Below are 57,671 nucleotides of genomic sequence, written 5' to 3'. Positions count from 1 at the left end.
CCGAAGAGCGCGAGCCACAGGTGGGTGAAGACGCGCGCGCTCTCGAGCCCGCCGCTGTCGCGGATGTAGGCGGCCGCCTTCTGCAGGTGGACGGACTCAGCGGGGTCACCGGCGATGCGGAGCGCCACCCACGCCTCGACGGTCGTGGAGAGGTCACCCGGTCCGCCGGGGTAGAGCGCCCATGTCCCGTCGGACCGTTGTTGCGAGCGGATCCAGCGGGCCGTCTGCTCGGTGGTCTCCGGCGTGGCGACGCGGAGGAACGTCCGCAGCATCAGGTCCTCGGCGTCCATCGTCACGTTGGTGGCCAGGTCGCCCTTCCACCAGCCGTCAGGGTGCTGGAGCGAGCGGAGGTGGACGACCGCCGCGTCGAGCGTGGCGCGGGCGGCGGCGGTGTCCGGTGCGCCGGAGGGGGGAGGAACCGGGAGCGTGCTCGCGATGAGCACCGGCTCGGGGGCGTGCGGGTTCGCGGTCATGTCGTCCTCTCCGTCACGAAGCGCGCCAGGTCGGCGAGGGTCTGGTGGTTCTCGGCGGGCAGGTCGAGCGGCTCGAGAGCGGCCAGGGCGCGGCGCACGCGCTCCTGGGCGCAGCGCTGCGCCCAGGCCCGCCCGCCCGCCGCCTCGACGAGGTCGGCCGCCTCGCGCAGCGACGCCTCGCCCGGCTCGACCGCGGTCGCGAACCAGTCCCGGAGGTCCTCCCCCGCCCGGCCGCCGCGCGTCAAGGACCAGGCGACGGGGAGCGTCTTCTTGCGGGCCGCGAGGTCGGAGTGCACGGGTTTTCCGGTCCGCTCGGGCGCGCCCCAGATGCCGAGCAGGTCGTCGACGAGCTGGAAGGCCAGGCCGACGTCCCGGCCGAAGGTGTCGAACGCCTCGACGGTGCTCGGGCCTGCACCGGCGAGGATCGCGCCGATGGCGGCGCTCACGCCGAGCAGCGCGCCGGTCTTGCCGGCGGCCATCGCCTCGCACTCCGCGAGCGTCACGTCGTCGCGGGCCTCGAACGCGAGGTCCTCCACCTGGCCGCGGATGAGCTCGCGGGTCGCCGCGGCCAGGGCGCGCCCGGCGGCACCGGCGTACGGCGACTCCGACTCCGTCAGCACCTCGTGCGCGAGCGACAGCATCGCGTCGCCGGCGAGCACCGCGGTGGAGTCGCCCCACAGCGCCCAGACGGTCGGACGGTGCCGACGCTCGGCGTCGCGGTCCATGAGGTCGTCGTGGACGAGCGAGAAGTTGTGGACCAGCTCGACCGCCACGGCGCCCGGCGCCGCCGCGGCCGGCGCCCCGGTCAGCGCCTCGGCGACGAGCAGCGCCAACGTGGGCCGTACCGCCTTGCCGGGGTTGGCGTCGACCGGCCGACCCTCGGGGTCGCACCACCCGAGGTGGTAGGCGACCACCCGGCGGGTGAGCGGGTCGAGCCGATCGACGGCAGCGCGCAGGCCCGGCTCGAACAGCTCCCGGTAGCGTCCCAGAGATTCCACGGTCACGGTCATGCGGCAGCCCTCCTGGGGGTCTGGCTGAGCACCGCGCCGGCTGCGGCCTCGCCGCTGCGGACCGCACCCTCCATCGTCGCCGGCCAGCCGGTGGCGGTGTAGGCGCCGGCCAGGTGCAGGTCCGGCCGGTGCGTGCGGGTGCCCGGCCGGAACCGGGCGCTGCCCGGGGCGGGACGGAACGTCGCGTGCCGCTCGCGGGTCACGAAGAAGTCGATGACCTCGGCGCGGGTGAGCCCGGGCAGCAGGCCGACGAGGTGTGGCCAGAACCGGCTCTTCAGCTCCGCCACGGGGACGTCGATCAAGGCGTCGGCGGCCGAGAGCGAGACGGCGAGGTACTGGCCCGTCGCGAGCCCCGAGGGCGCGGTCCGGTCGAAGACCCACTGCAGCGGCCCGTCGACCGCCGCGACGAAGTCGTGCTCCAGCACCGGCCGGTCCACGACGAGGTGGAGGTTGACGATGGGACTGCTGCCGAGCTCGGCGGCCCAGTCGTCGGGCGCGATCACGGCGGCCCCGGCCAGCCGCTGCGCCTCGGTCGGCGGGACGGCGAGGACGACGTGGTCCGCGGCCGCGTGGAGCCCGTCGAGGTCGGCGATCCGCGCACCGAGCCGCACCTCCACCCCCACCTCGGCGAGCGCACGCTGGGCGGCGTCGCCGTGCAGCAGCTGGAGCGGTACGTCGGCCCAGCCGATGTCGGCGGCGTCGGCCCGGTCGAGCAGCCCGAGCTGGAAGACGGTCGCGGCCAGCGCGAGGCTGGCCCGCTCGGCGGGTGCGTTGAGCGTGGCGACGCCGATCAGGTCCCAGACCGCCTCCACAGCCTTCGGGGACTGGCCATGGCGGGTGAGCCAGTCCCCGAAGGACACCTCGTCGGTCGCCGGGTCCTCACGGTCGACCCTGCCGAGCGCGAGAGCGGCCGGGACGACCCGGGCGCGGTCTCCGGGCGTGAGCCAGCGGTAGCGGGCCAGCGTCGCGGCGAGGTGCAAGGGTGCCGGGAGGCCCGTCCGCCGCAGCCGGCCGACCGCGGGCCGCGTCTCGCTGCGCACGACGACGTCGAGCCGCGGCTGCAGGATCGTCCCGCCCGTGCTGCCGAGCCGGTCGAGGAGCGCACGGTAGGACGTGCAGCAGCGCAGGAAGACGTGCTGGCCGTTGTCGACCCACATCGTTCCCCCGGGCCCGTCGCGGCGGAACGAGTGGGTGAGGCCGCCGAGCCGCGGGCGTGCCTCGTGCAGCACGACCCGGTGCCCCGCGTCCGCCAGCAGGAGCGCCGCCGTGATCCCCGCCAGCCCACCACCGACGACGGCGACCCGCGGCTGCTCCCGGCTCGCCCCCGCGGCCGTCATCCGCGCACCCCCGCCAGCGACGCCAGCGCGACGCCTGCCTTGTGTGCGGTCGAGAGCCGCAGCCGCTTGTCGTAGACCTGGACCGGGTCGGCTCCGATGACGCGGTTGAGGTGCCGGTAGATGCCCGCCATCGCCCGGCAGCACGCGGCGCTGCGGCGGTCGAGGTGCGGCACCAGGCGCAGCCCGAGCGCGTACCAATCGTCGGCCCGGGCGGCCGCGTGCCGCAGGTAGCCCGCGAGGTGACCCTCGGGGTCGTCGAGGTCCCCGGCGGCGTCGGTCCGCAGCTCGACGCCGAAGCGCTGGAGCTCGTCGGCCGGCAGGTAGACGCGACCGTTGCCGAGGTCCTCGCGGACGTCGCGCAGGATGTTGGTCTGCTGCAGGGCGATGCCGAGCTGGTCGGCGAAGAGCTCCAGCCGGGGGTCGGACCGTTGCGCGCCGAAGATCGACAGGCAGAGCCGGCCGATCGAACCGGCGACATGGCGGCAGTAGCCGATCAGCTCGTCGACGTCCTTGACCCTGACGTCGCCCAGGTCCATGACGACGCCGTCGACGAGCTCGCCGAACGCATCGAGGGGGATCGGGTAGCGCTCGGCCGCATCCGCGAGCGCGACCAGGACCGGGTCGCTCCCGCGGTGGCCGGCCGAGAGCGCGGCGAGGTCGGCACGCACCCGGTCCAGCTCGGTCACCTTCTCCGCGCGCGGCAGGTCGCCGTCCCCGATGTCGTCGATGCGCCGGGCGAGGGCGTAGACGGCGCAGAGGGCGCTGCGCTTCTCCGGCGGCAGCAGCCGGATGCCGTAGTAGAAGTTCCCGGCCTCGGTGCGGGTGATCTGCTCGCAGGCGGCGTAGGCCTCGCCGAGCGCTCCGGTCATCGACTCCCCTCTCATCGCGCTCCCCCGGGCGGCTGCCACACGACACCGCGCAGCAGCCGGGCGAGGGTCTCGGCCTTGCGCGGACGCGGCGTGACGCTCAGGACGTCGCCGCCGCTGCGGCGCAGCGCGGCGGCGGTCGCCTCGCCGCCCGCGACGAAGCCGGCGACGGCCAGTCGGGCCCACCCACGCAGCTGCCGGACCAGCGGGTCGCCCGAGCCGAGCAGCGCGGCCGCGCGCTCGGTCTCGACGAGCAGCAGCTCGCGCAGGGCGGGCGACGCGACGGGCGCGTCGAGGTCGGCCGCCGAGACGCCGTACGCCGCCATGTCGTGCTCGGGGAGGTAGACCCGACCGGCTCGCCGGTCCTCGCCGACGTCCTGCCAGTGCTCGAGGAGCTGCAGGCCCGTGCACACGTCGTCCGAGAGCGCGACCCGGGCGGGCGTCGACTGTCCGAAGACCTCGAGCACGATCCGCCCGACCGGGTTCGCCGAGAGCCGGCAGTAGCCGAGCAGGTCCTCGAAGCTGGCGTAGGCCACGACCCGCTGGTCGAGGAGGTTGGCCTCGATCAGGTCGACGAACGGCTCGCGACCCAGCCCGCACTCGACCACCGTGGCGGCCAGCCGCCGAAGCACGGGGTCGTCCACGGTCCGACCGGCCCAGAGGTCGTCCACCTGGGTGCGGACCCGCTCGAGCGCCGCGACCCGGTCGCCGGCGTAGGAGTCCCCGAGCTCGTCGACCATCCGGGCGTAGCCGTAGACCGCCACGAGGTGCCGCCGGTGCCGGGCCGGCAGCACGCGCAGCGCCACCGGGAAGTTCTCCTCCCCGGCGCGTACGTCGACGTCTCCCACCGCCCCGCCTGCGGCCATGTCCCCAGCGTCGACCGCAGCGCAGGATCATTTCTGTGCCTTGCGCTGATCAATTGGATCGAGATACTTAGCACGAGGTGACAATTTCGGAAGCGGCTTCCGTGGAGCTGCTCGAGCGGCGCCTGACGGAGCGGCTGCCCGAGCTGCTCGGCGAGGTGCGCGACCTGCTGGCCGACGGCTGGCCCGACTACGCCGAGTTCCTCGACGGCGACACCGGCAGCGTGCAGGAGGGCGCCGGCCTCTTCGTGCACCGGTTGCTCCTGCTCGCGACCCGGCCGCCCGGCGCGTCCGACCAGGAGGCGAGCGAGCCGGGCGTGCAGTCCCTGTTCGAGCAGATCGGGCGGCGACAGTGGGAGGTCGGCCACGACCTCACCCGGCTGCTCACCGCCTACCAGCTCGGCGCCCGCGTCGCGTGGCGCTACGTCGCGACCACCGCCGACGAGGTCGACGTCTCCCGCGAGGTCGTCGGCGCGCTGGCCGAGGCCGTCTTCGACTTCGTCAGCCGGCTCTCCCAGGCCTCGGCCCGCGGCTTCGTGCTCGCCCAGCAGGAGGACTCGCGCGACCGTGACCGGCACCGCGACGAGCTGGTCGGGTTGCTCCTGTCCGAGCGCGCCAGCATGGAGGCGATCCGGTCGGCGGCCGCCCGCGCGAAATGGCCGCTGCCGGCGACCGCGGCGATCGTGCTGGTGGACGGGTCGGGGCCGGGCGTGCCGGAGCTGATGTCGCGGCTCGACTCCTACGCGCTGCCCGTGCGCCAGGTCGACCTCACCGGCGCGGTCGTGCCCGACCCGGGCGGTGCCCGCCGAGCGCTCCTCGCGCAGGAGCTCGCCGGGACCGGCGCCGTCGTCGGCGTCAACGTGCCGGTCGGCCTGCTGGGGCGGACGCTGACCGGCGCGCGGATCACCCTGCGCCTGCGCTCGTCGGGCGTGGTCGCCGACGACCCCGTCTTCGTCGATGACCACCTCGACACCGTCATCGTGCACCGCGACGGCGGCATGCTCACGTTCCTCGGGGAGCGGGTGCTCGCGCCGCTGGACGGCCTCTCGGACGGCGCCCGGGCGCGGCTGACCCAGACGCTGACGGCGTGGCTCGTCCATCAGGGCGACCGGGCGGCGATGGCCGAGCAGCTGGGGGTGCACCCGCAGACGGTCAGCTACCGTCTGGGCCGCCTTCGAGAGCTGTTCGGCGATCGGCTCGACTCGCCGCGGGAGCGGCTGCGGCTCCTCCTCGCGCTGGGCTGGTCGCAGGTCGGGTGACCGGGGCGGCGTCCTCACGCAGCTCCGCGAGGCGGCGGCGCATGGCGGCCAGGACCGCCCGGGCGTCGTACGACTCGGGCGCGGTGGCGAGGCCCAGCCCGAGCACGCCGTTCCAGCTCAGCCCGCCGAGCACGACCGGTACGCCGGGCGCCAGCGGCAGCACGGGGTAGACCGCGTCCATCGGCGCCTCCGCCACGGTGAGTGGGACGTCGGGTCCGGGCATGTTCGACACGATCGCGTGGAAGAAGCGCCGCCCGTAGACGGTGCGGGCGAACCAGCCCATCAGCGGCTCGGGCAGGACGCGGATCAGCCGGGCCATGACGAACCGGCTGGCGAGGGCCCGGCTCGGGCTGCGCAGCCGCGACGTGCTCAGCCCGGCGAGGAGCTCGGAGGTCGGCGCCGCCCGGGACCGTACGTCGACCATGACCGCGGCGGTGACGTTGCCCTCGGCCCCGTCGCCCGGTGCGCGCACCATCAGCGGGACGGCGATCCGCAGGCGCTCCGGCGGCGAGCCGATGTCGGCGAGGGCACCGGCCGTCACCGCCAGCAGGACGTCGGTGACCCGGTGGCCGGTCGCCTTGAGCTCGGCGAGCGGGATGCCGTCGGTCGCGAAGTCCCGCGCCTCGCCTGTGGGACCGAGCGACTCGGACACGCCGCCGTCGAGCGCCAGCTGGCCGACGCCGACCACCGTCGCCGCCGCCATCGCGAGGGACGAGGGCGCGGCCGGCGGCTCCGGGAGCGCGATCCGCGGGCGGAGCAGGTTGAGCGCCTGGATCACGGTGCCGATGCCGTCGGCGACGGCGTGGTGCATGAGCAGCAGCACGCCGGAGCGCTCCGGCGACCTGACGACCAGGAAGCGCCACAGGGGCCGGTCCCGCGGCAGGGGCTGCTCCGCGATGTCGGCCACCAGGCGGTCCATGCCGGCCCGGTCGGGAACGGTGACCTCGGGGACGTGCCAGTCCCAGTCGAGGTCGGGCGCGTCGACCCAGCGGGGGCGTCGCCACCGGGACGTGGTCACCCGCTGGGTGAAGCGCGGCAGCCCGGGCAGCTCGCCCCTGACGAGGTCGCGGACGGCCGCGAGCGTCGGGCCGTCGGGCTCGCCGGGAATCCGGCCCAGCAGCACCAGGCCACCGACCGTCTGGGGCGCGCCGGTGCCCTCGACGTGGAGGAAGAACGCGTCGGCCGAGCCGACCACCGCCGGATCGTGGACGCGGCGGGCGACGAGGTCTGCGACCACCACGAGGACGGCGGCCACCACGGCGTCGAGCACGTAGTGGTTGGCGGTCGCGACGATGACGAAGAGCGTCAGGGCGACGTGCAGCGCGCTGACGGCCTGCAGCCGCATCGATGCGGACACCGACGCCAGCGCCAGGCTCACCCAGAGCGCCCACGCGAAGTGCAGGGACGGCATCGCGGCGAGCTGGTTGGCCCCGGAGACGAGGCTCGAGCCCCAGGACCCCCAGGTCTGGCCGGTCGTGACGGTGTCGGTGACCGGCGAGCCCGGCAGCAGCCGCGGCGGGGTGACCGGGTAGAGCCAGAAGCAGACGATGCCGACGAGGTTGACGAGCACGAAGCTGGTGCGCGCCCGGGGCCACGCCTCCGGGTGCCGCCAGAGCAGCCACACGATGGTCCCGAGGGCGGTGACGAGGTACATGAACGCGTACTCGTAGTTCGCCGCCGTCTGCAGCCAGCCGCGACCGGCCAGCCAGTCGTTGAGCGGCCGGACGAGGTCGAGGTGGAGCCACCGCTCCAGCCGCCACACGTCCCGACCGTGCCGGTCAGCGGCGAGGCGGCGGGCGTCGGACGCGAGCGCGTCGACCAGCAGGTAGCAGGCGAAGAGGGCCAGTCCGAGGGCGACCTGGCGCCACACCACCACCCGCGGGCCGCCGGCCACCGGCCGCCGCTCAGCCATGGAGCACCCGCACGTCCTGGTCCAGCTGGTGCCCGGTCCACGTCCCGCGCGACGGCGACCTCACCAGCCCGATCACGCCGAGCAGCAGCAGCGCGCCCGTCCCGGTCAGGGCGGCCAGGTCGCCGGGCGAGCTGGGCAGGTCGGTCTCGAACGCGAGGACGCCGATCGCGAAGCTGGCCGCCGGGTTGACGATGTTCATCGCCGCGACCGCCCACGGCAAGGGGCCGGCGGCGTACGCCGCCTGACCGAGGACGAGTCCCAGGAGCGTGGAGACCGCGAGCGAGTAGCCGACCCAGTCGCGGGCCGTCGCGCCGACGCCGTCGTCGACCAGGGAGGAGGCCGTGAGCTTCATGAAGACGGCGCTCAACGCGTAGGCCAGCCCCGCCGCGCAGGCCAGCAGCACGGCCGAGACGGCGACGCTCGGGAGGATCCGGGCGGTCGACACCAGCAGGGCGCCCGCGACGACCGCCGCGCCCACCGCCCAGAGGACCCGGCTGCGGTCGGCGACGCCGCCGAGGGGCGCCGCGCCGTCGACGGACAGCAGGATCGCGATGCCGCCGCAGATGGCCAGGCCGGAGAGCCAGTCGACCACGGTCGGCCAGCGTCGCCGCTCCCACGAGGCCAGCACCATCGTGAAGAGCAGCTGCGCGGTCAGCACGGGCTGTACGGCGGCCACCGACCCGAGGCTGAGCGCGAGCGCCTGCACCCCGAACCCGGCCAGGTTGACCCCCCAGCCGAGCATCCAGACCGGGCGCCGGACCAGTCGCAGCGTCAGTGCGACCGCACCGGGCAGCCCGTGCTGTGCGGCACCGGAGATGCTCTCGCGGGACTCGTGCTCGCTGGCCCGGCGCTGCAGGAAAGCCGACACGGCGAAGGCGAGCGCGGCGACGAGGGCCAGCACGATGACCAGGTTGGCGCGGCTCATCCCAAACCCGCCGTACGCTCGGGCGCGACCTGCTCGCCGAACCTCGCCGACAGCGCGCGGAACGGGCCGGGAGCGACCGCCCGCACCACCGGGACCACCCGCGTCCAGCGGGGCACCCACGTCTCCGCGCGGTCGTGCTCGACCGCCTCGACGATGCGGCGGGCCACGAGGTCGGCCGGCACCGGGCGCGGCCGCCGCCGGTCGTAGCCGCGTCCTCGGGCGGCGAAGAAGCCGGTGTCCACGGCGGCCGGCACCACCACGCCGACCCCGACACCCGAGCCGCGCAGCTCCATCCGCAGGCTGTCGGCGAACGCGTCCAGGCCGGCCTTGGTGGCGGCGTAGACCGCCTCGCCGGCGACACCTGCGCGCCCTGCGATGGAGGAGACGAACACGACGTGGCCGCGCCGGCGCTCGACCATCCCGGGCAGGAGCGCCCGGGTCAGCTGCACCGCCGCGGTGAGGTCGACCGCGACCAGCTCGGCGATCTCGTCCGGCTCCATCGTGGTGAACGGGCCCGACCAGCCGCGTCCGGCGTTGGCGACGAGCAGGTCGATCGGCGTCGGGACGCGGGCGGCCAGCACGTCGAGCAGGTGCGTCCCGAGCAGCAGGTCGGCGATGACCGGCGTACCCCCGACCTCGTCGGCGACCGCGGCCGTGCGAGCCGCGTCCCGCCCGTGCACGACGACCCGACTGCCCGCGGCCGCGAGCCGGCGCGCGGTCGCGGCGCCGATGCCGCCGGACGCGCCGGTGACGAGGCTCGTGCAGCCCGCCACGCGCATGTGGTCACTCCTCGAGTCGGAAGAGCCCGGCGTCGTCACGATATCGCCGCCGAGCAGACCGCCGAAGCGAATACGAGGCCGCAGGCGGCGGGCCGCCCCCTACCCTGTGCGTGTGCAGCTCGGCCAGTACCCCGAACCCGCCCACACCATCGCCCATCTCAGCGACACCCACCTGCTCGCGGACGGGAAGCTGCAGTACGGCGTCGTCGACCCGGAGCAGGGGCTGCGGCTCGCGCTCGACCGGCTCGCGCGCATGGTGCCGACGCCCCAGGCGATCGTGGTCACGGGCGACCTCGCCGACGTCGCCGAGCCCGCGGCCTACGCGCGGCTCAAGGAGCTGGTGGAGCCGGCCGCCGCGGCGTTGGGGGCCCAGGTGGTCTGGGTGATGGGCAACCACGACGAGCGGCTCGCCTACTCGGCGGCGCTGTTCGGCCGGGCCAGCGCCGAACCGCAGGACGCGGTCTACGACGTCGACGGCCTGCGCATCGTGAGCCTCGACAGCACGGTGCCCGGCTACCACCACGGCGAGGTCTCGCCCGCGCAGCTGGAGTGGCTCGCCGGGGTGCTCGCGACCCCCGCGCCGCACGGCACGCTGCTCGCCCTGCACCACCCGCCGGTGCCGCTGCCGATGGCGCCGGCCGAGGCGGTCATCGAGCTCTACGCGCAGGAGGCGCTCGCGGACGTGCTGCGCGGCACCGACGTCCGCAGCATCCTCGCAGGGCACCTGCACTACTCGACGTACTCGACGCTCGCCGGGATCCCGGTCTCCGTCGTCGCCGCGAGCTGCTACACCCTCGACCCTGCGCCGCGCAGCGCCCTGATCCACGCCGTCGACGGTGGTACGTCGATCAACATGGTCCACCTCTACGACGACCGCGTCGTGCACACGGTGGTGCCGCTGAGCGAGTCGCCCGAGGTCTACAGCGTCCGCGCCGACCTCGCCGACCAGCTGCTCGCCCTCTCGGCCGAGGAGCGCCGGGAGCTGCTGTCGCGCAAGGACTCGCCGTTCGACGTCGCCGCGAAGCTGTGACCGCACGCCCGCGCAGGCGGGGCATGGGCGCCGTCCGACCCGGGCACTGATCGGCGTACCGATGGGAGGGCTCGGCCCTCCCTGCGCCGACCGGGAGGGCACCGTGGACACGACCGACAAGCAGGCCGACGACTACCCCGACCCGGACGCCCCCGGCAAGCCCGAGTCGCCGACCGACCTGAAGAAGACCTCGTGGCTCTACGTCGCCCGCAAGACGATGCGGGAGTTCGGCAAGGACGAGTGCACCGACCTGGCCGCCGCGCTCACCTACTACTCGGTGCTGGCGCTGTTCCCCGCGCTGGTGGCGGTGCTGTCGCTGATCAGCCTCGTCGGCGATCCGTCCAAGACCGTGGACAACCTGCTGAAGATCCTCTCCGACATCGGCGCCTCCTCCGCCGCTGACACGCTCCAGCCGACGCTCACGCGGCTCGCGACCAGCCAGTCCGGCGGGATCGCCCTCGTCATCGGTCTCGCGACCGCGCTCTGGTCGGCCTCCGGCTACGTCGGCGCGTTCGGGCGGGGCATGAACCGCATCTACGAGGTGCGCGAGGGACGGCCGATGTGGAAGCTGCGGCCGGTCATGCTCCTGCTCACCCTCGTGCTGGTCGTGCTCGTCGCCGCCGTCGGCCTGGCGCTGGTCCTCACCGGCCCGGCCGCGCAGTCGGTGGGCAACATCATCGGCTTGGGCGACACCGCGGTCACCGTCTGGAACATCGCCAAGTGGCCGGTGATGCTCGCCGTGGTGATCCTCATCGTGGCGCTGCTCTACTACGTGACGCCGAACGTCGACCAGCCGCGGTTCCGCTGGATCAGCGTGGGCGCCGTCGTCGCCATCCTCACGTGGATCGTCGTCTCCCTCGGGTTCGGCTTCTACGTCGCGAACTTCTCGCACTACGACCGGACCTACGGCTCCCTGGCCGGCGTCGCGGTGTTCCTGCTGTGGCTGTGGATCACCAACCTCGCGCTGCTCTTCGGCGCGGAGCTCGATGCCGAGCTCGAGCGAGCGCGCCAGCTGCAGGCCGGCATCGCGGCGGAGGAGACCATCCAGCTCCCCCGCCGCGACACCCGCAAGTCGGACAAGGCCGCCCGCAAGGCCGAGGAGGACATCGCGCGAGGCCGGCGGATCCGGCTCGGTCACCGGCGCTGAGCCGGTCCTCCGGCTACTGCGCCCGCTCGACCCCCACCGGCTCGGCGTGCCGCCCACCCTCGTCGAGCGCGTCGACCTTGGTGCCCTCGATGTCGAGGTCCGGGACCAGCCGGCCCAGCCAGCGCGGCATCCACCAGATCCGATCGCCGGCGATCGCCATGATCGCCGGCACGATCGTCATACGGACCAGGAAGGCGTCGGCGAGGACGCCCACCGCCAGCGCGAAGCCGATCGTCTTGAGGATGACGTCGTCGGACAGCGCGAAGCCGATGAAGACGCCGACCATGATGAAGGCGGCCGCGACCACGACCCGCGCGCTGTGCGCGAAGCCGTCGATCACCGCCTGCCGGGCGGGGGTCCCGTGGACGTACGCCTCACGCATCCGCGTCACGAGGAAGACCTCGTAGTCCATCGCGAGACCGAACAGGATGCCGGTCAGCAGGATCGGCAGGATGAACAGCACCGGCGACGTGGTGTCGAGACCCAGGAGGTCGTTGAGCCAGCCCCACTGGAAGACCGCCACCGTCGCGCCCAGCGAGACGCCGATGGAGAGCAGGAACCCGAGGGCCGCCTTGATCGGCACCCAGATCGACCGGAAGACCGCGATCAGCAGGAAGACCGCGAGGCCGACGACGACGAGCAGGTAGACCGGGAAGACGGCCGTCAGCTTGTCCGCGATGTCGACGCCGACAGCGGTCTGGCCGGTGACCAGGGCGCGTGCGCCGGTCTGGTCCGCGAGGCCAGAGACGGAGTCGCGGATGTCGGCGACGAGGTTCTTGGTCGACTCGTCCGAGGGACCGGACTTCGGGATCACCGTGATGGTGGCGAGCTGGACGGCGTCGAGCTGCTGCGCGAAGGCCTGCTTGGCCTCAGGCGTGTCGCTGGTCAGTGCGGGTACGACGGCCGCGATGTCCGACCCCGGCCGGCCGGCGAGCTGCTGCAGGTCGGCGGTGACGGCGGCGACGGCGCCCGCGGGGTCGTCGGCGTTCTTGGTGTCGACCACGACGACGAGCGGACCGTTGGCACCTGCGCCGAAGTTGTCGGCGATGAGGTCGTAGGCGACCCGGGCGTCGCTGCCCGCGGGCTTGCTGGCGTCGTCCGGCAGGGCGAGCTGCATCGACGCGACCGGGATCGACGCGATGGCGGCGACGGCGACGCCCGCGACCAGGACCGGCCACTTCGCGCGGCTCACGAGCCCGACCCACCGCCGGCCGTTGGTCCGGACGGCGTCGTCGCCCTCCGTGTCACGGGACCGGAGGAAGCGCAGCCGGCCGGACGTGGTCCGGTGGCCGGCGAAGCCGAGGATCGCGGGCAGCAGGGTGAGGGCGATGAGCACCGCGAGGGCGACGATGAACGCGGCGGCCAGACCCGTCTGGGTGAGGAAGCCGATGCCGCAGACCGACAGTCCGGCGAGCGCGATGATGACGGTCAGACCGGCGAAGACGACGGCGGAGCCCGCCGTACCGACGGCACGGCCGGCGGCGTCCTCGAGGGAGCGCCCGCGGCGCACCTCGTGCTGGTAGCGCGACATGATGAACAGCGCGTAGTCGATGCCGACGGCGAGGCCGAGCATCGTGCCGAGGGCCGGTGTCGTGGAGCTGAGCTCGATGAAGCCGGTCAGGACGCTGATGCTGAGGAAGCCGATGCCGACGCCCACGATCGCTGTCACCAGGGGCATGCCGGCGGCCACCAGGGAGCCGAAGGTCAGCGTCAGGACGACGAACGCCACGACGATGCCGATCGCCTCGGCCGTCGGCGGCGAGGTCTCCGCCTGGAGCGCGTCGCCGCCGATCGCGACGCCGAGGCCGGCGTCGGACCCGGCCTGCTTGACGTCCGACAGCGCGTCCTTGTCGGCCTGGGTGAGCTCGACCGACTGCTTCGTGTAGGTGACCGTCGCGTAGCCGACCCGACCGTCCTGCGACACGGTGCCGGCGGCGAAGGGGTCGACGATCGACGCGACGTCGGCGGTCTTGACGGCGGCGAGGGCGTCGCCGACGGCCGTCTTGTACGCCGGCTCCGTCAGCGCGCTGCCCTTCGGTGCCTCGAAGACGACCCGGGCGGTGGCGCCGTCCGGGGAGGCCTGCGGGCTGCGCTCCTTGATGAGGTCGAAGGCCTGGGTGGACTCGATGCCGCGCAGCTCGAAGTTGTCGTTGGTCTTGCCGGACAGGGTCGCCGAGCCGATGGCCAGGCCGATCAGCAGCAGCACCCAGACGCTCGCGACCACCTTGCGGTGCAGGAACGACCAGCGGCCGAGCCGGAACAGGTGCAACGCCATCGGAGCTCTCCCAGAACGTACGAATCGGACCCATCGGTCCAGTTATCGCTCAGCCTAGGGTTAACCGGACCCATCGGTCCAGTTGTCGCCCGGTGAACCCGGTCACGATGTGTCGGTGCCCGACCTCGCCTGCGAGACTTCGGGCCGAGAGAAGGGAGCCCCACGGTGGAGGACTGGTCCGGTCGCCGCGCCGACGCCCGGCGCAACCACGAGCGCGTGCTGGCCGCCGCCATCGAGGTGTTCACCGAGCAGGGGCTCGACGCCACCGTCCCGGAGATCGCCGCGCGTGCCGGCGTCGGCAAGGCCACGGTCTACAGGAGCTATCCCGCCAAGGCCGACCTCATCGACGCGATCGCCCAGCTGCACCTCGGCTGGTTGCAGTCGGTCATCACGGCCGCCGCCGAGGAGGCCGAGGTCGACGCCTACCGTGCCCTGTCCGAGGCGGTGCTCGCCATCACCACGCGGCTGGCCAAGGACCGGCTCATGGTCGAGGTCCTCACCCGGATGGAGGACTGGGAGCCGGACAGCGCGACCGACAGCAGCGCCGAGCGGATCCTCGACCTCGGCCGGCAGCAGGGCACCCTCCGCGACGACGTCACGATGATGGACCTCCAGGTCCTCGTCGGGGGGACCGCGCACGTGCTCCTCGAGCTCGGCGTGACCGACCCGGCGACCTGGGAGCGCTACACCAACCTGGCGCTGGCCGCTCTCCGTCCCTGACAGCCCTCCCCCACGTTCGGGCGACGCCTCAGCGCGGGTGGCGCTGCGGCAGCAGCACCTCGCGGTGGTCGAGCTCGTGCTCGAGCACGCGCAGGCTCGAGTCCGGCAGCTGCCCGATCTCCCGCAGTCGCAGCAGCTCCTCGCGCTCCGCGTCGATGACCGCGGCGTGGAGGCGCAAGGCGGCCTCGTACTCCGGGTTCGTGGGGATGACGTCGTCGGCGTCCTCCAGCGACTCGAGCCGCCGCTGGTAGCGGTCGAGACGGTTCTCGATCTGCGCCCGCAGCGCGGCGAAGGCCTCGTCCTCGTCCGCCTCGTGCTTGGTCTCCTGCAGCTCGTTGAGCCGGTCGAGCCCCGCCCGCGCGGCCGCCGAGCGCGCCTCGTTGCGCAGCCTCGCCTGGTCGACGGGGTTGGCCCGCAGCCCGACGGCGGTGACCAGCGGCGCGAACGTCGTGCCCTGCCCGACCAGGGTGACGAGCACGACCAGGAACGCGCAGAAGAGCAGGAGGTCGCGATCGGGGAAGGGCGCCCCCGAGTCGGTGACCAGCGGGAGCGTGTAGATCGCCGCGAGCGTGATCACCCCGCGGGTGCCGGCCCAGCTGAGCACGAGCACCTCGCGGGCCGTGAGCCGCTCGCTGCCCTCGCCGCCGAGGCGCGCGTGCAGCCGCCGCGGCATGAACTGCGTCACGAGCAACCACAGCGGCCGCAGGAGCAGGACGACGCCGACGCTGATCGCGGAGGCGATCACGACCGTCGAGACGTCGTAGTGGTCGAGACCGCGGACGACCGTGGGCAGCTGCTGGCCGATGAGCAGGAAGACCATGCCCTCGAGGATGAAGTCGATCAGCTGCCACACGGCGTTGACCTGGAGCCGGCTCGCGCCGGAGACGCTGCGCGACCCCTGGTGGCCGATGGCGAGCCCGGCGATCACGACCGCGAGCACGCCGGACACGTGGATCTCCTCGCCGAGGAGGTAGGCCACGAACGGCGTCACCAGCGACACCGCGTTGAGGACCAGCGGCTCCTGGGACCACCGGCGCAGCCAGCGGACGGCGTACGCGACGAGCAGTCCGACCGCGACGCCGCCGGCAGCGGCCTCGATGAACCGGCCCAGTGCCGACCAGGCCGAGAACCCGCTGCCGGTGGCCGCCGAGGCGGCGACCGTGAGCACCGTCAGCGCGGTCGCGTCGTTGAGGAGGCCCTCGCCCTGGATGAGCGAGAGCAGCCGCGGCGGCAGACCCACCTTGCGGCCGACGGCGAGAGCGGCGACCGGGTCGGGCGGTGCGATCGCGGCGCCCAGCGCCACGCCGGCGGCCAGGGTCGCGCCGGTGACGAAGAGCGCGAAGCCCGCGCCCACCAGCAGGGCCGTCGCCAGGACCAGCAGCACCGACAGGCTGATGACGGTGCGCAGGTTGTCGCGGATCCCGCGCAGGCTGGAGTTCAGCGCCGCGCTGTAGAGCAGCGGCGGGATGACCAGGGTGAGGACCACGTGCGGGTCGAGCTCGGCGTTGGGACCGGGCAGCAGTGCGTAGCAGATGCCGACGACGGTCAGCACCGCCGGCGCCGGCAGTCCCGTGCGCTCCGCGACCCGGTGAGTGACCACGATCGCCGCGACAGCCGCGAGCACCAGCACGAGCACCGTCGAGACGTCCACGCGCCTATTCTCCCGGCCCGCCGGACCGGACCGACCGGGTGCCCACGTCAGGCACGCGCGTCGTCGTACGTCGCCCGCCGATCACGCGCCGTTGCCGTTGTCCTCGCGCTGCCCGCGGGCCCGGAGCACCTGACGTGCCAGCTCGACGATGTCCACGCCGGCCTGGGTGGCCGAGTCGTGCAGGATCTCCTCCGCCGCCTCGAGGTCGACGTCGCGCTCACCGGCGATGATGGTGGCCGCCTCCTCCACGGCGTGGCGCTCCCGGAGGCGGCTCGGGGTCGCCTCGGCCTCGCGTCGGGTGTTGAACGACAGGTCGGCGTTGGCGACCGCCCCGATCGCCCAGGCCCCGAAGATCCGGGCCAGCTCGTCATAGTGACCGCCGAAGGCACGCCCGGAGGCGGCGTAGAGGTTGACGCTGCCGATCACGTGGTCGCCGTCGGTGACCGGCAGGGTCAGCGTGCTGCGCACGGCGCGGGCAGCGGTCGCCTCGGAGAACAGTCGCCACCGTTCCTCGTCGAGGACGTCCGCAGTGTCGAAGGCGTGCGGCTTCTGGGCGAACGCCCCGTCGACGCACGGTCCCCCGGCGGCGTACTGGATGGCGTCGAGGACCGCTATCTCGCGGGCGCTCGCGACCAGCGTGAAGGTGAGCCCGTGGTCGACGCGCGCGATGCTCACCCCGACCAGGTCGGGGACGACGTCCTTGGCCCGAGCGCCCAGGCTCATGAGCTGGCGGAGCCGCACTCCTTCGTCGTCGGTCGACTCGAGCTCGGTGAGGGCCTCGAGCGTCTCCGGGATGGGCTCCATGGGTGCCACCGGCTGTCTCCTCCTTCGGTCGTTGGAGGTGCCGGTACCCGAACCCGCATCGGAGCGTTCGCGCCGCTTCTGCCGGTCGTTCCTCGCTGACGCCGGTGGTCGTCCGGCTGCCCGAGCCGCTGGTCCGCGGGCGGCCGCCGAGGCCGGTGGCGCCTGCGAGGTAGCCGCATCGTGACGTCAGTGGAGCGTCGGCCGGTAGACGAGCTCCTGCGTCCGGCCGTCGAGCGTGCGGGTGCTGACCAGCTCCAGGTCGAAGTCCGCGGCGCCCTCGAAGACCGGCGTCGCGCCCGTCTGACCGGTGACGACGGGGAACACCGTCACCTGCACGAGGTCGACGAGGCCCGCGGCCATCAGCGCCCGGTTCATCGACAGGCTGCCGTGGGAGCGCAACGGCACGTCGGACTCCTCCTTGAGGCGGCCGACGACGTCGACGGCGTCGCCCTTCACGAGCGTCGCGTCCGGCCAGTCGAGGGGCTCCTCCAGCGTGGTCGACACGAACGTCGCCGGCAGGCTCAGCATCCGGGTCACCCACGGGTCGTGCAGCGTCTCCTCGGTGTTCGCAGCCAGCAGCGAGGTGAACGTCCGGTAGGTGTTGGCGCCGAAGACCATGCGCTGCTGCGCGCAGTACTGCGCGAGCCGGTGGTCGAGCAGCTCGGGGCCCTGCTTGCCCCAGTAGCCGCTCCACCCGCCCGTCGCGGTGCCGTAGCCGTCGAGGCTGGTGAAGACGTCGAAGGTGTAGGTCGTGGTCATGGTTGCCCTCCTCGTGGTCGCGAGGCACCGGTCCGTGCCCCTCACCTCCTCTACGGAGAGGACCCGCTCCGTTCGACATCCCGCCGGCTGACGGCGCAGGTGCCCGCCGCTCGTCGACCTCCGAGGGTTGGACAGACGGTCGCTCAGCAGACCTCGGCGACGCCTGCGAGGAGCCGCTCCACGTCCTCGTCGCTGCTGTAGGGCGCGAGGCCCGCGCGCACCGCGCCGCTGTCTCCGAGGCCGAGCCAGCGGGACGCCTCGATCGCGTAGAAGTTGCTGGCTGGCGCGTTGACCCCCACTGACGCGAGGTGCTCGTAGACCTCGCGACCCTCATGGCCGGCGACCGAGAAGAACGCCGTCGGGGTACGGCGCCGAGGTGCTCCGTGCACGGTGACGCCGCCGATCTGCCGGAGGCCGCCGAGCAGCAGGTCGAACAGCCGGTCCTCGTGCTCCTCGATCGCGCGCATCGACTCGAGCACCCGGGTCCGGCGGTCGGGGGCGTCCGAGGCGAGCCCGGCGAGGTAGTCGACCGCGGCGGTCGTGCCGGCGAGCGCCTCGTAGGGCAGCGTGCCCAGCTCGAACCTCTCGGGCACCGCGTCGGCGGAGGGCAGCAGCTTGTCCGGGTGGAGTCGCTCCAGGAGCTCGGGCGCGGCGACGACGACGCCGTGGTGCGGCCCGAAGAACTTGTAGGGCGAGCAGGCGTAGAAGTCGGCGCCCGTCGCCGCCACGTCGATCGGGACGTGCGGCGTCAGGTGGACCCCGTCGACGTACAGGTAGGCGCCGGCCTCGTGCACCACGTCGGCGATGGCCGGCAGGTCGGGGCGGGTGCCGAGCACGTTCGACGCGCCGGTGACGGCGACCAGCTTGGTGCGGTCGGACAGCTCCGCGCGGACGTCGTCGACGGTCAGCTCCCCGGTCTCCCGGTCGAACCCCACCCAGCGCACCGTCGCCCCCGCCGCGCCGGCGCTCTGCACCCACGGCCGCACGTTCGCGTCGTGGTCGAGACGTGTCACCACGACCTCGTCCCCCGGCACCCACTCCTTCGCGAGCGCCCGCGAGACGTCGTACGTCGCCTGGGTCATCGAGCGCCCGAACACGACCCCGCCCGGGGCGCATCCGAGCAGGTCGGCGATGGCCTGGCGCGCGCCGGTCACGACGTCGTCGGCACGCCGCTCGGCGGCGGTGACCCGTCCACGGTTGGAGATGCCTGACGTCATGGCCGCCGCCATCGCCTGGGCCACCTGGCGTGGGACCTGGGTGCCGCCAGGCCCGTCGAAGTAGGCGATCTCCTGGTCGAGAGCCGGGAAGTCGCGGCGGATGCGGTCGAGGTCCACGGTCATGGCGCCATCTTCGCCGGTCGGAGCACGAGCGCTCGCGCACACAACGGTGGCGGTCCCGCGCCGCCGCTATCGGCGCAGCTGCTTGGCGACGACCACGACGTAGCGCGTGTAGTGGAAGTGCCCGTTGGGGAAGACGACCCGATCGGTGCAGCTGACCAGGACCAGACGGTGCGCACCGGTGGTGGCGAAGTAGCGCTGCGGGAGCGGGTGGCGCCGGTCGAAGACCTTCGTGCCCACCACCTCGAACCGGACCCGGTTCGCGCCCTGCCGGACCGTGACCCGCTGCCCGGCATGGGCCCGGCTGAGGCGGAACATCGCGCCGGGGTGGTCGTGCCGGTCCGAGACGTGGCCGGCGACGACGGTGGTGCCGATCTTGTCGGCGAACCCCGCTGACTTCCGCAGCCAGCCCACGTCGCCGACGTCGCCGGGCAGCGTCATCTCTCCGTGGGCCACGCGTTCGGCGTGGACCGCGGCGCGCAGGCCGACGGCGGGCATCCGGATCGTCACGGGCACGCTGCGGTCGAGCTCCGACGGGTCGACGGTGCCGGAGAAGCCGGCGACGATCGCCGGTGCGTCGTAGGCGCGCTTGGCCACCACTGTCGTCTCGGCCACCTCCCCGCAGGGATGGGTGACCGCTCGGTTGGCGGCGTTCGGGAGGACGGTGACCCTCCACGTGTAGATGCCCGGCGCCGTGACGCGGACCGACGGTGTCCGGTTCCAGCCGTTGGTGACGTGCACCGTGCTGGTCCGGGCCAGCGTCGCGGCGGTGCAGGTGGCTGCCGCGCGGGACGCGTAGGGCCCATACAGCCGCGCGACGGCCTGGGCGCCTCGTGCGCCGGCGAGCCGGCTCACGTGGATCCGGTCTGAGAACGCCCTCCCGGGTGTGACCCTGCGGGCCGAGGTGACCGTGCGGAGAACGGGCGTGCTCGGCGTCGGCGGGGTCGGCCGGGCGGTGTTGACGACCGTGCAGGCGACACTGCCCGGAACGGCGCCCACGGCGAAGGTGACCGAGGACGTCCCGGACACGCCGTTGTCGCAGACCACCCTCGAGTCGTAGGTGCCGGTGTTGTCGGTCCCGAGCTCCTCGGCGACGGTGACGATCTGACCGGAGAGGGTCGGGGCGGCCGCCGGGTGGCCGGTGTCGTCGAGGACCGGCGGCGCTGGGCTCGGCACGGTCGACGTGCTGTCGGCAGGAGCCGCGGCGCCGCCGATCGTCAGGCGTGCGACATCGCCCGCCACCCCGTTGTGCCAGATCTTGTGCACGGTCACGGTGCCCGCGGTCCGGCTGTTGGTGATCGTGCAGGTGACCACCGTGTCGGCCAGGGGCCCGGTGACGACGAAGGATCCGGCTGCATCCGGGACGACCCCGTTGTCGCACGTCGGGGACGATGCGTCGTAGGCGCCGGTGTTGTCGTCCTGGAGGCTCTCGCTCAGCGTGGCCCGGTTGCCGGTGAGCACCACGAGCCGGGCCTGGTTCACCTCGTCGGTGAAGGTGGGCCCGGTCGCCTCCGTCACCGTCGAGGTGGTGATGAGGCGGGTCTGCCTCGCGCCGGCGATGAAGAGGTTGGCGGCGTCACCGAGGGCGCCGTTGACCCACCGCTTCTGCAGGACCACTGTCGCCTGCTGGCGGGTGTTGCTGTAGACGCAGCTCACCGGGGCGGAGGACGGGACGGTGAACTGGGCGGTCGCCCCGGTCGCGGTCGGGTCGAACGCGACCGGCTGGCCGTTGCACTCCAGCGTCGTGGGCACGTAGGTGCCGGTGTTGGTGCGGCCGGTGGCGGGCAGCGCCTCGGCGAGGGTCACCGTCTGCCCGGCGATGATGGGCAGGCTCGCTGAGGCCGTCGAGCGCCCCGTGAGGCTGGCCGGGACGATCGACACGGCAGAGTCGCTGGCGTCGGGGCCGGTGATCGTCAGCTCGGCGCTGTCGGCCGGAGCGCCCCTCACCCATTCCTTCGACAGCACCAACCGGGCGGGGACCGCAGTGTTCGTGATCGTGCAGCTGATCGCTGTCGGCGTGTCCGGGACGACGAACGACGCGCCGTAGTCGCCGGGGTCGAAGGCGTCGACATTGGTGCATGCCGTCACGGCCTCGTAGGACGAGGCGTTCGCGTCACCCAGCGCCTCGGCCACGGTGACCGCCTCCCCCGAGAACACGGGCGTGCTGATCGTGGTGGTCGTCGGCGCGGTCGACGTGGTCGGGCCGGTCAGTGCATGCTCGGACGCGCCGATGGTCAGGTCGGCCGTGTCGCCGGGTGTCGAGCTCGCCCACACCTTGGTCAAGGTCAGGGTGGTCTGGGCGCGGGTGTTGACGAACGTACAGGTGACGGTGGTTCCCGCGTCCGCGGTGGCGGGCATCGTGAACGAGCCGGCCCGGCCGGGCTGAGGCGGCGCGAGGAGTCCGTTGTCGCAGCCGATCGTGCTGCCGTAGGCGCCGGTGTTCGCGGTCCCGAGGGCCTCCGCGACGTCGACGACGGAGCCCGGCTCGACGGGAGCGATCGCCTGGTTGACGGTGTCGGTGAACGTGGCGCCGGTGTCGGCGGTCACCGTCGACGTCACGGCCCCCGGAGTGGTGGTGGCGCCGTCGACGGACAGCCGGGCGGTGTCGTCCGGGGACCCGTTCACCCAGCGCTTCTGCAGGACGACCGTGGGGCACGTGCTGGGGACGCTGAGATCGATCGGGCGGACCCAGTCGATCAGGCCGGAGGTGAGCGACGTCGAGGCGCTCGTGCGCACGTTCAGCGTGCCGTAGTTCCCGCTGCAGCTGGCCGGACCGAAGAGGTTGGTGAGGTTGACAGCAACCTCTCCGAACCGACCCGCCGTCAGCGTCCGGTTGTCGAGTGTCGTGACGTTGGCGTTGTTGGCCCGCCCGGCCGCCACCCCGGCGAGATCGGGCAGCTCGACCCACGCCGAGCCGCTCCACCTCCACACGCGCGCGAGGGTGATCGGGCTGCCGCCGCTCTTGTCGAACGCGAGCAGCAGGTCGCCGACGGTGCGGCAGGGGCTGGGTACTCCGCGGGTGCCCCGAGGGCAGGAGGGGTCGTCGTTCGGCTTCTGGTTCAGCTCCAGGTGCAGGCTGGCCGTGCCGCTACCGCCTTCGAGCTCGACGCCGAAGTAGGCGAACACATCGCCGCCCGTCACCTGGGTGGACGCGTAGACGTTCCCGACGTCATCTCGCGATTGCCCCGGCGGTATGCCGCTGGCGTTGGTGCTCTGGGCCACGGTCCAGTTCGGCCCGCTGCTCTCGTCCGCCCCGCCGGTGAACGCCGAGATGTCGGTGCTGCCGACCGGGTCAGTGGCGACCGGCTGGCCGCCCACCGTGTCCCACTCGAGGCTGCCGGTCGTGCCCGTCGTGTTCGAGCACAGGTTGCCGTCGATCTCGAACCCGCCCCAGAGAGCCGGCGACACCGGGTCGTTCTGCGGCTCGGTGCAAGGCGCAGCGAGAGCTGGCGCCGCCGGGATCACCAGGGCCGCGATCACCACCGCCAGGGCCACGCCGACCCGCCGGGCCGCCTTGCGGCGCAGGCCCGGTGCCCGACTCCCCTCATACCGCCGTCCGAACACGACGCCTCCCCAGAGAACCGCGTTCCGCGGAGGCGCCGGGTCGATCTGCCGCCGATGGAGCGCGCTCGCTCAGGTTAAACGCTTCGGCCGTCGACGGCCACAGGCAGTTCCCCGAGCAGGCCACGGCGGCTCTTGATCCCGGTGATCGCGGCAGGGATCACTCCGGGGGTCGGTGCGCCAGACCGCGGCGGATGGCATCGATCGTGATGCCTTCGTTCGCGGCATAGGTGCCGCCGGCCCCATTGAGCTGCGGCATCCCGGTGCCGCCTGCGTGGTGAAGGCCGATCAGGCGCCATTCGTCGTCGGACACCGGGCTGCCGGAACTGCCGCCCTCGGTCGGCGATCGATAGTGCAGGACGCGGTTGTCGTAGTCGAGCAGGATGTTGTCCTGGAGCGAAAACTGGGGCTGCGCCGATCCGCCGGGATGACCGATCACGTACGCACGCCGGTGACCGAGCGGCTTCGGCGGCAGCCCCTTCGCAAGCGGGGTGGGGACGACGTCCGCTGGATAGCCGTCGAGCTCGAGGATCGTGGTGTCGAGTCCCGTGCCCGCCGAGGGCTGGTACCACCATTGTCGGGCGACCCGGAATCGGCCCTGGCGGCCGGGATCGTCATCGAGCCCGTGGAACACCACGTGCGCCTGGCCGGGATCGAGGTCCTCGGGAACGACGTGGCCGTTGGTCACGACCACCAGCGGGGGCAGGTCCGGGTGCAGGTCGGGGCCCGCGACGAGGAACCCGGTGCCGACGGCGAGATCGTCGGCAGTCTGGATGCGGGCCACCGCCCGACAGCGCTTCAGACCCGTGCGGTACCAGGTCAGCGACACGAAGCGGTCGGCTCCGAGGATCCGCTCCAGCCGTCCGGTCGCGACGTCGTCGGCGAGCGGAGCGGCGCGGAGGTCTCGGGACGCCAGCGTGACGCCGCCCCCGTCGACCGTGAGCAGGGCGGAGCCGAGCATCGGCAGCAGATCGTGACCGAGCGGGCTGGCGGTGTCGAGCTGCCAGACCTTCTGGAGCTGGCGGAGGAACGCGGCGACCTCGAACCCCTCTGGCCTGGTCTCGATGAACGCCTCACCCCGTTCGACGGCCTCGTCGTACCGGCCGAGAGCGATCGCGGCCTCACAGGCCGTCACCTCGGTCCACGTGCTCCGCACCGGGGCCGAGTCGACGGTCCGCAGGATGTCCTCAGCCAGTACGGCGACGTTCGGCGATCCCGACGAGAGCTGGATGCCGTCGCGCGCGGCCCGCGCGAGGAGCGCCACGGCATTGATCCCGTGCCAGGTGTAGAAGCCCGGGTCCTCCAGGTACGCGGCCAGGTAGACGTCGAAGGAGCGACTCAGGAAGCGTCGACGTCGATCCGGCTCGGTGCACACCAGGAACATCTCCTTGTAGCAGCGGCCCATGCCGCCTCGGGCCTCGATGCGGTCGACCCGCGGCGCCGCCTCGTCGTCGGCCAGCGCGGTGTAGAGGCGCAGCGCGATGGCCAGGTTGCCGCTGTCCACGAGAGCCTGCGCGTAGTGCCGCCGGACGGCGGGGGCGTCGAGCCCGTGCGCGAGCGCGGCGTCGGCGACGAGCTCGAGCTCCTCGTAACGCCGGGACTGTCGGAGGACCAGGAGGACCTGGCCGACGCTGTCGGGCAGTTCTGGAACGGTGTAGAGATGGGCGGCATACTCGGCCGCGAGACGCGCCAGCGCCGGACGGTCGAACGTCCCCGCCGCCGCTCGGAACTGCTTGGGCCAGCTTCGAGACGTCATGCGAACTCCGGGCAACAGGGAGCACCGATGAACGACCAGGCCGGCGACATCCAGGCCCCCGTCATCCGGATCGCCGGCGCCGACGAGGTCGCGGCCGCGCTCGGCGGCGCCGGGCTGCGACTGGACCGGGCGGTCATCGTGCTGGTCGGCGGCGCGGGCACCATGACCGAGGAGGAGTCGGAGACCGTCGCCTTGGTGCTGCGGGACGTGGTCGTGCCCGTCGCCGAGCGCCGGGACGCAGTGGTGATCGACGGTGGCACGGACTCCGGAGTCATGCGGTTGATCGGGCGGGCACGGTCCGCGTCGGGCGGTCGATTCCCGCTCGTCGGCGTGGCGGCCGAGGGTACGGTCCTCGTCCCGGGGGCCCGTACGCCGTCGCGCGACGCCGCCAGACTGGAGCCGAACCACACGTTGTTCCTCCTGGTACCCGGGACGCAATGGGGGGACGAAGCGCCGTGGATGATGGACATCGCCGGTGTCGTCGCGGGCCGCCGGCGGTCGGTCACCGTGCTGATGAACGGTGGGCAGATCGCCTACACCGATGTCGCTGCAAGCCTCCGCAGCGGTCGGCCGGTGGTGGTGCTCGCCGGAAGCGGACGCACGGCCGACGCCATCTCCGCGGCCCGAGCAGGCAACCGTGCCGACGCCCGCGCCGTCGAGATCGCCGATTCCCCTCTGACCGCGGTGGCGGACGTGGGTGAGACGGGCGTAGCCGCCGCCGCCATCGAGGCTGCCCTCGACCGGCGCTAGCCGCCCGCCCGGTCCTCCGGCGTCAGGGCTGCCCAGCCGACGGCCAGGGGAACTGCGCCCCGCGCGGCTGCGGTCTCGAGGGTCGGCTCGGGATGCCAGTTCAACCGGTTCTGGACGGCCTTGGCGGTCTTCTCAGCCGGCCACGAGATCCCGATGACGCGGACGAACTCGACGACCGGGAACAGTGGACCACGCGTCAGGCCGAGGTAGCGGTCCGCATTCGTCGCGGCCATGTGCTTCGGGAAGATCTGCATGAACCACAGCACCGTCAGCCCGGTCCACACGAGGTTGAAGATCTTCAACCCGGCTGGTGACGAGATCTGTGTCGACGTGAACGGGATCGCGATCGAGTGGCGCTCGGCGAGCATGGTGGCCGCGGTGACGATCAACGCGACGAACAGCTGACGTGCGGCGAGCCACCCCGCCAGGTCGGACATCGCGCGATCGGGGTACAGATTGCTCCAACGGTCGATGACGGCCACCTCGAGGCCCTCCATGCACGCGAGGAGGAACATCAACGCCAGCGCGACCACCGCCCAGATCGCGGGAGCGACCTCACCATGGGCGAGTTTGTAGATGGCGTCGTAGACCCAGAGAACGGTGATGACCGTCCAGATGGTGAGGAGCACGACTCCGAACGTCGCGCGCGCAGCTCCGCTTGCCGTGGATCCAACCTGCTCGGTCGCCATCTCAATCTCCCAACACTAGGGTTCGGACTGAACGAGGGCGGGCTGGTCGGCGCCGTCTCGTTCGCGCCGCCGCTAGCGGCGGCGCTGATGCTGCCGGGTGGCGGGCGGACGCGCCGGACCAGTCGAGCGAGCAGGCGGCGGACGGTCGTGCGGCATCGTCGCCGCGCTCAGCGGACGGGGATCGATGGAGGGCCATGCGATCCCGTCACGGGCGCGAGCACGACCTGCACTCGCATCGCCAGACCGACCGGCATCGACGACGAACGAACCCAGCGCTTCGACTCGGCCCGTTCGAGCTACGACATCCACGCCCGTCGCGAACGGCACATACCATAGTCCCACGACCCAAAGCAAATTGCATCCTGGTGAATTCGCAAGGGGTGGGTTTTGAGCGGGTGTACTCCTGTAGGTCGGACCGCTACATCGATGCCATGATGGATGATGGACATCTTTCGAGAACCGTCCAGCTATGCCGCGCTGAGGTCGGCTCGATATCGCACCGAGGCCGAGCCGGTCCGGCCCCACGTGATCGTCCTCTTCGGGGCGACCGGCGACCTCGCGCGTCGCAAGCTGCTGCCCGGCTTCGCGCACTTGGCCGCCTCGCGACTCGCTCCGCCGATCCGGGTGGTCGGGTCGTCTCTGGAGGAGATGAGCGACGAGGACTTCCGGTCTCTCGCCAAGGCCGCAGCGGCGGAGTTCGGCCACCTCGAGACCGTCGCACTCGAGCGCCGGATCCGCGAGCCACTCGCCTCGGATGAGTGGGAGGAGTTTGCCGCGAACCTCAGCTACGTGCCGAGGTCGGCGGGCCCGGAGGCGCTGGCGGACGCGGTCGCCGCAGCGCAGGACCAGCTCGGCGAGGGCTGCCTTCGGCTGCACTACCTCAGCGTGCCCCCCGCCGCCGCGCTCGACGTCATCAACATGCTGCGGGAGGCGGAGCTCGTCGAGAACGCCCGGGTGATCATGGAGAAACCGTTCGGGACCGACCTGGAGAGTGCGGTCGAGCTCAACGCGCAGGTGCACCGTACGTTCGACGAGTCGCAGATCTTCCGCATCGACCACTTCCTCGGCAAGGAGGCGACGCAGAACATCCTCGCCCTGCGCTTCGCCAACGGGTTGTTCGAGCCGATCTGGAACCGGAACTTCATCGACCACGTGCAGATCGACATCCCCGAGAGTCTCGGGCTGGACGGCAGGGCGAACTTCTACGAGAACACCGGCGCCTACAAGGACATGGTCGTCACCCACCTGTTCCAGCTGATGGGGTTCGTGGCCATGGAGCCGCCGTCCGCGCTCGCGCCGACCTCGATCAGCGACGAGAAGAACAAGGTCTTCGACTCCCTGCTGCCCGTCCTACCCTCGCACGTGGTGCGCGGTCAGTACCGGGGCTATCGCGAGGAGGAAGGAGTCGCGCACGACTCCGACACCGAGACCTTCATCGCCCTGCACTGCGAGCTCGACAACTGGCGCTGGGCCGGGGTGCCGTTCTATCTCCGCACCGGGAAGCGGATGGCGGAAGGTATGCGGATCGTCTCGGTCGCGTTCAAGGAGGCGCCACGTTCGATGTTCTCGGCGGATTCCGGGGTCGGATCGGCTGGTCCGGACCACCTGACGTTCGACCTCGCCGACGAGCACAAGGTCTCGCTGTCCTACTACGGCAAGCGACCCGGCTCGGGGATGAAGCTCGACAAGGTGAGCATGCAGTTCTCGACGGGGCAGACCGACTACGCCGGCGATGTCCTGGAGGCGTACGAGCGGCTGATCCTCGATGCGATGCGCGGCGACCAGACGCTGTTCACGTCGGCGGACGGCATCGAGAGCCTCTGGGAGAGATCCGCCCTGCTGCTGGATGCCCCGCCGGAGGTCAAGCCGTACGACCCCGGTAGCTGGGGCCCGAACGCGATCCACCAGCTGATCGCCCCGAACTCCTGGCGGCTGCCGTTCGAGCGGACATGGCGCGAGAAGGATCCGAGCTGATCGTCACCGCCGGCTCACCCGTGTCCGAGAGGTGGGTTCTGCTCTGCGCCGTCCCGAGCGTCCAGTGCATAGATGCGATGATCCAGGCTGCCGACATACACCGTGTCGTCGGCCAGAACCGGTGACGAGTCGTCCACCGGACCGTAGGTCGCGAAGGACCATCTCTTCCTGCCGGTCGTCGCGTCCACCGCGTACAGCGAGAAGTCCCCACTTCCGACGTAGACCAGGCCCGAACCCGCGGTCGGCGAAGACCTGATCGCACCATCCGTCCGCAGCTTCCACCGGATCCGCCCGGTCGTCGCGTCGAGCGAGTAGAGGTTCTGGTCGCCGCTCCCGACGAACACCGCGTCACCTTCCACCCACGGCGTCGAGACGACTCCGCCCTGCGTCACGAAGGTCCAGATGACGGTGCCGTCGGCCGTGCTCAGAGCCCAGAGGCTGTGGTCGTCGCTCCCGATCAGGAGCACTCCCGACGTGACGGTGCCTGAGGAGTCCACGGTGCTCCCGGTCGTCCGCCGCCACCGTTGATAGCCGCCCTCGGCGTCGATGGCATAGACGTTGTGGTCACGGCACCCGACGTAGACGACGCCGTCGACCACGAGGGGCGAGGAGTTGAACCCGATCACAGGGCCCTCCTGCCGGCCGCCGGGGAACTTCCAGCGCACATCGCCCTTGGTGGCGTCGAGCGCGTAGACGTAGTTGTCGCGGCTCCCGATGAAGACGGTCCCGTCGGCCACGGCGGGAGAGGAGTGGATCGCGGCGCCGGTCGCAAACGTCCAGCTGACATGGCCGGAGTCGGCGTCGACGGCATGCACTCGCGTGTCGTTGCTCCCGACGTAGACCCGACCGCCGGCAACGGCTGGCGAGGAGGTCACGGGTCCCCCGGTCCGATACCGCCACCGCTCGTTCCCCGTGCGTGCGTCCAGCGCGTAGAGATGGTTGTCACGGCTGCCGACGTAGACCGTCCCGTCGACCACCGTGGGGCTGGAGAAGACCTCACCGCCTGTGGTGACGACCCACCTCGGGCGTGAGGGGCGGTCGAGGAGCGCCCACCCTGCCCTGCCGCCGATTCCGACGGCGGCGAGCCCACCCACCCCGACCGCGGCCCGCACGAGCGATCGCCGGGTCACCCGCGGGGCCGTACGTCGACCAGCCGCTGGTTGCTCACGAGACGCCGCGGCGGCTTCCTGTCCGGTGGAGCCCGATGCCTTCAGCGGCGTCTCGAGGCGGCCGGGCAGCAGCGGGGTGAGCTGCTCGAGGAGGGCATCCGCGTCTCGACGGAAGGACTCCGCGTCCACCCGGACGGCATTGCGACGCGACAGTGGGCGGAGCGCCGACGGCAGCTCGTCAGGTCGTGGCATGGCGGCTCCGTCCAGGAGCACGGGGACGATGTGGATGTCGCGCTCCAGCGCCTCGTTCAGCTCGAGCACGACGAAGTCCTCCGGATCATCGAGGCGTCGGCGGCCCTCGCTGTCCGTCATCGTCGTCCACTGCCGTCCGATGACAGCGAGGAGGACGTCACAATCGGCGACGGCTCGCTGGATCGCCCGGACGAAGTCCTCCCCCGCGGGAACGGAGTCGACGTCGATGAACACGCGCGTGTCGTCGAACCGCGTGGCGATCCGATCGGCCAGTCGCCCAGCGGCATATCCGGCCTCCTCGCGCCGGTAGCTGAGAAAGATGCCGCTCTGCCGGGACACTCTTGACCCCGCTAGCCCGACTTGGTGATCACGGTGAACGACCTGTCGCTGCCACGCAGGAACTTGGTGAGCCCGCGGGCGATGCCGGCCGCTTCCCAGAGGGCGAAGAGTGGAAGCAGCACGACCAGGGCCGCCGGCTCCCACCACGCCCGCTGCGCTCGCGCCGAGGCATCGGCGTTGACCTTGAGGCCCTCCCAGTAGAGCCAGACGCAGAAGGCGATGTTGAGAGACCAGAGCGGGATGATGAGCGGCGACACGGGTCCGGTGCTGGCGTCCGCCAGGACGACGGCCAGCACGAGGGGGATCGCCGGATGCTGCAGTGGCGCGGAAGCCCACACGGCGACCATCGTCAACAGGAGCGCACGGCGACGGTAGGGGATGGCCCGGTCCGTGACGAGGGAGAGCAGGCCCCACGACCAGCGCTCCCGCTGACGCAGGAAGTCCCGCAGGTTGGCCGGTGCCGCCCCGTAGGAGCGACCCGTGAACCACTCGCTTCGCGCGGGATACCGTGCGCAGAACTCGAGCGCGAACTGGGCGTCCTCCACGATCGCGCACGGGCCGAAGTCCCAGCCGATCTCGGCCTCGACCGACGCCCGGACGAGCAGCAGCTCCCCGTGGAGACCGATGCGAGGCGATCCTCGACCTGTTGTCGCCGCGAACAGGCTCAGGTCGCATCCGGGGCGCACAGCGTCGGCGAGCCACAGGAGTCTGCTGGCCGCCAGCTCGCGTGGGAACGCCAGGACTCCTTGCGCGAGATGACGGACGTCGGGTCCTGCGGTGGCCTGTCGGTTGATGAATCCGGCAAGCGCCGTGGCCGTGTCCGGACCCACCGCCGTGTCGTCGTCCATGTGCAGGACCCACACGTCGTCCTTCGCCTCTCCGTCCCTCACCCTCAGCTCATGGGCGTAGTGGTTCGCACGTGCCTTGAATCGGGTGCCGCGCTCAGTGCTGTAGCGGCGTGGCACGGTGATGACGCGAACCCCGGGATGGCTCGCCAGTCGAGCGACGTCGTCGGTCCCCGGGGAGCCCTCCTCGATGACGACGTCGACGCGCACCTGCGAGAAGTGCTCAGGAAGCTGGCGGAGGAAGCTCCGGACGACGCGCTCCAGGGCCACCACGTTGTCCAACCGAGCGACGGTCGGCACGACGACGATCAACAGGTCGTCGACTCGTCCCGGCGCTTCCTCGAGAGGGGGAGCGACACGGCGACGTCGCCGCTGCACCACGACCCCGGCCAGCCCGAGCGAGGACGAGAGAATGGGGAGGCTCCAGAAGAACGACGTGTACCAGTTGAGCGGGCCGGCGCTTTCTTCCGGCTCCCAGGCTCGCCACGCCAGGCAGGCATACAGGCAGAAGACGACCACGAAGCACGCGAGGCCCGGGCGCTCCAGGCGGCGTACCGGCTCGAGCTCCTGCTTCGGCCCGGCGGAGCGGAAACGATCGCGCTGCTGCTGGGTTGTGCGAACTGCCATCTTGGTCCTCCCCTCAGGGCCGAACCTGCTACGAGTAGCCGTTCGCGAGGGGCCGTCCGCGAGCACGCCACCGTCAATCGGAGTCTAAGACCGGGGCGTCCAGAGCGGGCATGACCCTTTCGGGCCATGCCCGACCTGCGCAGCCCGTGCTCGACCCGCTCAAGCAGGGGCGCCGGCGTCGTCGCCGGCCGCGTTCGGCTGGGGCGCAGCGTCTGGCGGCTCGAGCTCGAGCCCGAGCTGCACAGCCATGCGACCGGGAGCCCCGGTACGGCTCTCCAGTCCCGCGGCCAGGCTCTCGTCCGCCTTGATGATGTGCATCACGGCGTTGATGAGGGCGAGGTGGCTGAACGCCTGGGGGAAGTTCCCGAGGTGGCGTCCGCTGTGCGGCTCGATCTCCTCGGCGTAGAGCAACAGCGGGCTCGCGTAGGAGAGCAGCTTCTCGCACAGCGTCCGGGCCCGGTCCAGCTCACCAATCTCGGCGAGCGCCGAGACGAGCCAGAACGAGCAGATCGTGAACGTCCCCTCCTCACCCGTCAACCCGTCATCGGTCTCCTTCACGTGATAGCGCAGCACCAAGCCGTCGACGGTCAGCTCGTCGGCGATCGCCAAGACCGTCGCCCGCACGCGTTCGTCGGTCGGCGGAAGGAACCGGAGGAGCGGGAGGAGCAGCAGCGAGGCGTCCAGGGCGTCCGTCTCGTAGTGCTGCACGAAGACGCCACGGGCGTCGGTCGCGTTCGCGCAGATGTCGTCGTGCATCTCCTGGGCGGCGGCTTCCCATCGCTCGGCAGCTGCCGTGTCGTCGCGCAGCCGCGCCAGCCGCGCCCCGCGGTCGGCGGCGACCCAGCAGAACAGCTTCGAGGACGTGAAGTGCTTCGGATCGCCTCGCACCTCCCAGATGCCGCGGTCCGGTTCCCGCCAGTGTTCGAGCGCCGCGTCGACCTGGCGGGTGATCAGCGTCCACAGGCGGTCGTCGAGCCGATCGCTCGAGTGCGTGTGGAGCCGGACCGAGTCGAGCAGCACGCCCCAGACGTCGTGCTGCCTCTGGTGCCAGGCGTCGTTGCCCACCCGCACCGGACGAGCGCCTTCGTAGCCGCTGAGGTGATCGAGCGTGATCTCGTCCAGCCGGCCGCGCCCGTCGATCCCGTACATGATCTGCAGGTCCCCGTCCTCGACGCGGTCGGCGAGGAAGTAGAAGTAGTCGGTCGCCTCGCGGTTGAAGCCGAGGGTGCAGAGGGCCCACAGCATGAACGTCGAGTCGCGCAGCCAGCTGTAGCGGTAGTCCCAGTTCCGCTCGCCGCCGGGCGTCTCGGGCAGCGAGGTGGTCGCCGCAGCGACCATCGCTCCGGTCGGCGCATAGGTCAGGGCCTTGAGTGTGAGCGCAGACCGCTGGAGGTGGATCTGCCACGCATGATCGGGGAAGCGGCCCCTGTTGATCCACTCGTGCCAGTAGGCCTGCGTCTCCGCAAGCCTCGCCTCGGCGTCGTCATAGGTGGCCGGAGGCGCGCGGTCGCTCCATCCGAGGGCGCAGAACGCCTGCTGGCCGGCGCGCAGACTGGTCTCGGCGCGCGCCCTGGCGCCCTCGAACCCGAGCCGTACGTCGGTGCGCAGCCGCAGCGCCGGCTCGACCCCCGGCGCCTCGCAGACGGCGTCGCCGTACCCGTCGCCGACGTGCCGCCAGCTTCCGTAGCTGCGGCCGTAGTCGAATGCGGGCTGGCAGTCGAGCTCGACATCGACGAAGCCGTCCAGGCAGCGGAAGGTGCGCAACAGGGCGTGCTCGGCGACACGGTCGCGCGGCGCCCGGACGTACCGCTGGGAACCGTCGTCGTCGTCCCACGAGCCGATCAGGAGCACGTCGCGCACCTCGAGCCAGCCCGTCGGCGTACCCCAGGTGGTCTCCAGGATCATGGTGCCCGGCAGGTAGCGGCGGCCGGAAGGGACCATACGGTCCAGCGGGCCGACGCGAAACCGCCCCGCCTGCCGGTCGAGGATCGCCGAGAAGACACCCGGCCCGTCCATCTGTGGCAGCGCCAGCCACTCGACGTTCCCGCTCGGGGCGACGAGCGCGGAGACTTCACAGTCCGACAGCAGCGCATAGTCGGCGATCGGCGGGAACGAGCTTCCACGCAGGGGAATCTCGTTGGCCATGCCGCACTCTCCTTCGCGCACAGAGTCGACCAGCCGTCTCATCATGCGTCGTGAATCCGGACTTGGCCACCTTCCTGGTCCTGGCGCTTGGCGACGACGCCCGCGGAGTGGTACGACGCGTAGGAGGACGGCGTCCGACGACGAACAAGGGGGCGCGGATGGCCTCGACCGAAGGAGGCGGACCGTGACCGGCGCGCTGGCCGGCCAGCGGCTGGGGCGCCTCGTCGCGGAGCGCTCGCTCGCCGACGGGACCGGGGTGACACTCGAGTCGATGCCGCGGGCCGAGGTGACTCCGCCCGGGGCAGCCGAGGTGACCGGCCGGGTCGAGCAGGCCGCGCGACACCTGGCGGACCGACCGGACGTCGACGACCGAGAGTTCCGCCGGGCACTCGACCTGTGGCTGCGCACCACCGACCGGGCCGCACGACGTCTCGACGACGACCCCGACGCTCCGCTGCCGCCCGACGAGGTGTACGCCCTGGAGGCCGTGGTACGCGCCGACGGCACCCGGCCGAGCCTGCTGGTCCGCAACGGCGTCGTGGACCCGGCCCAGCCTCTGGCGGCGGGCTGGGCCGGTCAGCTCGCCTCCGCGGGCGACAGGTTGACCAGGGCGATCTCCGCGGTCGGTCGGGTGGAGCCGACCCACCCGAGCGGCAGCGACTTCTTCGGCACCTGCTGGGTCGTCGACGACCGCAACGGACTCGTGCTGACCAACAGGCACGTGCTGGCTGCCGTGATCGAGCGGTCGCCGCACGCGCGCGCCCGCAGGAGCAAGGGGTTCCGGGTTCTCGACGGCGCCTTCGTCGATTTCGCCGCCGAGGCGGGCAGCTCGGACGTGCGCCGCTACCGGGTCGTCGAGGCCACCCCATCCCGGGTCGACGGCACCATCTTCGCCCGTCTCGACGCCGCGGTGCTGCGCATCGAACCGCTACCGGACGGACCGCAGGAGGTCCCGGACGCGCTCACCGTCAGCGCCGATCCCGACGGGCCGCTCGGCCGCCTCGGCTCCCACTGCATCGTCGGCTACCCGGCCCAGCCGCTGTACGAGTCCGGCACCGTCGAGGGTGTCGACTGGACCTGGGTCACCCGGACCCTGTTCGGAAACGTGTACGGCGTCAAACGGCTCGCGCCCGGCATGACCCACCGTCCGCTCGGATCGATCCCCCGCGACAAGCGGCGGTGGGTCTTCGGCCACGACGCCACCACGCTCGGCGGCAACTCCGGCTCCCCCGCGCTGGCGTGGAGCGACAGCGCCTTCGGTCTGCACTTCGCCGGCCGGTCGATCGACACGAACTACGCGCACGCCGTCTCGGCCATCACCAGCGAGCTTCGCGCCCTCGGCGTCCCGATCGACGGGCTCGGCTGACCACCCGGCGGCTCACCCGGTGCGGCGGGGCAGGCCCGGACAGAGGGCGTGGTAGTCGACGCCCTGCGGCATCTCCTTCCGCCACTCGTCCCGACTCGGGTTCTGCGTCAGCTTGGCGCACAAGGCGCCGTACCCGTCCGGCGGTACGGGCCAGGTGCGGATGGTGCCGTCCTGGCTGCCCGAGAGGACGCGGAGGTCGTCCGGAGTGAACACCGCATCGACCACCTGATCCCAGTGGCCGATGAGCGGGTCACCGATCCCGTCCCCGGTGCGCGCATCCCACACCCGCACGTTCCGGTCGGCGCTGCCGGAGACGACGCGCCGGCCGTCCGGACTGAAGGCGACACTGTTCACGGCGGCCTCGTGTCCGTCCCAGGGTGCCCCCACCGGTCGGCGCTCGCGGACGTTCCACAGCCGCACCGTCTTGTCCGCACCCGCCGACACAAGCCGATCGCCGTCCGGGGAGAACGCCACGTTGAGGATCGGACCCTTGTGCCCGGTCAGCGGCTCACCCACCGGCCTTCGTGACGCGACGTCCCACAACCGCACGGAGCCGTCCGCGCCCGCGGACGCCAACAGCCGGCCGCCCGGGTCGAACGCCACCGCGTTCACGTCGCCCTGGTGCCCCCTCAGCGGCTCACCCACCCGTATGCCTGATGCCACGTCCCACAACCTCACGGATCCGTCGGCGCCGGCGGTGGCGAGCAGACCGGGGTCCGGACCGTCGTCCGGGGAGAACGCCACGTCAAGAACCGCACGCTGATGCGTGGTCAGCGGCGCACCGGTTGGCGTGCGTGACGCGACGTCCCACAGCTGGACCGTGCCGTCCTCACCCCCGGACGCGAGCAGCCCACCGTCCGGGGCGAACGCCACGGCGCGCACGTCCCCCTGGTGTCGCGCCCCCAGCTCGCCCACCGAGGTCCCCGTGACGGGGTTCCACAGCTGGATCGCGCCGTCGCCGCCAGAGGCGATCAGGCGGCCGTCGGCGCTGGTCGCCATGCTGTAGCGCCAGGGCCCCTGCTCGATCGGCAGGGCGGCCCGCACTGACCAGAACCGGATGGTGCCGTCGCCCATGCCGGACACGACCCGCCGGCCGTCCCGGGTGAACGCCGCGCTGAAGACCTCCTTGCCGTGCCCGGTCAGCGGATCTCCGATCGTCTTGCCCTTCTCGACGTCCCAGAGGAGGAGTGTGTAGTCAGCGCTGGCGGAGACCAGTCGCTTCCCGTCAGGGCTGAAGGCCACGCTGAGGACCCAGTTCTTGTGGGCGTTCAGCTCGCTCACCAACGTGCGGTGGGCGGGGTCCCACACGCGCACGATCCGGTCGTCGCCGGCAGAGGCCAGCCGCCGGCCATCCCGGCTGAATGCCACCGCGTTCACGGGCGATCCGTCCTCGGTCATCGGTGGCTCGTCCCGCCAACCGGTGTCGCTGTCGAACCACAACCGCACCGTGCCGTCCTCGCCGCCGGAGGCGATCAGCCCGCCACCGGGGCCGAACGCCACCGCGTTCACCGACTTGCCGTTCCCCGTCAACGGGTCACCCGCCGGCTCACCCGAGCGAACGTCCCAGAGCCGCACGAGGTGATCGTCGCCGCCCGTGGCGATCACACTGCTGTCCGGGCTGAACGCCACCGAGTTCACGGGGTCCCCACTGGGGCTCGACACCCTGTGGGACAGCCGGCGGGTCGTTGCGTCCCACCACCGGACTGAGCCGTCCCCGCTGGCGGCGGCGACCCAGCGCTCGTCGCGGCTGAAGGCCACGGCGTTCACGACATTCGTGTCCCCACCGCTCGGAGCCAAGAGGTCCCGCACCGGTTCGCCCGTGTTCGCGTCCCACAGTCGGACGGAGCCATCCTCCTCGCCCGATGCGACCAGGGTTCCCGCCGGATTGACGGCCACGCTCCGGACCGGCGATCCCACCTCGATGATCTTGTCGACGTCGCGCTGCACCACCACCGAGTGGTCGATGGCACGCTTTCCGTCGGCGGTGTGCTTCAGGTCCTGTGCCGCCAGCATCTCCTGCATCCCGCGCAGCTCGCCTCCGGGCCGGGCGCCGGCGAGCATCGCTTGGCCTTCGGCCGCCAGCCGCAGCGCCGTTGCCTCCCGCGCCCGGTCCGCGGCATCGCGCTGTGCCTTCGACGCTCGGACGAATCCGGCGAGGGCGACGAGAGCGATGACGACGGTCGCCGCCAGGACGACCCTCAGGATCCGCGCTCGCCGTCGGAGTGCGGCCGCGTGGGCTTCCGCCAGCTGTTGCTTCTCGCGCGCCGCCCTGAGCTCCGCGACCTTGCGCTCTTCCTCGTCCGCGACGCGTTTGTCCTCCCGCGTCCGGGAGGCAGCGAGGAAGCTCGACGTGTGGGCGAGTCGATCCTGGTAGCCGGGCTTCGACACCACGGACTCGGACCTCCTGAGCCGTTCGCCCTCCAACAGCCAGGCGGCGTTGCGGTCGTTCTGCTCCCACGCCACGGCAGCTCGTTCGAGGTTGTCGGCCTCCTTGAGGTCGTCCCGCTCAGCAGCGAGCCAGCTGACGAGGTCTGCCCATTGACGCAGCAGGCTTTCCAGGGCGACCTCGACGAAGACTTCGCCGTCGCGTTCGCCCTGGACCAGCAGTCGCCTGGACACGAGTGCGTCGATCTCCGAGCGTGCGTTGGCCGGAAGGTCGGACCGACGGGCGACGCGGCGCATGGGCTGGTCATTGTCGGGATTGATGGTGGCCAGCCACGGGATGAAGGCCCGGTGCAATCGGTCGAGCTGGGACGCCCTGATCATGGGATCCCGGGCGAGGACCGAGTCGACCTGCGTCTGGACCACGTGGTTCATGCCGCCCATCGCTTCGTACGCGTGCGCCGTCAGTTCGCCCGTACTGCCGTAGTCCTCGTACAGCAAGGCGAGCGTCAGGGAGAGGAGCGGCAGGCTGTCGGCACCATGCGCGCTGTCACGCTGCAAGCGCTCCACCAGATCCGTCTGAACGTTCAGGGGGCGCCCAGCCTTGGTCGCACGCTGCGCCGGGCCGACGATGACCTCCTTGAAGTTGGCCGGCGGCATGGGCCGCAGCTCGTCGAACACGACGCTCTTCAGCCTCGACAGCTCGGGGGCGCTCTGCAGTGAACCATAGAAGTCGGTGCGGATCGTGCAGGCGACCACCACACCGCGTGACGTCACGTCGCCGTGGTTCACCAGACTGGCGAGCAGGGTGAGGAAGCGCTTGGCCTCGGGACCGGCATCTGCGCTGAACAGCTCCTCCGCCTGGTCCACGGGCAGGATCACCGTCGGCAGGGTTGTCCGATCCGGCTCACCGAGGAGGCGCCTTCTGGCCTCCTGCCGGGCCTCCTCGAGGAGATCTGCGACGAAGAGGGCATCCCCTCGGGAACAGGCGTCCTTGACGTCGGCCAGGGCCGGAGCCCTGAGTCCCATGTCGACGCGCAACCGGTGGATCGCGTGCGCAAGGCCACGTTCCCCCGTGAGCACGTCGCGCCCGGGTCGCACGGTGCCGGCTACCAGGAAGTGCCGATCGTCCCGACGTATCCGCGGCAGCAGGCCGGCGCGCAGGAACGAGGACTTCCCGACGCCGGACGGACCCAGGATCACGAAGAGTGATTCGACGCCGGAGGCACGCATGCCCCGGAGGGCATCCATCCCGCGGACGATCTGTGCGTCCCGGCCGTAGAACACTGCCGCGTCCTTCTCCTCCAGCGGTTCCCACCCCCGGTACGGCGACCGTTCGGGATCATCCGCTGGGGGCCACGCGAACTGTTCGGCTCCGATGCCGGCCTGACGCATCCCCCGGAGGAGCCGGTGGAGGCCGTCCGTCTGGAACCGCACCGAGCGTCCCGTGCTGTCGACGGCGATCTCCGTGCAGGGGCCGCCGTTGACGAAGAGATCGCAGTACTGCCACTCCCGCGTGATTCCCCTGTCGTCCAGGGGCTCGAGCCTGGCGCAGAGGATCAGCTTGCCCAGGGTCTCCGCCGTGCGGAACTCGGCCGTGCACTCGCTCGAGCTCTCCCAGTCCTCGGACAGCAGGCAGATCACGGCCTCGCACCGCTCGTTGGCCTGCCGCAACGCCCGTTTCCACCGCTCGCCCGGCGCGATGCCCGCATCGCGATCCAGATCCAGGAAGATCTCGTCCGCGAGTCCCGGCTCCTGTTCCACCAGCCAGCGCTTCAGCGCAATGGCTTCCGCCGAGTTCCGGCTCGAGTGGCTCAGGAAGATGCGTGACATGGGACCGCTCCTGAAAAGGTGACGGCCACTGGCGATGCGACGACCTTGCGCATTGGTCCTCCCGGAGAAGGTCCGGCAGCGCCGACCTCATCGACGATACGCCGGCGGCGGCGGCGTGGACAGGGCTGGATATGGTCACTCCGAACGGGGCCCGCACTCCGCTCAGCAGCCACCTCCCGAGCCCACGTTCCACTGGCCGTCCAGGGTGTATCTGCTGCCGTCCTGCCAACCCCGAACGAGAACGTCGTAGGTCCTTCGCGCGGCCGACTGGTGCCAAATTCCGGATGGATTGGCGTCAGAAGCGGCGCTAGCTCGGCGAGAACCGACGTCGAGGTACGGGATTCGACGCCACATATAGACGGACATTCTCCCCGCCTTGGCGTGAAGTCGCACCCAGGCGTCGCGACTGCAGATCGCCTCGTAGTAGACGTGCTTCCCCGCGTTGACGCCCGGGTCGAAGATCGCCGAGATCGAGAGCAGAGCAGCGTCCGGCGTATCTGACTTCGGAAGGTCGAGGTTGGGATCCACGACGCGGATCTGCACGAGGACCGCGCCGGTCTTGTCGATCCACTGTCGGAACTCGTCGTCGGTCACCGGTTGCTCCCAGCTGCCGATCAGGGGCGGTGAGTCATCCCAGGCCAGGACCTCCTCGGCGGCCGCCTTCGCGGTTGACGCGGCCACGCCGGAGAACGTCGTGTGCGCGGCGCCCACGACCTGGCTGAGCACGGTCTTCTTCTTCACGCCGAAGTGCGCGGCCACCTGCTCGAGGTTGGGCGAGGTCGTCTGCGCGTCTCGGTACTCGGCGAGCTCGTCCGGCGACTTGCGGGAGGCGTGCGCTATCGCGTCGATGACGCTTTCCTCCAGCGACGGCAGCGGCGGATCGTCAGCGGAGACGGGCACGAATGACTGTGCTTCGATGCAGGTCTTTGCGTCGCTGTTGGCCGCCAAGTAGGCGTTCAGGGATTCGATACTCGAGCTGATGTAGGTGATCTCGAACGTCTGGTCGGCAGCGTTCGAGGCGGTCACCTGAGCGGCGGCGCCGAGCGCACTCTTGATCAGCTCGGGCTTGCTCGACCTGGACCACTCCGGTGATTTGGGGTCGCACTCCACAGGTTGCGGGAACAGTCCCGGCGGCGGCGCTTGGTGGAAGGACTCCACCGAACCGTCGCTCGAGCTCGACGACGGATCGGATCCTCCGCACGAGGTACCGATGAGTGCGAGGGCAAGAAGTATTGCGCTCCTCCATGGTCTTTCCGCAGGCATCTGATCTCACCCACTTTCAACGCATCTGAAACCAACCGTGTCCATCTGCTCGTCCGAGCTCGCCCAGCGATCCGACTCAAGGGAGTCGGCGAGGTCCGCGAACGACCCCCCAGCGACATAGAGGGGCGTGGCGGCCGCGCCGCGCCACACCTCGTCGTCGGGCGTCGTACTGGTCCATTCCGCCGCGTTGCCGACGAGGTCCTCGACGCCGTTGACCAGAGAGGTGCCGCCGGCACGATCCGTGGTCACCACGACGACGTCGTCGGGGTTGCTGGGGTCGGGTCCGGGCGCCGCATCGCGAGTCGCCAAGTAGAGCTGCGAAAGCCATTCCACCCGCTCCCCGCGAGCAGCGAACGGCCAGTCCTCCTTGAGGTCGTCGATGGCGCGTGCGGTCGCTCCGGGGATGAGCCGGGCGACCTCGCCGGCAGCGACCCGGTCGCGATGGGCCAGGAGAGTGAAAGCGCGGATGACCGACCCGGGTGGGTGCGGGGGAGGCGCTTGCGCGAGGGTGATCGCATTCGCGCGGCTCGCGGTGGGAGGGTCGTTCCCCCAGGGCCATGTCGCCCTACCGTCGCGCGTCGCCGCCTTCTGCCACTCCGCGCGGGTAGGAAGCCGCCGGCCGATCCACGCACAGAAGGCCAGAGCCTGGTCAGCGCTCACGGATACGACCGGCAGGTCGGCACGATCCGGAGTGTCGAACCGCTCGCCGGTGCGGGCCGCCCCGGGCACATCACAGTGCCTGGCATCGACGCACGCCCGGTAGCGGCGATTCGTCACCTCGAAGCGCTCCCATCGCAGGCCCTGGTAGGTGACCAGGGGGCCTCTCGCCTCGGCTCGTAGTCGGCTCTGCTGGGCAGCGTCGACAGCGCGCGCACCGAGATACAAGGCGAGCGCACCGAGCACCGTGAAGATGAGCAGGCCTCGGACGAGCCCGACCCGCTTGAGGACGGTCTTGCGGGCTCCGTCTCCCGAAAGCGCCCGGACGAGTCTCTCGAGATCGGCCTCGAAGCTGGTCGGCGACAGCGCCACAGCATTCCGGAACGCCAGCTCACGAATGACCGGCGGAAGCGCATCGGCGGCCGGCATCGCGGCCCCGTCGACCAGCACGGGGATCACGGCCAGCCGATCTTCGCTCAGCGCCAGACTCACTTCCCTGGTCACCCAGTCGTCGGCACTGATCGGATGCGTCGGGCGTTCTCCGGCGCCGGCGACCCAGTGGTGGTCGATGATGACGAGGAAGGCTTCGGCGTGTCGGATCGTGGCAGCGAGCTTCTCGGGGAAGTTCGCCCCCGGCTCGATGTCGACGACATCGATGAACACCTTGCGCCTGCCGAAGTGCGCACGGAGCCGGTCTGCGATCCGGCCCGCCCACGCCGCGGACGGATCGCGACGGTAGGAGATGAAGATGCCACCCACGGGTGATCAGCCGGGAGGTCGGCATCCTGACAGTCGGCGCTCGACATCGCGACGACGAAGGTTGCCGCCGCTTTCCCTCCCGGCCCCGAAAGTGTGCTCGCAGTTCGCCACGGCCGAACCCCCAGAGAATCGCTCAACCTCGAGAACCCCGGCCGTTGTCGACCGGGCCTGAACGAATCCGATGACCGGAGGCGCCCCATGACGCCGTCGCGGCACATCCAAACACTGGTACCAATTCGATGAGAACACACCGGCTGCCGCCAGGAAATAGCCCGTTCCGACTATGCAGCACCTTGGTTTCTCAGAAGAGAGATTCCCACCACGCGGGCGTCAGTTGGGCGTGGCCAAGCGTAGGAGTGATCACGATGGGGTCCTTTGCTCAAGCACCCGGATAGGTGCGATTCCTGGGGTTCCCGAGACCTCGAGCCGACGCGGCCTGGAGCTCGTGAACGCCCTGGCCGCAAGATGGGCATCCGCGCTGGACGCGGCGGGTACGACCGTGGGGTTCGTGCGGGAGCCGAGGGCAAGGGGACCGGTCCCGCAGAAGCTTTCGCGGCAGTGCGGTTCGGTCGTCGCCCAGGCCCACGAGCATGCAGAACGTTCGGCGCACGCACCTCAGAGCCGTGTCAGGATGACTCAGATGGATGCGGCGAAGCAGGTCCGCACGGCAGCCGAGGATCGGGCGACTGCTCTGGTCGCGGGCGATGCCGAGCGACTGATGGATCTGCTCCATGAGGAGTTCACGTGGACCACCCATGTCGGCGAGACCGTCGATCGGACGGAGTACGTCCGGCGAAACACTGAAGGGCAGACCGTTTGGCATGCTCAGGCGATGACCGACGTGGAGGTCGTCGTTGTGGGGAATACCGCTGTACTTCGAGCCGAGGTGACCGACCGAGTGACGTTCGCCGAGGGTGACGTCGAGACGTTTCGCATGCCGATGACCCAGGTGTGGGTCCTCTCGGCGGGAGGCTGGAAGTGCCTCGCAGGTCACGCGGGTCCGAGGCGGTCCTGATCGCCCGAGCCGCAAGCCGCTCGCGAGTCGCGCCTGAGCGAACCTGCGCCGTACCAACGCGACGGTGACCGGGTCGTCCTCGAAGGCGACACCCTCCCTCTCAGGCGCGAGGCCCGCACTCAGCGTGCGGCGCCGGGCCCGGGCATCACGTCGATGTCGGTGGCGTGCATGGGCTCCCCGCAGCGGCTGCAGCGCGGGTCGACGTGGCTGACCTCACCGCACGCCCGGTGGCGGTACAGGACCGGCGGACCGGCCTTCCCGGCGAGCCACTTGTCACCCCATCCGACCATCGCCATGAGCACGTCGAAGAGCTCGGCTCCCCGGTCCGTCAGGTGGTACTCGTACCTGGGCCTGTTGTCATAGGGACGCCGCTCGAGAATCCCGCGCTCGACGAGGTGATTCAGCCGCTCGGTCAAGACCTTGCGGGAGATCCCGAGATCCTGCTGGATCTGCTCGAAACGGTTCATCCCGACGAACACGTCGCGGATCACCAGGGGCGTCCAAGGCTCCCCCATCACATCCAGCGTGCGGGCGATCGAGCACGCCATGTCGCCGAAGTCCGTGCGCTGCATGGAACCAACCTAGCAGTCGGGGTTCCCTCAAGGAACTCCGCTAGCTATGGTGATGGCGTCTCTTGACGGAACTCCGAAAGGAACGCTGATGGCCGCCCGCGCCCTGGACACCGAGCTCGTCGACGTGCTCGATAGTTCGCCCACCGCCCACGTGGCGACTCTCCTGCCCGACGGCGCACCGCACTCCGTGCCGGTTTGGACCGGAACCCACGAGGGTCATGTCGTGATCATGACCGGGCCCTGCTCGCAGAAGGCTCGCAACCTGCGACGCGACCCCCGCGTCGCGATCTCGCTGACGCCGACCGACAACCCGTCCTACCCAGTCGTCCTGCGCGGCCGTGTCGTCACCTGGCTCACCGGCGAGGAGGGCTGGGCCGTCGTCGACGCGATCGCCGAGAAGTACATCCACGCGCCCTACGACCGCAGCCGCGAGCGGGTCGTCGCCATGATCGCCGTCGACCACTACCGGATGGGAATGTGAGTGCCCTGGACGCCGTCACCGACGAGCAGGTCGCTGCGCGCCCGGGCGACTCATCGCCCGGCTGACCTTGCTCCGCCATCGTCCCCCAAGTTCGGTATCTGGCCGTGAGGGTCGTGACCGCCGGGGTGCTCGCTCGTTGCTCGGGGTGGCTGCAGATCTGCAGTTGGTGTGATCGGGGGGAGCCATCATGACTGCAACATCGAGGGTGGTCGCCGGTGCCGTGGTGTGCGCGGCGGTCTCGTTCTCCGGGGTCGCCGGCGGTCCGGCCCAGGCGTACGACGGCTCGGGAGGGGCCACCCCCACCGCGGGACGTGCCATCGGAAGTGCCGGCGGCGCGCTCGGTGGCGCGGTGGAGAACCTCGGCCGCAGCGCGGGCGGTGCCGTGGGCGGTGCCGTGGGCGGTACGGGTGGTGCCGTAGGTGGCGCGGTGGGCGGACCGGCGGCCCACAGTGCGGGTGGCAGTGTGGGCGGCACGGTCCGTGGAGTCACCCGCGCAGTGGGCGGCACGGTCCGCGGAGCCACGACCACGGTGGGCGGCACGGTGGACGGCACGGTGGACCACGTCGCCAACTCGACCGGTCGACGCCTTCCGCAGCAGCCGAGCTCCAGCCCGCTCACCTCCGGGCCGACGACGAGCGGAGGCACCTCGCCCAGCGCGACCGGGCCTCAGCCCCGGACGGCCGCCGTCACGCCGGTGAAGGATCGTGCGCCGGCGACCGCCAACCGGAAACCCGCCCGCAAGGAAGAGCGAGCGAAGCAGGTGCGGGTGTCCCCAGCGGCGGCCGCCGCGGCCCACGCACTCATCCTGGCGTACATGCGTTCCGACTTGCTGCACCGGTCTGCGATGGCCGGATCAGCGGAGAGCGCGGAGGTCATGCCGGCGAGCTCCAACGACGAGTCGTGCCTCTCGGCGAGTCTCGCGATCGCGGACCTTCGCCGCTGTGCCCACGCCAGCATGCTGATCCCCCAGCTCGGCGGGCCTGCTTCGGTCTGGATGCCGCTGAGCTTGGCGATGGTCGGCACCGGCCTGGTGCTGGTGGCTCGCCGGCGTCGCGACGCCGCCCTCGAGACTCCGGCGGGATAGGAACCGCTTCGACGGGTCCGTCACGGCCGGCGTCGGGTCGACTCGAGGTGCCCGAAGGCGACGTACCGGTTGTCGGTGTGGAAGAGCTCGGAGCACGTGGTGAGCGTGATCAGCCGCCGGCCGACGGGGCCGCTTGGCGGCTCGATCCCACCGTCGGGGTTGCTCGGGGCCGGATCGAGCACCCAGCCGGCGGTAAACGGCACCACGAGCGCGTCCCCGCCGGTGTCGAGGACGTAGGTGAACACGCTCTGTCGGGTCTCCACGACGACGCGGTCCCCTGGCCGGAGCTCGGGCATGTCGCGGAGCGGTTGGCCGTGGGTGACCCGGTGGCCGGCCAGCGCGTAGTTTCCCGGGCCGCCCGGTGGAGCACTGCCGGCGTAGTGCCCGAGCCCCGCGGCCAGCACGCCGTCCGACGTGCCCTCCAGGACCGGTACGGCGAAGTCCGGCCCGAACCGCGGGATGCGGACGATCGCCCCCGCCGCGACCGGTCGGCCGCCCGGACCCTGGGAGACCACGGCTGAGTCCTTGCCGCGCCTCCAGCTGTCTTCGATCGACGACATCACCGTCGCTTGTGTCCGGTGGGCGACCCAGGTGGTGCCCCAGTACTCCCAGCCGAGCCATGCCGACACCGCGAGACCCGCGCACACCAGGATCATCCCTGCGGTGGTTCTCAGCGACACTCGGCGCCGCGAGCGACCCGGCCGGCGAGTGGCGTCGGCGTTCATCCCCACCTCATGCCGCGATTCGGACTCACCGGCCCCTTCTGTGTCAAGACCGGCGGGTGCGCGGTCCTCGTTTGCGGACGACGCAGTCCCGCGAGCGCCTTGCCCGAGCCGGCGCCTCGGCGGCGCACGTCAGCGGCGCTCGTCCGGCTGGCGATGCCCTCCGGCGCGACGTGGCGCCGGGTGTGCACTAGCGTGACCGGCAAGTAACACTTCGTCATGACGTCTCGCGGTACCGGTCGCGAGGGAGAGAGCCTCGTGGTGCCGCATGTCCTTGGAAGCCGACCGTTCAGCCGTCCCGACGGCTGTGCACCCCGGTTGGGCGAGCGCGCCGAGCCCGGCGCTCCTGGTCGACGTGGACGGTGTCGTCCTGGCCGCGAACGATGCGGCCCTGCTGGTCCTGCCCCACTCCGGGCCGGGTCGGGAGCTGGCCGACTGCGTGCCCGGCTGGCTGGCTGAGGCCCACCGCTCGACATCGATCGACCTTGGTCGCGACGCGGTCGCCGGGTCTGTGGGTGAGCGGACCTTCACAGCAACCTCGGTCCGGGTCCCCGACGGGTCGTCGATGTGGTGGCTGACGGAGACCACCGACGTGACCCGGCTGCAGGATGAGCTGCGCACGGAGCGCGAGCGCACGACGTTCCTGCGGACCGCGTCCGACGACCTGCTCAGCTCCCTCAACGTCGTACGCACGATGGAGGTCGCCGCCGAGCTCGCCGCTGCTCGGCTCGCGGACGTCGCGTGGGTCATCGAGCCAGAGGTCCGCGGTCGACACGCCACCGCGGTGTGCGTACGCGGTCAGCGCGCGCGAGCCGTGACGCTCGACATCCATCCGCACGACCTGCCCGGTCTCGCTGAGGCACTGCAGGGCTTTCCGCCCGTGCCGTCGCGCTGGATCGACCCGGCGCTGGCGCCGGAGTGGGTCCTGCCGGACAGCATCCGGGCGACCGGGTCGATGGTCGTGACAGCGCTGCCCGGGCACGGGGTGCCGGCCGGCGCGCTGATCCTCCTCCGCAGCACCGAGGCGCAGCCGTTCTCCGAGAGCGAGGAGGCGGTCGCCCGGCTGTTCGCCGCCCGAGTCGGGGCGGCGCTCTCCGCGGCCCGACTCTTCGAGGAGCAGAGTGCGATCACCGAGGTGCTGACCGCCGGGCTCCTGCCGCCAGCGCTGCAGCGGGTCGACGGCGTCGACTTCGCCGGCATCTACCGGCCCGCCCAGGACACCTCGCGTCTGGGTGGCGACTTCTACGACGTCCACCCGCTCGAGGGCGGCGGGTCGCTGGCCCTCCTCGGCGACGTGTGCGGCAAGGGCCTCGAGGCGGCCGTGCTCACCGGCAAGATCCGCAACACGATGCAGGCCCTGCTGCCGATGGCGGGCGACCACCTCCGGATGCTCGACCTGCTCAACGCGGCGCTGCTCAGCACGCAGGACCCCCGGTTCGCAACGATGGTCCTCGCCTCGGCCGTCCGAGTCGGCGAGCAGGTGCGCTTGAGCCTCACCAGGGCCGGGCACCTACCGCCGCTGATCATCCGTGCCGACGGCCGGGTCGAGGAGGTGTTCGGCCGGGGCTCGCTGGTCGGCGTACTCCCGGTCATCGACGGCTCGACGGAGCAGATCCTGCTCGACCCCGGTGAGACCTGCCTGCTCTACACCGACGGCATCATCGAGGCGCGCGGTGGCCCGCTGGGCGACGAGATGTTCGGCGAGGCGCGGCTGCGGCGGGCACTGGCCGGGTGCGCCGGTATGCCGGCGGAGGCGATGGTTGCGCACGTCCTCATGCTGGCGACCGAGTGGCTGGGGGGCGCGTCCCACGACGACATGGCCGTGCTCGCCATCGCGGCTCCCGTGGGTTCGGACAGGCGTGCTCCGGATGGCGACAGGTAGGACCGCTCCATGTCGCACCCGGTCACCCGAGACGATCACTCGCGCCCCGCTCCGCCCACCGCGGAGCGGCTCTGGGACGCGGTGATCGCCGGAGACGAGCGGGCGGCGGTCGACACCGTCGTCGCGGCACTGGACGACGGTGCGGACCCGGAAGAGCTCCTGCTGGACGTCATCGGCGCCGTCCAGCAGCGCATCGGTCTGGCGTGGGCCGACAACACCATCAGCGTCGCTCAGGAGCACGCTGCGACCGCCATCAACGAACGGGTCGTGGCGAGCCTCGCCGGGCGGCTCCCCCGCCCCCAGCTGGACCGGGGTCGCGTGACGGTCGCCTGCGTGGACGGCGAGTGGCACGCGCTCCCGGCGCGCCTGCTGACCGAGGTGCTCACGCTGCGCGGCTTCCGTGTCGACTACCTCGGCGCCCAGGTCCCGACCCCACACCTGATCACCCACCTGCACCGCACGAGTCCTGACGTCGTCGCGCTCTCCGGCTCGATCCCGACCCGGCTGCCGGTCGCGCACGCGACCATCACCGCCTGCCAGAGCGCCGGCATCCCGGTCATGGTCGGCGGGGCCGCGTTCGGGCCGGAGGGGCGTTACGCCCGGCTCCTCGGGGCGCAGGCGTGGGCGCCTGACGCACGCGCTGCTGCCGACCGACTCGCGGCCGGACCGCTGCCGAGGCCGCAGGCGGCGCACCAGCCGATCGACGACCTGCCACACCTGGCCGACCAGGAATACACCATGGTCAGCCGCAGCTCGGCGGCGCTCGTCAGGGCCGTGCTCGCCGGCCTCGAGGAACGCGTCCCGGCCATGCGTGACTACACCGACCTGCAACGCCAGCACACCGCTGAGGATCTCGCACACATCGTGGACTTCCTCGCCACCGCCCTGTACGTCGGGGAGGCGGAGCTGTTCACCGGGTTCCTCACCTGGACCGCCGGCATCCTGTCGGCCCGCGGCGTGCCGGCCGTCTCGCTCCTCCCGGCGCTCGACCTACTGGCCGGCGAGCTCAAGGACTTCCCGCGCGCCACGGCCCTGCTGAGCGCGGCGCAGGACGAGCTGCGCGCCACGGTCACCTGAGCGCGACCGTTTGACGTCCTCGACCGGTCCACGACCCGGCGTGCGGGCGGTCATGCGCGGCGGGCTTGCAGACCGGCGCGGCGTAGGTACCGATCTCGGCAGTCGCGCGTGCCCACCCACGTTCGGACACGTTGGGCCGCAGTACGGCGCGACCAGCGGTTCCGTACCCGCTCACGGGGCCCGCAAGAACCGTGCGTCACCCCTCCGCAAGCGGGACGCACGGATCCGTCCAGGCAAGCTTGGCGGCCGTGCGGTGCTACGGAAGAGTGACCGAGGTCGCCTCGGACCAGGGCGACCACAGGCTCCCGCTGCCCTGACACCTCACGGCGTACGTCTCCGTCGTCCCCGAACCTTGGAAGATCGTCCAGGTGCGCGGGCCACCCTGGTCCACCCCATCCCCCAGCGACGAGTAGGTCCCGTCGGCCGCCAAGATGCCGAGGTCGAACGTCACACAGCCGATCCCCGACCCGCTCCAGATCCGTACGTCACCATCCAACGCGGCCGCCCAGCCGAGCTGACCGGTCGGTCCCTCGGGCGGCGTAGCCACGTAGACCGTGTCACTGGTCCCGAGCTCCTGGTTCTTGCGCGTCTCTGCGGTGACGACGAATTCGTGAACGTCGCCTGGGTAGAGATCGGTCACCCGAGTCGTTGTCGCGGTCGTGTAGATCGGCGACCCGCCCGACCCGGTGACAACGTAATGGTCGGCACCCTTCGTCGGGGTCCACGTCAACTCCACCGTGCGAGTGTCGACAACGACCGCTGAGGTGATCGTCAGCGGCACCGGCAGCGGCTTGGCTGCAAGGGCGGGCGCTGCGGGGCTTACACCCAGCGCAACGATGAGGACCAGACCGACAAGGATGCGGCGTGGGTTCATGCAGGTGCTCCCGAGCTAAAGGAGCCACACCCCGAGGCCCCGAGTGCTGACACAGTAACGATGGGCCTGTCTCCTGTGCCATACCCAGAGGGTGCAACGGTCCACCCGCTGACACGCAAACGTCTGCGGCGATCGCCGCAGATCTGCCTGCGTCACTCCGCCGCCAGCAGGCGGCCACGCTCCTCGCCCTTAACCGCAGGATCTGTCGCCTGGACATCCCTTACGCTGCGGCGGTGATTGAGATCGGATCACGCGCCAAGAGGCTGCCAGCGCCGCCGTGGGTGGTCTTCGACTCCCTCGTCGACCCACACAAACCAGGGACGCGCCCCTGGCTCAACCTCCACCGCGACGAGGTCGAGCCTCACGTTCTGGAGTCCGAGCGACCGAACCGCGTCGTCTGGTCCTCGCTGTGGCCGAGTAGGCCCGACGACGAGGTGCGTTTCGACCTGGCGGCCGCTCGCGACGAGACGCTCCTGAAGTTCGGCTTGCTAACTCCCGACAATCCGCCCGACGAAAAGATCGCCGGTCACCTCCGGTACCGGATGAACGTGCTCTTGTTCGCTGACCTCCGGTACTCCTACGGCCAATAGCTCCACCAGGATCAGGCCGGATTGGCGAGGACCGCAGCCGCGCTGTGGATCGGTGATCGCTTCCTCCGCACCTGCGTCACTCCGCCGCCCTGTCGGCGCTGCCCGCGCGTGCGCTCTTGTCGGCCCAGTCGTGGTTCGGCCGGTTCTAGGCCTTCGGCACGACCTGTTCAGGAGGCGACGATGTCAGGGCGTGTCCCGTCGTCGCGCGCGGCGGCCCGGGCGCGGCTCTCCTCACGCCGGTCGACGAACCTGGTCGCCTGCGTGTCGAGTGCTTCGAGGAACGTGCAGAGGTCCTCGCGGGCCCGTTCGCCATCGGGTCCGAGGTCGCTGCGGTCGAAGACGTCCCAGTGCCGCAGCACCGGCATGATCACCTCGTCGTGGTGCAGCCGGAGGTCGTAGATGCCGGCCTTCGCGATGATCATCGAGTTGCGGCGGAAGCCTGCCATCGTCGCACCCGGCATCTCGAAGCCGATCACCTCGTCGGCGATCGCCCGCATGGTGGCGTCCGGCGCGATCTCCAACGCCGCCGAGACGATGTTGCGGTAGAAGATCATGTGGAGGTTCTCGTCCTTGGAGATTCGGGCGAGCAGCCGGTCGGCGATCGGGTCGCCGGTGACCTTGCCGGTGTTGCGGTGCGAGACCCGGGTCGCCAGCTCTTGGAACGACACGTACGCCACGGCCTCGAGGGCGGTCTTGTCGCCCGACTCGTAGCCGGAGCTCATGTAGTCCATCCGGGCCCGCTCGAGCTCGACCGGGTCCACGCCGCGGGTCACGACGAGATAGTCGCGCATCGCGATGCCGTGCCGGTTCTCCTCCGCCGTCCAGCGGCCCACCCAGGTGCCCCAGGCACCGTCGCGGCCGAAGCGAGTCGCGATCTCGCGGTGGTATGACGGCAGGTTGTCCTCGGTGAGCAGGTTGGTGAACATCGCGGCCTTGGCTGTCTCGGAGAGCTGCGACTGCTCGGGACGCCAGTCCTCGCCGCCGAGGAACGCGAAGTCGCGGCCCTGGCTCCAGGGGACATAGTCGTGGGGGTGCCACTCCTGAGCCATCGACAGGTGGCGGTCGAGGTTGTCGGCGACGACGGGCTCGAGATCCTCCAGCAGGTTGGTCGGCGTTGTAGACACAGCAGCTCCCTCGATCGCACCGGCCCTCACGAGGCTACGGCACGCCTACCGCTCGGGGTGCGAGGGGCGATGCCAGCACGAGGGTCACAAGATGGCGCCCCGCGGCGCCAGTTCGATGGAGGCAACGCCACGCGCGAACAGAACGAGCAGTCGATCCCCGTGCTGGCAGCGAAGGACACCGGGGTCGGATGCGAGCGTTGCGACCACGCGATCGACAACATCTTCTTCGTCGGCGGCATCGCGGTCTTCGTACCGGACGTCGGTATGGTCACCGCTGGTGAACCGGACCCGAAGCACGACGTCTGCCATGAACGCACGCTAGCGACAGCACGCGTTCAGGCGCTACGCCAGCACGCCGATCGCTGCGCCGCCACTGCTGTCGCTCCATCGATTCACTGACGGGTCACGCTGTGAGAGGCCCGTGGGGTCGAGCGTTCCAGGTGAGCGGGCGGGGATCCGCAAAAGACGACCTGCTGGATCGATCACACCGCGGGGCGTGGGAGGATTTCAGTGAGCACCGCACCACGCACGACGCGGCACTCCGACCCGCGGGAGGCCAGCATGAGGCGCCGAGCACTCCGGCTACGTGCAGGCATCAGCCTCTTCGTCCTGTCCTGGTTTCCCTTCGCCCAACTCATCATCTGGGTGAGCGACGTGACCGAACCCGATGCGGGCCGGATCCGCATCACCGTCTGGACCATCCAATTCTTGATGGGCCTCATCGGCATCGCCCTCGCCGGCGCCGAAACCTTCCACCTCGCCCGCAGCCTCGGCTGGCGCCACACCCCGACCGCGCTCTGGAGCATGTTCCGCACCGGCCGGGCACCCCAACAGACCTGACCGGTCGGGAGTCGCGCGCCGAGAACATCCGACTCTGCCGCGGCCCGGCTGGGAGCAGCAGTGCGGGCCGGATCCGCGTACATCCCGAGCCGGCCGCTGATCGCGCCGGGAGGGCCTTCCGAAACTCCTCGCCGACGGCAAAGACCTGTCCACGGGGCTTCCATGGCGTGCTCCGGATGCTTAGCCTCGACGGATTGCATCCGCAAAAGCCGGCATCGACGCACGTCGAGTCCTGCCCCTGTCGAGCGCCGGTTCATCCCGAGCAGAGTGACGACGCACCGCGGGGCAGGAGCGGGGGACCCACCGCGCGCCGCCCTCGGACGGCACTTGGGGTGAAGCCAACCAGGCTGCTGACCCAGCCCTTGGCCGGGCACCTTCTCGCCCGAACCCGACAGCTCACCTCGCAGGCGTGAGAAGGAATCCACGCATGCTCAACTCCACAGTGTCGAGCACGGTCCGCCGGGCCGAGCTCGCCGTCGCAGCCCTCGCCGTAGGAGCCGTCCTCCTCCCCAACGGGCACCCCCAGGCCCGTGCGGCGACCGTGCCGTCCACCGCCACGACCAGCACCTCGCTCATGCGCGGGACGACCGCCCGCCTCCCTGAACGCGTGGCTCCCGGCAGGGCGGTCCGTCTGGAGAAGGTCCGACGGGCGTACCGGATCGCTCTGCGCCAACGGGGTGACCCCTACCGTTACGGCGCCGAGGGCCCCAGCTCGTTCGACTGCTCCGGACTGACGTCGTACGCCTACCACCATGCCGGCTTCCGACTGCCGCGCACGTCCTCGGCACAGGCCGGCGCCGTGAGGCACATCCAACGCTCCCGACTTCGTCTGGGCGACCTCGTGTTCTTCACCAGCGGTGGGCACGTCTACCACGTCGGCCTCTTCGCCGGCCATCGGCGCCCTGGCTACTACCTGCTCCACGCGCCGTACCCCGGCAAGGTCGTCCAGGTCGACCGGATCTGGACGAGCAGCTGGTTCGGCGGCACGCTGCGGTAGTTGAGCGGGTGTGGTCGACCGGCGCCGTGACGATCACGAACGCAGATCGGGCGAATCACGCCGACGGGCCACGAAGCCGATCTGATTTATCGGCTGCCCGGGTCAGCTGCGGCTCTGGAGGGACGCGCCGACGGTCGTCAGCGCGGCGACCGTGCGCGGAAGTGGTCATCCTCGAACGGGGCGTACGTTGCTATGCGTGACGGATCGCGCACACCCCGGCGTCGACGCCTACCTCACTGCCCTGCCTCCTTGGCAGCGCGAACTATGCGCCGACCTTCGAGCCGTCATCTGGGAGGCCGACCCCGGGATCGAAGAAACGATCAAGCGATCGGTCCGGCCATACTTCGTGTGCCACGGCAACGTCTGCGCGCTGTTGGCGACCAAGGACCACGTCAACTTGTTCTTGTACGACCCGACCGTCCCGGACCCTGACGGCATCATCAATCAGGGCGAAGGCAACGCAACGGCCCGCGCGATCCAGTTCTACCAAGGCGACGCGATCAACCGACGTGCGCTTGTCGCGGTTCTCCGCAGCATCGTGGCAAACAATCGCGCCGGTGGGTGGCGACGGCTGAAGGGGACAACCACCTGACCTCGCCGCTTCGCGGGGAGGGGCTTGGTCGTGCCCTGCGGCGATCCGCCCCTGTCCCCCGACGAGCAACCGGATCCGCCGATGACCGAGCCGGTGTGTCGCCGAACGTTCAACAGATCGCCTGCTCGTCGATGACGCTCGTGGCGCTCGGTGTCGTCGGCCTGGTGCGCGCGATCACCCAGCCGGACCGGAAGCGACGGCGAGTGGGCCGGCCGGCTCGAAGGCCGTTGAGCGCAGGAGCACTTCGCGCTCACCACTTCTGCGGGACGAAGGTCTGCTCGTGCTTCGGAGGCCGAACATAGGGGATGTCCTGCATCTGGGGCAGCTCGACCACATCCGGTGCGACGTCGACGTAGTCGAACTGCGAGAGCAGGTGCCCGATGCAGTTGAGCCGGGCGGCGCGTTTGTCGTCGGAGGGAACGACGTACCAGGGGGCCTGCTTGATGTCGGTGTACTCGAACGTCGTGTCCTTCGCCATCGAGTACTTCACGTAGAGCTCGTGCTCGGCCAGGTCCATGTCCGAGAGCTTCCACCGCTTCAGCGGCTCGGCATTGCGCGCCTCGAATCGCCGACGCTGCTCCGCGAAGCTGACCGAGAACCAGTACTTCAGCAGCACGATCCCGGAGCGCACCAACATCCGCTCGAATTCCGGGCACGTGCGCAGGAACTCCTGGTGCTCAGCCTCCGTGCAGAAGCCCATCACCCACTCGACGTTCGAGCGGTTGTACCAGCTGCGGTCAAAGAGCACCATCTCCCCCGCGGCTGGCAGGTGTTGCACGTACCGCTGGAAGTACCACTGCGTACGCTCGCGCTCGCTCGGCTTCGGCAGCGCGACGACGCGGACGGTCCGTGGACTGGTGCGCGCGGTGATGGCCTGGATGACCCCTCCTTTGCCGGCCGAGCCGCGGCCCTCGAAGATGACCAGCACCTTCAGGCCCTGGGACTGGATCCAGTACTGCAACAGCACCAGCTGCTCCTGCAGGCGGGCCAACTCCTCCTCATACGGCGCGCGCTTCAGCAGTCCCTTGCTGCTGTAGCGGCTATCGGCGCGCTCGGGCCGCGGCACATCATCGTCGAGCGTGGACGGCGGTGCGGTCTGCGGCGTGGTGTTCCCGGTCATGGGATCTCCCTCCGACGTCAGCATCGTGCGTCCAGGCATGCCGTCGGGACAAGTGCTAGATCCGGCCCTGTCCACCCCTACCAGCCCGGATGCCGGGCCGTTCGGACGGGCATGCGCGAACGCAGAGGGTGCCGAGGACCCGCTCGCCGTGCTCTGAGGGCAATGATGGTCGTGTGTCCGATCGATGGCGGGTCCGCTTCGACCGAGAGTTGAGGCGTCTGCAGAGCGAGTGGCGCGGGGCGCTGCTGTGGGCGCTGCGCATCACGATCGCGGCGACCGCCAGCTACGTCGTCGGCCTGCTGATCTTCCCGGGCACGCTGCCGCTGCTCGCACCGCTCACCGCGATGCTGGTGGTGCAGGTGACGCCGGTGTCGCTGCTGGCCAGCGGCCTCGACCGGGTCGTGTCGGTGGTGATCGGAGTGTCGGTGGCGGTCGCCTTCGCGGCCGTGGTCCCGCTGGAGTGGTGGAGCCTGGGCCTGCTGATCTTCGTGTCGGTGATCATCGGTCAGGTGCTCCGGCTGAGGGCCAACCTGATGGAGGTCGCGATCAGCGGCATGCTCGTGCTCGGCGTCGGAGCCCTCGGGGCGACGGCGGCCGCCGGCCAGCGGATCGCGGAGACCCTGGTCGGTGCGGGGGTCGGCATCGTGGCGAACCTGCTCTTCCCGCCGCGCATCCCGACGGCGGACGCGGGCCGCGCGATCGAGGGGCTCGCGGACGCAGTGAGCGACCTGCTCCGTCGGTCGGCGCAGGCCCTCGAGCAGCTCGCCCACGACCCGCCGTCGGTGTCGGCAGCCGCGCCCGCGTGGCTCGGGGAGGCGCGCAGCATCACCCACCACGACGTCCCCCGGGTCGGGGCGAGCCTGGAGCGGGCGGAGCAGGGGCGGCGCCTCAACGTCCGGGCGGTGGCTACCTCCGACGTGGGTCCGGGGCTTCGGCACGGGCTGGAGGCACTCGAGCACACCGCGCTCGCGGTGCGGTCGATGTTCCGGGCCCTCACCGACGCCACGTCCCGCGCCGACTGGCTCCGCCAGGACGGCGCCGACGACGTACTGCGTGGGCTGGCCCAGGTGTTCCGCGAGCTGGCCGACGCGATCGACACCTTCGGCGAGCTGGTCCGGCTGGAGGCCGCGCCCGCCCGACAGGTGGGAGCGGTCGACTTCCGAGCGCTCCACCGCTCGATTTCATCGCTGCCCGAGGCTCGGGATCGGCTCGAGGACTTCGCGACGTTCGGTGGCGATCCCCAGCTGGCCGAGCTGAATGCGGCGGTCCTGTCGACCGTGCTGCGCGTGCAGCGCGAGCTGGACCTGGAGCAGCGCGTACGGCGTCAGCTCCAGCTGCGGCGCCCGCGCCGCGCGCGGCCACCGCTGCGCTCGTCGGCTCAACCCCGGCCGCCGACCGACCGCGACATCAGCCCGGACGACGTCACGCAGCAGCTGCCGCGGATCCGCGGGACCGACGAGCGCTGAAGCCGGGCGTCCAGCACCTCCAGCCTGCGTCAGCTCGCCGCGTCGCACGATCGTTTCGGTTGGAGCCCGCCTGCGGGACTCGACGCAGATCACGGGGCGTGATCGTCACGGCTTCGATCGGCGTCCGGTCGGACCTTCGTGACAACGCATGGAAGGAGCCGGTCGTGGTGGACATCTTGCTGATCTGCCCGCGCTGTGACGACGAGGTCACTGTCTACATGGATCGCGCCGTGCTCCGCGTCGACGTCGAGCCTCGCCCTGCGGCCGAGCTGCTCTACTGCTGCCCTGCCTGCGGACGGCCGAGCGTCAGCACCGTCCGCAGCGACCTGCTCGCCCAGCTGCTGCTCGTGGGTGTCCGGCCGGTCGCGCTCGCCGAGCCGCGCCTGGACAAGGCCGACCTCCCACCGGCGGGTTCGCCGTTCACCCGCGAGGACATGCTGAGCTGGCACGAGCAGCTCGACGGGGTCGACACGGTCACTCCCTGGGAGTGACCGTGCCGACCGCATTCGCTCACTTCGCCGCCCGGAGCTCCTCTGACTCACGGCGACGCGTGTCGGGGTACCAGACCTGCCCCTCGTGCCGGAACCCGTAGCCCGGCTGCTGCACCGAGCGCAGCGACACGATGTCCCGTCCGAGGAACGCGCCCAGCCCCCAGACCGCCAGCACCCGCAGCTTGCGCTCCCAGGTCGGGATCGCGAGCACGTGGTAGCCCCGGTGGACGACCCACGCGAGGAATCCCTTGAGCACGACCGGGCCGCTCTCGAAGACGCCGTCGCCCAGTCCGAGGGTGGCGATGACGCCGAGGCTGCCGTGTCGATAGGGGCGAGTACGTCGGCCGCGAGTCACGGCGGCAAGGTTCTTCGCCAGCCGCTTGCCCTGGCGCACGGCGTGCTGGGCGTTGGGCACGGTGACGGCCGATCCGCCGACCGCGAGGTCGGGGACGGCCGCGGCGTCGCCGGCGGCCCAGGCTCCCGGCACGGGCGCCTCGTCCGTGCCGACCTGCAGGTCGGGCCGTACGACGATCAGGCCGCGTGCGTTCGTGGGGAGATCGGTCCGCTTGGCGATCACCGGGTTCGCGGCGATGCCGGCGGTCCACACGATGAGCCCGGACTCGAACCTCTCGCCGGACGAGAGGTCGACGACGCCGTCGCACACCGACGTCACGGTGGTGCCGAGGTGCACGGCGGCGCCCTTGTGGGTCAGCCGCTTCGCGACCCACACGCTGACCGACGGGCTCACCTCGGGCAGGATGCGGCCGGCGGCCTCGACCAGGTGGAAGCGCAGCTCGGCCGGGTCGATCCGATAACGCTTCCTTGCGACCGCCCGAGCCAGGCTGAGCAGCTCGGCGAAGCCCTCGACGCCGGCGAAGCCGCCGCCCACGAACGTGACGGTCAGCAGCCGGTCGCGATCTGGGCCGGGCGGCAGGTCGGCGGCGATGTCGAGCGAGCTGAGCAGGGTGTCGCGGATGGCGACCGCCTCCTCGATCCGCTTGAGCCCGATCGCCTCGTCGGGGATGCCCGGCACCGGGAAGGTGCGGGTGATCGAGCCCGCCGTGACGACGACCTCGTCGTACTCGAGCGGGACCTCACCACCCCCGGTCAGGTGCACGTACGCCGTCCGCCGGTCGTGGTCGATCGAGGTGACCGCACCGTTGACGACCCGCGTGCGGCGCAGGTGGCGTCGCAGGGAGATGACGGCGTGCCGAGCCTCGATGGAACCGGCCAGCACCTCGGGCAGGAACGGTTGGTAGGTCATGTAGGGCAGCGGGTCGACGACGGTGA

The 57,671-nt window shown here is 71.2% G+C and carries 48 protein-coding genes and 1 riboswitch (2 of these 49 cut by a window edge); of the genes, 19 read left to right on the top strand and 29 right to left on the bottom strand.

Annotation, left to right across the window (positions count from 1 at the left end):
* The 5 genes in view from shc to hpnC are tightly spaced (at most 11 nt apart) and all read right to left on the bottom strand, a layout consistent with a single transcriptional unit that may run on beyond the window.
* Positions 1-473, bottom strand: partial view of a squalene--hopene cyclase gene (shc, locus tag QDS12_RS09990; protein ID WP_279878843.1) — the beginning only. 1,507 nt of this gene lie to the left of the window's left edge; the window shows 473 of its 1,980 coding nt (coding positions 1-473); its start codon is at positions 471-473; its stop codon lies off the left edge, out of view.
* Entirely contained in the window at positions 470-1,483 is a 1,014-nt protein-coding gene (locus QDS12_RS09985) for a polyprenyl synthetase family protein (protein ID WP_279878842.1), read from the bottom strand. The genes shc and QDS12_RS09985 overlap by 4 nt, the downstream gene beginning before the upstream one ends.
* Positions 1,480-2,820 (bottom strand): hydroxysqualene dehydroxylase HpnE, encoded by a 1,341-nt coding sequence (hpnE, locus tag QDS12_RS09980; RefSeq protein WP_279878841.1) that lies wholly within the window; start codon positions 2,818-2,820, stop codon positions 1,480-1,482. The genes QDS12_RS09985 and hpnE overlap by 4 nt, the downstream gene beginning before the upstream one ends.
* The gene (gene hpnD / locus QDS12_RS09975; protein ID WP_279878840.1) at positions 2,817-3,689 is read right to left on the bottom strand and encodes a presqualene diphosphate synthase HpnD; all 873 of its coding nucleotides are present in this window, start codon (positions 3,687-3,689) and stop codon (positions 2,817-2,819) included. Before hpnD ends, hpnE begins: the two co-directional genes overlap by 4 nt.
* An 11-nt stretch (positions 3,690-3,700) precedes the next feature.
* Positions 3,701-4,552 (bottom strand): squalene synthase HpnC, encoded by an 852-nt coding sequence (gene hpnC / locus QDS12_RS09970; RefSeq protein WP_279878839.1) that lies wholly within the window; start codon positions 4,550-4,552, stop codon positions 3,701-3,703.
* Between the two features lie 101 nt (positions 4,553-4,653).
* On the opposite strand from hpnC, the gene QDS12_RS09965 reads away from it, so the two are divergent.
* Positions 4,654-5,808 (top strand): helix-turn-helix domain-containing protein, encoded by a 1,155-nt coding sequence (locus QDS12_RS09965; RefSeq protein WP_279878838.1) that lies wholly within the window; start codon positions 4,654-4,656, stop codon positions 5,806-5,808.
* On the opposite strand, the gene QDS12_RS09960 is transcribed toward QDS12_RS09965, so the two are convergent.
* From QDS12_RS09960 to QDS12_RS09950, 3 genes are read right to left on the bottom strand one after another with little or no spacing between them, the layout of a single operon-like run.
* Complete coding sequence (locus QDS12_RS09960) at positions 5,702-7,720, bottom strand: phosphatase PAP2 family protein (protein ID WP_279878837.1); 2,019 nt, start codon at positions 7,718-7,720, stop codon at positions 5,702-5,704. The two genes, QDS12_RS09965 and QDS12_RS09960, sit on opposite strands and share 107 nt — an antisense overlap.
* Entirely contained in the window at positions 7,713-8,645 is a 933-nt protein-coding gene (locus QDS12_RS09955) for a DMT family transporter (RefSeq protein ID WP_279878836.1), read from the bottom strand. The genes QDS12_RS09960 and QDS12_RS09955 overlap by 8 nt, the downstream gene beginning before the upstream one ends.
* Positions 8,642-9,424, bottom strand: a complete 783-nt coding sequence (locus QDS12_RS09950) for an SDR family NAD(P)-dependent oxidoreductase (protein WP_279878835.1) — start codon at positions 9,422-9,424, stop codon at positions 8,642-8,644. Before QDS12_RS09950 ends, QDS12_RS09955 begins: the two co-directional genes overlap by 4 nt.
* Positions 9,425-9,536: 112 nt before the next feature.
* On the opposite strand from QDS12_RS09950, the gene QDS12_RS09945 reads away from it, so the two are divergent.
* The gene (locus QDS12_RS09945) at positions 9,537-10,454 is read left to right on the top strand and encodes a metallophosphoesterase (protein ID WP_279878834.1); all 918 of its coding nucleotides are present in this window, start codon (positions 9,537-9,539) and stop codon (positions 10,452-10,454) included.
* Between the two features lie 103 nt (positions 10,455-10,557).
* Positions 10,558-11,601, top strand: coding sequence for a YihY/virulence factor BrkB family protein (locus QDS12_RS09940; protein ID WP_279878833.1), 1,044 nt, complete (start codon positions 10,558-10,560; stop codon positions 11,599-11,601).
* A 13-nt stretch (positions 11,602-11,614) separates the two neighbouring features.
* On the opposite strand, the gene QDS12_RS09935 is transcribed toward QDS12_RS09940, so the two are convergent.
* Positions 11,615-13,876: an MMPL family transporter gene (locus tag QDS12_RS09935; RefSeq protein WP_279878832.1), complete on the bottom strand. Its 2,262-nt coding sequence runs from the start codon at positions 13,874-13,876 to the stop codon at positions 11,615-11,617.
* Between the two features lie 165 nt (positions 13,877-14,041).
* Between QDS12_RS09935 and QDS12_RS09930 the strand changes: the two genes are divergently transcribed.
* Complete coding sequence (locus QDS12_RS09930) at positions 14,042-14,596, top strand: helix-turn-helix domain containing protein (protein WP_279878831.1); 555 nt, start codon at positions 14,042-14,044, stop codon at positions 14,594-14,596.
* 28 nt (positions 14,597-14,624) lie between these two features.
* Here QDS12_RS09930 and QDS12_RS09925 read toward each other — a convergent pair whose 3' ends face one another.
* The 6 genes from QDS12_RS09925 to QDS12_RS09900 form a co-directional block, all read right to left on the bottom strand.
* Positions 14,625-16,247 (bottom strand): Na+/H+ antiporter, encoded by a 1,623-nt coding sequence (locus tag QDS12_RS09925; protein WP_279878830.1) that lies wholly within the window; start codon positions 16,245-16,247, stop codon positions 14,625-14,627.
* An 81-nt stretch (positions 16,248-16,328) separates the two neighbouring features.
* Positions 16,329-17,060, bottom strand: a complete 732-nt coding sequence (locus tag QDS12_RS09920) for a GAF domain-containing protein (RefSeq protein ID WP_279878829.1) — start codon at positions 17,058-17,060, stop codon at positions 16,329-16,331.
* A gap of 177 nt (positions 17,061-17,237) precedes the next feature.
* Positions 17,238-17,810 (bottom strand): dihydrofolate reductase family protein, encoded by a 573-nt coding sequence (locus QDS12_RS09915; protein WP_279878828.1) that lies wholly within the window; start codon positions 17,808-17,810, stop codon positions 17,238-17,240.
* 143 nt (positions 17,811-17,953) lie between these two features.
* On the bottom strand, positions 17,954-19,150 hold the full coding sequence (locus tag QDS12_RS09910; RefSeq protein WP_279878827.1) for a cysteine desulfurase-like protein: 1,197 nt from the start codon (positions 19,148-19,150) through the stop codon (positions 17,954-17,956).
* A gap of 66 nt (positions 19,151-19,216) precedes the next feature.
* Positions 19,217-22,711, bottom strand: a complete 3,495-nt coding sequence (locus tag QDS12_RS09905; protein WP_279878826.1) for a class F sortase — start codon at positions 22,709-22,711, stop codon at positions 19,217-19,219.
* 157 nt (positions 22,712-22,868) lie between these two features.
* Positions 22,869-24,464 carry a serine protease gene (locus QDS12_RS09900; protein ID WP_279878825.1) on the bottom strand — a complete coding sequence of 532 codons (1,596 nt, stop codon included), beginning with the start codon at positions 24,462-24,464 and terminating at the stop codon, positions 22,869-22,871.
* Between the two features lie 27 nt (positions 24,465-24,491).
* Here QDS12_RS09900 and QDS12_RS09895 point away from each other — a divergent pair, with 27 nt between their 5' ends.
* The gene (locus QDS12_RS09895) at positions 24,492-25,214 is read left to right on the top strand and encodes a hypothetical protein (RefSeq protein WP_279878824.1); all 723 of its coding nucleotides are present in this window, start codon (positions 24,492-24,494) and stop codon (positions 25,212-25,214) included.
* On the opposite strand, the gene QDS12_RS09890 is transcribed toward QDS12_RS09895, so the two are convergent.
* Positions 25,211-25,843 (bottom strand): hypothetical protein, encoded by a 633-nt coding sequence (locus tag QDS12_RS09890; protein ID WP_279878823.1) that lies wholly within the window; start codon positions 25,841-25,843, stop codon positions 25,211-25,213. The two genes, QDS12_RS09895 and QDS12_RS09890, sit on opposite strands and share 4 nt — an antisense overlap.
* 501 nt (positions 25,844-26,344) lie before the next feature.
* On the opposite strand from QDS12_RS09890, the gene zwf reads away from it, so the two are divergent.
* A complete protein-coding gene (gene zwf / locus QDS12_RS09885; protein WP_279878822.1) occupies positions 26,345-27,877 on the top strand; it encodes a glucose-6-phosphate dehydrogenase in 1,533 nt (510 codons plus the stop codon).
* Between the two features lie 14 nt (positions 27,878-27,891).
* On the opposite strand, the gene QDS12_RS09880 is transcribed toward zwf, so the two are convergent.
* Positions 27,892-28,989 (bottom strand): PQQ-binding-like beta-propeller repeat protein, encoded by a 1,098-nt coding sequence (locus QDS12_RS09880; protein WP_279878821.1) that lies wholly within the window; start codon positions 28,987-28,989, stop codon positions 27,892-27,894.
* 279 nt (positions 28,990-29,268) lie between these two features.
* Between QDS12_RS09880 and QDS12_RS09875 the strand changes: the two genes are divergently transcribed.
* Positions 29,269-29,583 carry a hypothetical protein gene (locus tag QDS12_RS09875; RefSeq protein WP_279878820.1) on the top strand — a complete coding sequence of 105 codons (315 nt, stop codon included), beginning with the start codon at positions 29,269-29,271 and terminating at the stop codon, positions 29,581-29,583.
* A 5-nt stretch (positions 29,584-29,588) separates the two neighbouring features.
* Here the strand turns inward: QDS12_RS09875 and QDS12_RS09870 are convergent, their stop codons facing one another.
* Together QDS12_RS09870 and QDS12_RS09865 are read right to left on the bottom strand one after the other, a co-directional pair.
* Positions 29,589-31,049 (bottom strand): glycosyltransferase family 2 protein, encoded by a 1,461-nt coding sequence (locus QDS12_RS09870; protein WP_279878819.1) that lies wholly within the window; start codon positions 31,047-31,049, stop codon positions 29,589-29,591.
* A 159-nt stretch (positions 31,050-31,208) separates the two neighbouring features.
* Positions 31,209-33,194 carry a glycoside hydrolase family 15 protein gene (locus tag QDS12_RS09865; protein WP_279878818.1) on the bottom strand — a complete coding sequence of 662 codons (1,986 nt, stop codon included), beginning with the start codon at positions 33,192-33,194 and terminating at the stop codon, positions 31,209-31,211.
* Between the two features lie 184 nt (positions 33,195-33,378).
* On the opposite strand from QDS12_RS09865, the gene QDS12_RS09860 reads away from it, so the two are divergent.
* Positions 33,379-34,560: a trypsin-like peptidase domain-containing protein gene (locus QDS12_RS09860; RefSeq protein ID WP_279878817.1), complete on the top strand. Its 1,182-nt coding sequence runs from the start codon at positions 33,379-33,381 to the stop codon at positions 34,558-34,560.
* Positions 34,561-34,572: 12 nt separating this feature from the next.
* Here QDS12_RS09860 and QDS12_RS09855 read toward each other — a convergent pair whose 3' ends face one another.
* The 3 genes from QDS12_RS09855 to QDS12_RS09845 all read right to left on the bottom strand — a co-directional run bounded on the left by QDS12_RS09855 (position 34,573) and on the right by QDS12_RS09845 (position 41,454).
* Positions 34,573-38,775: a TIR domain-containing protein gene (locus QDS12_RS09855; protein WP_279878816.1), complete on the bottom strand. Its 4,203-nt coding sequence runs from the start codon at positions 38,773-38,775 to the stop codon at positions 34,573-34,575.
* 162 nt (positions 38,776-38,937) lie between these two features.
* Positions 38,938-39,933: a hypothetical protein gene (locus QDS12_RS09850; protein ID WP_279878815.1), complete on the bottom strand. Its 996-nt coding sequence runs from the start codon at positions 39,931-39,933 to the stop codon at positions 38,938-38,940.
* A gap of 111 nt (positions 39,934-40,044) precedes the next feature.
* On the bottom strand, positions 40,045-41,454 hold the full coding sequence (locus tag QDS12_RS09845; protein WP_279878814.1) for an SUMF1/EgtB/PvdO family nonheme iron enzyme: 1,410 nt from the start codon (positions 41,452-41,454) through the stop codon (positions 40,045-40,047).
* A 640-nt stretch (positions 41,455-42,094) separates the two neighbouring features.
* Between QDS12_RS09845 and QDS12_RS09840 the strand changes: the two genes are divergently transcribed.
* Positions 42,095-42,469 (top strand): nuclear transport factor 2 family protein, encoded by a 375-nt coding sequence (locus QDS12_RS09840; protein WP_279878813.1) that lies wholly within the window; start codon positions 42,095-42,097, stop codon positions 42,467-42,469.
* Between the two features lie 119 nt (positions 42,470-42,588).
* Here QDS12_RS09840 and QDS12_RS09835 read toward each other — a convergent pair whose 3' ends face one another.
* Complete coding sequence (locus QDS12_RS09835; protein WP_279878812.1) at positions 42,589-43,041, bottom strand: helix-turn-helix domain-containing protein; 453 nt, start codon at positions 43,039-43,041, stop codon at positions 42,589-42,591.
* An 88-nt stretch (positions 43,042-43,129) separates the two neighbouring features.
* On the opposite strand from QDS12_RS09835, the gene QDS12_RS09830 reads away from it, so the two are divergent.
* Positions 43,130-43,522, top strand: a complete 393-nt coding sequence (locus QDS12_RS09830) for a TIGR03618 family F420-dependent PPOX class oxidoreductase (RefSeq protein WP_279878811.1) — start codon at positions 43,130-43,132, stop codon at positions 43,520-43,522.
* Between the two features lie 187 nt (positions 43,523-43,709).
* Complete coding sequence (locus tag QDS12_RS09825) at positions 43,710-44,606, top strand: hypothetical protein (RefSeq protein WP_279878810.1); 897 nt, start codon at positions 43,710-43,712, stop codon at positions 44,604-44,606.
* 20 nt (positions 44,607-44,626) lie between these two features.
* Here the strand turns inward: QDS12_RS09825 and QDS12_RS09820 are convergent, their stop codons facing one another.
* Positions 44,627-45,331, bottom strand: a complete 705-nt coding sequence (locus QDS12_RS09820; RefSeq protein WP_279878809.1) for a class E sortase — start codon at positions 45,329-45,331, stop codon at positions 44,627-44,629.
* Positions 45,332-45,596: 265 nt separating this feature from the next.
* Here QDS12_RS09820 and QDS12_RS09815 point away from each other — a divergent pair, with 265 nt between their 5' ends.
* Positions 45,597-47,210, top strand: coding sequence for a SpoIIE family protein phosphatase (locus QDS12_RS09815; RefSeq protein WP_279878808.1), 1,614 nt, complete (start codon positions 45,597-45,599; stop codon positions 47,208-47,210).
* Between the two features lie 9 nt (positions 47,211-47,219).
* Positions 47,220-48,287, top strand: coding sequence for a B12-binding domain-containing protein (locus tag QDS12_RS09810; RefSeq protein ID WP_279878807.1), 1,068 nt, complete (start codon positions 47,220-47,222; stop codon positions 48,285-48,287).
* Between the two features lie 256 nt (positions 48,288-48,543).
* Here QDS12_RS09810 and QDS12_RS09805 read toward each other — a convergent pair whose 3' ends face one another.
* On the bottom strand, positions 48,544-49,161 hold the full coding sequence (locus QDS12_RS09805) for a hypothetical protein (RefSeq protein ID WP_279878806.1): 618 nt from the start codon (positions 49,159-49,161) through the stop codon (positions 48,544-48,546).
* A 233-nt stretch (positions 49,162-49,394) separates the two neighbouring features.
* Between QDS12_RS09805 and QDS12_RS09800 the strand changes: the two genes are divergently transcribed.
* The gene (locus tag QDS12_RS09800; RefSeq protein ID WP_279878805.1) at positions 49,395-49,751 is read left to right on the top strand and encodes a hypothetical protein; all 357 of its coding nucleotides are present in this window, start codon (positions 49,395-49,397) and stop codon (positions 49,749-49,751) included.
* Between the two features lie 167 nt (positions 49,752-49,918).
* Here the strand turns inward: QDS12_RS09800 and QDS12_RS09795 are convergent, their stop codons facing one another.
* On the bottom strand, positions 49,919-50,875 hold the full coding sequence (locus tag QDS12_RS09795; protein WP_279878804.1) for an acyl-ACP desaturase: 957 nt from the start codon (positions 50,873-50,875) through the stop codon (positions 49,919-49,921).
* Positions 50,876-50,959: 84 nt separating this feature from the next.
* Positions 50,960-51,184 (bottom strand): hypothetical protein, encoded by a 225-nt coding sequence (locus tag QDS12_RS09790; RefSeq protein ID WP_279878803.1) that lies wholly within the window; start codon positions 51,182-51,184, stop codon positions 50,960-50,962.
* Positions 51,185-51,436: 252 nt separating this feature from the next.
* Between QDS12_RS09790 and QDS12_RS09785 the strand changes: the two genes are divergently transcribed.
* From QDS12_RS09785 to QDS12_RS09775, 3 genes are all read left to right on the top strand, one after another.
* Positions 51,437-51,715, top strand: coding sequence for a hypothetical protein (locus tag QDS12_RS09785; protein WP_279878802.1), 279 nt, complete (start codon positions 51,437-51,439; stop codon positions 51,713-51,715).
* A gap of 266 nt (positions 51,716-51,981) precedes the next feature.
* Positions 51,982-52,136, top strand: a riboswitch (cyclic di-AMP (ydaO/yuaA leader).
* A gap of 6 nt (positions 52,137-52,142) precedes the next feature.
* Entirely contained in the window at positions 52,143-52,712 is a 570-nt protein-coding gene (locus QDS12_RS09780; RefSeq protein ID WP_279878801.1) for a C40 family peptidase, read from the top strand.
* A gap of 196 nt (positions 52,713-52,908) precedes the next feature.
* Positions 52,909-53,304, top strand: a complete 396-nt coding sequence (locus QDS12_RS09775) for a DUF1801 domain-containing protein (protein WP_279878800.1) — start codon at positions 52,909-52,911, stop codon at positions 53,302-53,304.
* A gap of 250 nt (positions 53,305-53,554) precedes the next feature.
* Here QDS12_RS09775 and ppk2 read toward each other — a convergent pair whose 3' ends face one another.
* Positions 53,555-54,424, bottom strand: a complete 870-nt coding sequence (gene ppk2 / locus QDS12_RS09770; protein WP_279878799.1) for a polyphosphate kinase 2 — start codon at positions 54,422-54,424, stop codon at positions 53,555-53,557.
* A gap of 209 nt (positions 54,425-54,633) precedes the next feature.
* On the opposite strand from ppk2, the gene QDS12_RS09765 reads away from it, so the two are divergent.
* Together QDS12_RS09765 and QDS12_RS09760 are read left to right on the top strand one after the other, a co-directional pair.
* Entirely contained in the window at positions 54,634-55,890 is a 1,257-nt protein-coding gene (locus QDS12_RS09765; RefSeq protein WP_279878798.1) for an aromatic acid exporter family protein, read from the top strand.
* 164 nt (positions 55,891-56,054) lie between these two features.
* Entirely contained in the window at positions 56,055-56,381 is a 327-nt protein-coding gene (locus QDS12_RS09760; RefSeq protein WP_279878797.1) for a hypothetical protein, read from the top strand.
* Positions 56,382-56,400: 19 nt separating this feature from the next.
* Here the strand turns inward: QDS12_RS09760 and QDS12_RS09755 are convergent, their stop codons facing one another.
* Positions 56,401-57,671 carry the 3' portion of an NAD(P)/FAD-dependent oxidoreductase gene (locus tag QDS12_RS09755; protein WP_279878796.1) on the bottom strand. 127 nt of this gene lie beyond the right edge of the window, so the window shows 1,271 of its 1,398 coding nt (coding positions 128-1,398); its start codon lies beyond the right edge, outside the window; it ends in the stop codon at positions 56,401-56,403.

Origin of the sequence: Nocardioides sp. CER19 (assembly GCF_029846275.1) — a bacterium.
Lineage (GTDB): Bacteria > Actinomycetota > Actinomycetes > Propionibacteriales > Nocardioidaceae > Nocardioides.
This window is presented reverse-complemented; position numbering and strand designations above follow the sequence as displayed.

Excerpts from the sequence above, each read along its gene's own strand:
- QDS12_RS09835 (WP_279878812.1), bottom strand. The coding sequence starts at position 43,041 with ATGCAGCGCACGGACTTCGGCGACATGGCGTGCTCGATCGCCCGCACG.
- ppk2 (WP_279878799.1), bottom strand. The coding sequence starts at position 54,424 with ATGACCGGGAACACCACGCCGCAGACCGCACCGCCGTCCACGCTCGAC.
- QDS12_RS09895 (WP_279878824.1), top strand. The coding sequence starts at position 24,492 with ATGAACGACCAGGCCGGCGACATCCAGGCCCCCGTCATCCGGATCGCC.
- QDS12_RS09955 (WP_279878836.1), bottom strand. The coding sequence starts at position 8,645 with ATGAGCCGCGCCAACCTGGTCATCGTGCTGGCCCTCGTCGCCGCGCTC.
- QDS12_RS09985 (WP_279878842.1), bottom strand. The coding sequence starts at position 1,483 with ATGACCGTGACCGTGGAATCTCTGGGACGCTACCGGGAGCTGTTCGAG.
- QDS12_RS09865 (WP_279878818.1), bottom strand. The coding sequence starts at position 33,194 with ATGGCCAACGAGATTCCCCTGCGTGGAAGCTCGTTCCCGCCGATCGCC.
- QDS12_RS09910 (WP_279878827.1), bottom strand. The coding sequence starts at position 19,150 with ATGACCGTGGACCTCGACCGCATCCGCCGCGACTTCCCGGCTCTCGAC.
- QDS12_RS09840 (WP_279878813.1), top strand. The coding sequence starts at position 42,095 with ATGGATGCGGCGAAGCAGGTCCGCACGGCAGCCGAGGATCGGGCGACT.
- QDS12_RS09915 (WP_279878828.1), bottom strand. The coding sequence starts at position 17,810 with ATGACCACGACCTACACCTTCGACGTCTTCACCAGCCTCGACGGCTAC.
- QDS12_RS09855 (WP_279878816.1), bottom strand. The coding sequence starts at position 38,775 with ATGTCACGCATCTTCCTGAGCCACTCGAGCCGGAACTCGGCGGAAGCC.
- QDS12_RS09825 (WP_279878810.1), top strand. The coding sequence starts at position 43,710 with ATGACTGCAACATCGAGGGTGGTCGCCGGTGCCGTGGTGTGCGCGGCG.
- hpnD (WP_279878840.1), bottom strand. The coding sequence starts at position 3,689 with ATGACCGGAGCGCTCGGCGAGGCCTACGCCGCCTGCGAGCAGATCACC.
- QDS12_RS09785 (WP_279878802.1), top strand. The coding sequence starts at position 51,437 with ATGAGGCGCCGAGCACTCCGGCTACGTGCAGGCATCAGCCTCTTCGTC.
- hpnC (WP_279878839.1), bottom strand. The coding sequence starts at position 4,552 with ATGGCCGCAGGCGGGGCGGTGGGAGACGTCGACGTACGCGCCGGGGAG.
- hpnE (WP_279878841.1), bottom strand. The coding sequence starts at position 2,820 with ATGACGGCCGCGGGGGCGAGCCGGGAGCAGCCGCGGGTCGCCGTCGTC.
- QDS12_RS09870 (WP_279878819.1), bottom strand. The coding sequence starts at position 31,049 with ATGGCAGTTCGCACAACCCAGCAGCAGCGCGATCGTTTCCGCTCCGCC.
- QDS12_RS09810 (WP_279878807.1), top strand. The coding sequence starts at position 47,220 with ATGTCGCACCCGGTCACCCGAGACGATCACTCGCGCCCCGCTCCGCCC.
- QDS12_RS09830 (WP_279878811.1), top strand. The coding sequence starts at position 43,130 with ATGGCCGCCCGCGCCCTGGACACCGAGCTCGTCGACGTGCTCGATAGT.
- zwf (WP_279878822.1), top strand. The coding sequence starts at position 26,345 with ATGGACATCTTTCGAGAACCGTCCAGCTATGCCGCGCTGAGGTCGGCT.
- QDS12_RS09960 (WP_279878837.1), bottom strand. The coding sequence starts at position 7,720 with ATGGCTGAGCGGCGGCCGGTGGCCGGCGGCCCGCGGGTGGTGGTGTGG.
- QDS12_RS09820 (WP_279878809.1), bottom strand. The coding sequence starts at position 45,331 with ATGAACGCCGACGCCACTCGCCGGCCGGGTCGCTCGCGGCGCCGAGTG.
- QDS12_RS09950 (WP_279878835.1), bottom strand. The coding sequence starts at position 9,424 with ATGCGCGTGGCGGGCTGCACGAGCCTCGTCACCGGCGCGTCCGGCGGC.
- QDS12_RS09815 (WP_279878808.1), top strand. The coding sequence starts at position 45,597 with ATGTCCTTGGAAGCCGACCGTTCAGCCGTCCCGACGGCTGTGCACCCC.
- QDS12_RS09935 (WP_279878832.1), bottom strand. The coding sequence starts at position 13,876 with ATGGCGTTGCACCTGTTCCGGCTCGGCCGCTGGTCGTTCCTGCACCGC.
- QDS12_RS09805 (WP_279878806.1), bottom strand. The coding sequence starts at position 49,161 with ATGAACCCACGCCGCATCCTTGTCGGTCTGGTCCTCATCGTTGCGCTG.
- QDS12_RS09780 (WP_279878801.1), top strand. The coding sequence starts at position 52,143 with ATGCTCAACTCCACAGTGTCGAGCACGGTCCGCCGGGCCGAGCTCGCC.
- QDS12_RS09900 (WP_279878825.1), bottom strand. The coding sequence starts at position 24,464 with ATGACGTCTCGAAGCTGGCCCAAGCAGTTCCGAGCGGCGGCGGGGACG.
- QDS12_RS09790 (WP_279878803.1), bottom strand. The coding sequence starts at position 51,184 with ATGGCAGACGTCGTGCTTCGGGTCCGGTTCACCAGCGGTGACCATACC.